The organism is Parahoeflea alexandrii (assembly GCF_024105735.1).
In the GTDB taxonomy this organism is placed as follows: Bacteria; Pseudomonadota; Alphaproteobacteria; order Rhizobiales; family Rhizobiaceae; genus Hoeflea; species Hoeflea alexandrii.
This window is the reverse complement of the sequence record NZ_JAAAML010000001.1, coordinates 799469-857139: the sequence shown is the minus strand read 5'-3', so window position 1 is coordinate 857139 and position 57671 is coordinate 799469. Positions and strand designations below refer to the sequence as shown.

General features: G+C 62.1%; 48 protein-coding genes (2 of these 48 running past the window's edge). 17 read left to right on the top strand and 31 right to left on the bottom strand.

What is annotated here, in order from left to right; genetic code table 11:
- Positions 1 to 154 carry the beginning of an excinuclease ABC subunit UvrB gene (gene uvrB / locus GTW23_RS03890; RefSeq protein WP_290128861.1) on the bottom strand. Its footprint begins 2825 nt before the window's first position, so only the first 154 of its 2979 coding nucleotides appear in the window; the start codon lies at positions 152 to 154; its stop codon lies beyond the left edge, outside the window.
- Between the two features lie 286 nt (positions 155 to 440).
- Here uvrB and GTW23_RS03885 point away from each other — a divergent pair, with 286 nt between their 5' ends.
- Entirely contained in the window at positions 441 to 3497 is a 3057-nt protein-coding gene (locus GTW23_RS03885; RefSeq protein ID WP_252914689.1) for a PAS domain-containing protein, read from the top strand.
- A gap of 177 nt (positions 3498 to 3674) precedes the next feature.
- On the opposite strand, the gene GTW23_RS03880 is transcribed toward GTW23_RS03885, so the two are convergent.
- Positions 3675 to 4310, bottom strand: coding sequence for a class I SAM-dependent methyltransferase (locus GTW23_RS03880; protein ID WP_252914688.1), 636 nt, complete (start codon positions 4308 to 4310; stop codon positions 3675 to 3677).
- A gap of 132 nt (positions 4311 to 4442) precedes the next feature.
- On the opposite strand from GTW23_RS03880, the gene GTW23_RS03875 reads away from it, so the two are divergent.
- Positions 4443 to 5369: a LysR family transcriptional regulator gene (locus tag GTW23_RS03875; protein WP_252914687.1), complete on the top strand. Its 927-nt coding sequence runs from the start codon at positions 4443 to 4445 to the stop codon at positions 5367 to 5369.
- On the opposite strand, the gene GTW23_RS03870 is transcribed toward GTW23_RS03875, so the two are convergent.
- The 3 genes from GTW23_RS03870 to GTW23_RS03860 form a co-directional block, all read right to left on the bottom strand.
- On the bottom strand, positions 5314 to 6492 hold the full coding sequence (locus tag GTW23_RS03870; RefSeq protein WP_252914686.1) for a class I SAM-dependent methyltransferase: 1179 nt from the start codon (positions 6490 to 6492) through the stop codon (positions 5314 to 5316). The two genes, GTW23_RS03875 and GTW23_RS03870, sit on opposite strands and share 56 nt — an antisense overlap.
- 199 nt (positions 6493 to 6691) lie before the next feature.
- Positions 6692 to 7477 (bottom strand): MBL fold metallo-hydrolase, encoded by a 786-nt coding sequence (locus tag GTW23_RS03865; protein ID WP_252914685.1) that lies wholly within the window; start codon positions 7475 to 7477, stop codon positions 6692 to 6694.
- 90 nt (positions 7478 to 7567) lie between these two features.
- Positions 7568 to 8254 carry a zinc metallopeptidase gene (locus GTW23_RS03860; protein ID WP_252914684.1) on the bottom strand — a complete coding sequence of 229 codons (687 nt, stop codon included), beginning with the start codon at positions 8252 to 8254 and terminating at the stop codon, positions 7568 to 7570.
- 218 nt (positions 8255 to 8472) lie between these two features.
- Between GTW23_RS03860 and ggt the strand changes: the two genes are divergently transcribed.
- The 4 genes from ggt to GTW23_RS03840 all read left to right on the top strand — a co-directional run bounded on the left by ggt (position 8473) and on the right by GTW23_RS03840 (position 12610).
- Positions 8473 to 10218 carry a gamma-glutamyltransferase gene (gene ggt / locus GTW23_RS03855; RefSeq protein WP_252914683.1) on the top strand — a complete coding sequence of 582 codons (1746 nt, stop codon included), beginning with the start codon at positions 8473 to 8475 and terminating at the stop codon, positions 10216 to 10218.
- 161 nt (positions 10219 to 10379) lie between these two features.
- The gene (locus GTW23_RS03850; protein ID WP_252914682.1) at positions 10380 to 11336 is read left to right on the top strand and encodes a DNA cytosine methyltransferase; all 957 of its coding nucleotides are present in this window, start codon (positions 10380 to 10382) and stop codon (positions 11334 to 11336) included.
- Positions 11333 to 12190, top strand: coding sequence for a NaeI family type II restriction endonuclease (locus GTW23_RS03845; protein WP_252914681.1), 858 nt, complete (start codon positions 11333 to 11335; stop codon positions 12188 to 12190). The genes GTW23_RS03850 and GTW23_RS03845 overlap by 4 nt, the downstream gene beginning before the upstream one ends.
- Positions 12191 to 12196: 6 nt before the next feature.
- Positions 12197 to 12610 (top strand): very short patch repair endonuclease, encoded by a 414-nt coding sequence (locus GTW23_RS03840; protein WP_267661834.1) that lies wholly within the window; start codon positions 12197 to 12199, stop codon positions 12608 to 12610.
- Positions 12611 to 12626: 16 nt separating this feature from the next.
- Here the strand turns inward: GTW23_RS03840 and GTW23_RS03835 are convergent, their stop codons facing one another.
- Together GTW23_RS03835 and GTW23_RS03830 are read right to left on the bottom strand one after the other, a co-directional pair.
- Positions 12627 to 15314: a cation-translocating P-type ATPase gene (locus GTW23_RS03835; RefSeq protein ID WP_252914680.1), complete on the bottom strand. Its 2688-nt coding sequence runs from the start codon at positions 15312 to 15314 to the stop codon at positions 12627 to 12629.
- Between the two features lie 137 nt (positions 15315 to 15451).
- The gene (locus GTW23_RS03830; protein ID WP_252914679.1) at positions 15452 to 15967 is read right to left on the bottom strand and encodes a CreA family protein; all 516 of its coding nucleotides are present in this window, start codon (positions 15965 to 15967) and stop codon (positions 15452 to 15454) included.
- 270 nt (positions 15968 to 16237) lie between these two features.
- On the opposite strand from GTW23_RS03830, the gene GTW23_RS03825 reads away from it, so the two are divergent.
- The 4 genes from GTW23_RS03825 (at position 16238) to GTW23_RS03810 (ending at position 19909) form a co-directional block, all read left to right on the top strand.
- On the top strand, positions 16238 to 16429 hold the full coding sequence (locus tag GTW23_RS03825; protein WP_252914678.1) for a hypothetical protein: 192 nt from the start codon (positions 16238 to 16240) through the stop codon (positions 16427 to 16429).
- A gap of 88 nt (positions 16430 to 16517) precedes the next feature.
- Positions 16518 to 17117 (top strand): SCO family protein, encoded by a 600-nt coding sequence (locus tag GTW23_RS03820; RefSeq protein ID WP_252914677.1) that lies wholly within the window; start codon positions 16518 to 16520, stop codon positions 17115 to 17117.
- Positions 17118 to 17150: 33 nt separating this feature from the next.
- Complete coding sequence (locus tag GTW23_RS03815) at positions 17151 to 19025, top strand: cation:proton antiporter (protein ID WP_152007926.1); 1875 nt, start codon at positions 17151 to 17153, stop codon at positions 19023 to 19025.
- The gene (locus GTW23_RS03810; RefSeq protein ID WP_252914676.1) at positions 19022 to 19909 is read left to right on the top strand and encodes a 50S ribosomal protein L11 methyltransferase; all 888 of its coding nucleotides are present in this window, start codon (positions 19022 to 19024) and stop codon (positions 19907 to 19909) included. Before GTW23_RS03815 ends, GTW23_RS03810 begins: the two co-directional genes overlap by 4 nt.
- Positions 19910 to 20026: 117 nt before the next feature.
- On the opposite strand, the gene GTW23_RS03805 is transcribed toward GTW23_RS03810, so the two are convergent.
- Entirely contained in the window at positions 20027 to 20200 is a 174-nt protein-coding gene (locus GTW23_RS03805) for a hypothetical protein (RefSeq protein WP_193217202.1), read from the bottom strand.
- Positions 20201 to 20494: 294 nt separating this feature from the next.
- Between GTW23_RS03805 and GTW23_RS03800 the strand changes: the two genes are divergently transcribed.
- Positions 20495 to 22324 carry an aminopeptidase P family protein gene (locus GTW23_RS03800; RefSeq protein WP_252914675.1) on the top strand — a complete coding sequence of 610 codons (1830 nt, stop codon included), beginning with the start codon at positions 20495 to 20497 and terminating at the stop codon, positions 22322 to 22324.
- 22 nt (positions 22325 to 22346) lie between these two features.
- Here the strand turns inward: GTW23_RS03800 and GTW23_RS03795 are convergent, their stop codons facing one another.
- The 4 genes from GTW23_RS03795 to GTW23_RS03780 form a co-directional block, all read right to left on the bottom strand.
- The gene (locus tag GTW23_RS03795; RefSeq protein ID WP_193217407.1) at positions 22347 to 22643 is read right to left on the bottom strand and encodes an AzlD family protein; all 297 of its coding nucleotides are present in this window, start codon (positions 22641 to 22643) and stop codon (positions 22347 to 22349) included.
- Between the two features lie 17 nt (positions 22644 to 22660).
- Entirely contained in the window at positions 22661 to 23371 is a 711-nt protein-coding gene (locus GTW23_RS03790) for an AzlC family ABC transporter permease (protein ID WP_252914674.1), read from the bottom strand.
- A gap of 124 nt (positions 23372 to 23495) precedes the next feature.
- A complete protein-coding gene (locus GTW23_RS03785) occupies positions 23496 to 25613 on the bottom strand; it encodes a putative bifunctional diguanylate cyclase/phosphodiesterase (RefSeq protein WP_252914673.1) in 2118 nt (705 codons plus the stop codon).
- A 140-nt stretch (positions 25614 to 25753) separates the two neighbouring features.
- Positions 25754 to 26716: a LysR substrate-binding domain-containing protein gene (locus GTW23_RS03780; protein ID WP_244615122.1), complete on the bottom strand. Its 963-nt coding sequence runs from the start codon at positions 26714 to 26716 to the stop codon at positions 25754 to 25756.
- A 71-nt stretch (positions 26717 to 26787) separates the two neighbouring features.
- On the opposite strand from GTW23_RS03780, the gene GTW23_RS03775 reads away from it, so the two are divergent.
- Together GTW23_RS03775 and GTW23_RS03770 are read left to right on the top strand one after the other, a co-directional pair.
- Entirely contained in the window at positions 26788 to 26985 is a 198-nt protein-coding gene (locus GTW23_RS03775) for a YdcH family protein (RefSeq protein WP_210385765.1), read from the top strand.
- 23 nt (positions 26986 to 27008) lie between these two features.
- Positions 27009 to 27188 (top strand): hypothetical protein, encoded by a 180-nt coding sequence (locus tag GTW23_RS03770; RefSeq protein WP_152007920.1) that lies wholly within the window; start codon positions 27009 to 27011, stop codon positions 27186 to 27188.
- A 23-nt stretch (positions 27189 to 27211) separates the two neighbouring features.
- Here the strand turns inward: GTW23_RS03770 and GTW23_RS03765 are convergent, their stop codons facing one another.
- Entirely contained in the window at positions 27212 to 27934 is a 723-nt protein-coding gene (locus GTW23_RS03765) for a polyamine aminopropyltransferase (RefSeq protein WP_252914672.1), read from the bottom strand.
- 295 nt (positions 27935 to 28229) lie between these two features.
- On the opposite strand from GTW23_RS03765, the gene GTW23_RS03760 reads away from it, so the two are divergent.
- Positions 28230 to 29726: an inorganic phosphate transporter gene (locus GTW23_RS03760; RefSeq protein ID WP_252914671.1), complete on the top strand. Its 1497-nt coding sequence runs from the start codon at positions 28230 to 28232 to the stop codon at positions 29724 to 29726.
- 96 nt (positions 29727 to 29822) lie between these two features.
- Here the strand turns inward: GTW23_RS03760 and GTW23_RS03755 are convergent, their stop codons facing one another.
- Positions 29823 to 32294, bottom strand: a complete 2472-nt coding sequence (locus GTW23_RS03755) for an EAL domain-containing protein (RefSeq protein WP_252914670.1) — start codon at positions 32292 to 32294, stop codon at positions 29823 to 29825.
- A gap of 203 nt (positions 32295 to 32497) precedes the next feature.
- Positions 32498 to 34603, bottom strand: coding sequence for an NAD-dependent DNA ligase LigA (gene ligA, locus GTW23_RS03750; RefSeq protein ID WP_252914669.1), 2106 nt, complete (start codon positions 34601 to 34603; stop codon positions 32498 to 32500).
- Positions 34604 to 34761: 158 nt separating this feature from the next.
- On the opposite strand from ligA, the gene GTW23_RS03745 reads away from it, so the two are divergent.
- Positions 34762 to 35361, top strand: a complete 600-nt coding sequence (locus tag GTW23_RS03745; RefSeq protein ID WP_252914668.1) for a hypothetical protein — start codon at positions 34762 to 34764, stop codon at positions 35359 to 35361.
- Positions 35362 to 35404: 43 nt separating this feature from the next.
- Here GTW23_RS03745 and recN read toward each other — a convergent pair whose 3' ends face one another.
- The 7 genes from recN to GTW23_RS03710 form a co-directional block, all read right to left on the bottom strand.
- Positions 35405 to 37078, bottom strand: a complete 1674-nt coding sequence (gene recN, locus GTW23_RS03740; protein WP_152007914.1) for a DNA repair protein RecN — start codon at positions 37076 to 37078, stop codon at positions 35405 to 35407.
- An 11-nt stretch (positions 37079 to 37089) separates the two neighbouring features.
- On the bottom strand, positions 37090 to 37956 hold the full coding sequence (locus GTW23_RS03735; RefSeq protein ID WP_152007913.1) for an outer membrane protein assembly factor BamD: 867 nt from the start codon (positions 37954 to 37956) through the stop codon (positions 37090 to 37092).
- A gap of 182 nt (positions 37957 to 38138) precedes the next feature.
- A complete protein-coding gene (lpxC, locus tag GTW23_RS03730) occupies positions 38139 to 39092 on the bottom strand; it encodes a UDP-3-O-acyl-N-acetylglucosamine deacetylase (RefSeq protein WP_152007912.1) in 954 nt (317 codons plus the stop codon).
- Positions 39093 to 39383: 291 nt separating this feature from the next.
- The gene (ftsZ, locus tag GTW23_RS03725; protein ID WP_252914667.1) at positions 39384 to 41105 is read right to left on the bottom strand and encodes a cell division protein FtsZ; all 1722 of its coding nucleotides are present in this window, start codon (positions 41103 to 41105) and stop codon (positions 39384 to 39386) included.
- Positions 41106 to 41163: 58 nt separating this feature from the next.
- Positions 41164 to 42492, bottom strand: a complete 1329-nt coding sequence (ftsA, locus tag GTW23_RS03720) for a cell division protein FtsA (protein ID WP_152007910.1) — start codon at positions 42490 to 42492, stop codon at positions 41164 to 41166.
- Positions 42489 to 43409, bottom strand: a complete 921-nt coding sequence (locus tag GTW23_RS03715) for a cell division protein FtsQ/DivIB (RefSeq protein ID WP_252915560.1) — start codon at positions 43407 to 43409, stop codon at positions 42489 to 42491. The genes ftsA and GTW23_RS03715 overlap by 4 nt, the downstream gene beginning before the upstream one ends.
- A complete protein-coding gene (locus tag GTW23_RS03710) occupies positions 43406 to 44344 on the bottom strand; it encodes a D-alanine--D-alanine ligase (protein WP_252915559.1) in 939 nt (312 codons plus the stop codon). Before GTW23_RS03710 ends, GTW23_RS03715 begins: the two co-directional genes overlap by 4 nt.
- 647 nt (positions 44345 to 44991) lie before the next feature.
- Between GTW23_RS03710 and GTW23_RS03705 the strand changes: the two genes are divergently transcribed.
- A complete protein-coding gene (locus tag GTW23_RS03705) occupies positions 44992 to 46905 on the top strand; it encodes a putative bifunctional diguanylate cyclase/phosphodiesterase (RefSeq protein ID WP_252914666.1) in 1914 nt (637 codons plus the stop codon).
- 194 nt (positions 46906 to 47099) lie between these two features.
- On the opposite strand, the gene GTW23_RS03700 is transcribed toward GTW23_RS03705, so the two are convergent.
- Complete coding sequence (locus GTW23_RS03700) at positions 47100 to 47924, bottom strand: GGDEF domain-containing protein (protein WP_152007907.1); 825 nt, start codon at positions 47922 to 47924, stop codon at positions 47100 to 47102.
- A 223-nt stretch (positions 47925 to 48147) separates the two neighbouring features.
- Here GTW23_RS03700 and GTW23_RS03695 point away from each other — a divergent pair, with 223 nt between their 5' ends.
- The gene (locus GTW23_RS03695; protein WP_252914665.1) at positions 48148 to 49254 is read left to right on the top strand and encodes a DmpA family aminopeptidase; all 1107 of its coding nucleotides are present in this window, start codon (positions 48148 to 48150) and stop codon (positions 49252 to 49254) included.
- Here GTW23_RS03695 and GTW23_RS03690 read toward each other — a convergent pair.
- From GTW23_RS03690 to GTW23_RS03655, 8 genes are all read right to left on the bottom strand, one after another.
- Positions 49249 to 49734: a DUF1579 domain-containing protein gene (locus GTW23_RS03690; protein ID WP_152007905.1), complete on the bottom strand. Its 486-nt coding sequence runs from the start codon at positions 49732 to 49734 to the stop codon at positions 49249 to 49251. The genes GTW23_RS03695 and GTW23_RS03690 overlap by 6 nt on opposite strands.
- 169 nt (positions 49735 to 49903) lie before the next feature.
- Complete coding sequence (gene murB / locus GTW23_RS03685; RefSeq protein ID WP_267661845.1) at positions 49904 to 50881, bottom strand: UDP-N-acetylmuramate dehydrogenase; 978 nt, start codon at positions 50879 to 50881, stop codon at positions 49904 to 49906.
- Complete coding sequence (gene murC / locus GTW23_RS03680) at positions 50878 to 52302, bottom strand: UDP-N-acetylmuramate--L-alanine ligase (RefSeq protein ID WP_252914664.1); 1425 nt, start codon at positions 52300 to 52302, stop codon at positions 50878 to 50880. Before murC ends, murB begins: the two co-directional genes overlap by 4 nt.
- Positions 52299 to 53426 carry an undecaprenyldiphospho-muramoylpentapeptide beta-N-acetylglucosaminyltransferase gene (gene murG, locus GTW23_RS03675; RefSeq protein ID WP_252914663.1) on the bottom strand — a complete coding sequence of 376 codons (1128 nt, stop codon included), beginning with the start codon at positions 53424 to 53426 and terminating at the stop codon, positions 52299 to 52301. Before murG ends, murC begins: the two co-directional genes overlap by 4 nt.
- 4 nt (positions 53427 to 53430) lie before the next feature.
- On the bottom strand, positions 53431 to 54585 hold the full coding sequence (ftsW, locus tag GTW23_RS03670; RefSeq protein ID WP_252914662.1) for a putative lipid II flippase FtsW: 1155 nt from the start codon (positions 54583 to 54585) through the stop codon (positions 53431 to 53433).
- Positions 54578 to 55999 carry a UDP-N-acetylmuramoyl-L-alanine--D-glutamate ligase gene (gene murD, locus GTW23_RS03665; protein ID WP_252914661.1) on the bottom strand — a complete coding sequence of 474 codons (1422 nt, stop codon included), beginning with the start codon at positions 55997 to 55999 and terminating at the stop codon, positions 54578 to 54580. The genes ftsW and murD overlap by 8 nt, the downstream gene beginning before the upstream one ends.
- Before the next feature lie 3 nt (positions 56000 to 56002).
- Positions 56003 to 57106: a phospho-N-acetylmuramoyl-pentapeptide-transferase gene (mraY, locus tag GTW23_RS03660; protein ID WP_152007900.1), complete on the bottom strand. Its 1104-nt coding sequence runs from the start codon at positions 57104 to 57106 to the stop codon at positions 56003 to 56005.
- A gap of 20 nt (positions 57107 to 57126) precedes the next feature.
- Positions 57127 to 57671 carry the end of a UDP-N-acetylmuramoylalanyl-D-glutamyl-2,6-diaminopimelate--D-alanyl-D-alanine ligase gene (locus GTW23_RS03655; protein ID WP_252914660.1) on the bottom strand. 889 nt of this gene lie beyond the right edge of the window, so only the last 545 of its 1434 coding nucleotides appear in the window; the start codon falls outside the window, past its right edge; its stop codon occupies positions 57127 to 57129.

The window sequence follows — 57671 nt, the reverse complement described above, 5'->3', positions numbered from 1 at the left end:
CGAGCTCGGCTTCCTTGGCGAGGTCCGCGGCCCAGTCGGCGATCGATCCGGACGAGGAAACCGGCGCGCCCGAAAGCTTCGGCTGCGGCGCCTCCTCGAAACCATCGAATTCGGAACCATCGGGACGGGTGTTTTGTGCAGGGGTCTTGGCCATGGCGGCAATATGGGCAGAGTCTGCGGCGAAAGAAAGAGGTCTAAGGGGCAAAAGGGGAACGAAAACGGGCCATACTGACAGCAGATGTCAGCATGGCCCTCCCCCCCCCGGCTGGTCCGGACCAGCCGCCGTCAACCCCGCCCCCGTGAGCGGGGAAAAACCATATGCAATTTATGGGTATAGGCTGGTCACCGGGATGTGCTAAACAGTCACGCGCAAAACCGAAGCTCTCCGGAATCATGCCTAGCTCTTGACCATCCGGCCTCATCTCAGTGACGAAGATATTATGGACACAACCCTTTCAGCTCCGCTGATCTTTCTTGATTCCGATGCGGTGATCACCGGCTGGAGCGACGGCGCCCAGAGGGTGCTCGGCTGGAAGGCCGAGGAGATGATCGGTCATCCCTTCAGCGAGATCCATGATGATCGCGGCTTCTTCATGGGCGCAAGCGGCGCGCTCGACCTCGATTCCGTCTCGGTGCCGACGCCCGACAATGGCCGGGTCGTGGCGCTCAGGAGTTCCCAGACCAGGCATCTGCAGGAACGGCTCGACCTGACCATGACCAATGCCGATGTCATCGGCTCGTGGAACTGGGATGTCTCGCAGGATCTGATCTTCACCGACGGCCGCTTTGCCGCAAGCTTCGGGCTGGACCCGAAACAGGCCGAGACGGGGCTGCCGCTCGAGGAATTCATCAATCGCATCCATGAAGGCGACCGCGCGCGCGTTGCCGACGAGATTGTCCGCACCATCGAATCCGGGGACGCCTACAGTTCCGAGTACCGCATCAACCGGCCTGACGGATCGGTCTCCCACGTGCTGGCCCAGGGCAAGCTGGTCAAGGACGCCGAAGGCAAGCCGGCACGTTTTCCCGGCGTCCTGTTTGACGTCACGGCCCGCCGCAAGGCCGAAATGGACGCGCTGGCCCAGCGCGAGCGCTACCGCAACCTGTTCGAGAACCTCGACTCCGGTTTTTGCGTGATCCGCATGATCTGGGACGAGGACGGAACTCCGGTCGACTACGAGTTCCTCGAGGCCAACCATAGCTTCACCCGCCACACCGGCATCGAGGATCCGATCGGCAAGTGGATGCGCCGCGACATTGCCCAGGGACATGAACAGCACTGGTTCGAGCTGTATGGAAACGTTGCCCGCACCGGTGAGCCGGTCAACACCGAGTTCCCGGCCAGCGAACTGAACCAGCGCTGGTTCAAGGTCCAGGCCTTTTCCATCGATGGTGTCGGCAGCGACAATGTCGCCGTGCTGTTTTCCGATGCCACCGCGGAGAAGCGCTCCGAACTCGCCCTCAGGGCCAGCGAGGAGGAGTTCCGCTCGCTGTCGCAATCCCTGCTCAACCACATCTGGACCGCAACACCCGACGGCAAGATCGAATGGCTCAACGATCGTGTGCTGGCCTACAGCGGAGAGACCGCGGATCGACTGAAGGGCGATGGCTGGGCCAGCATCGTTCACCCGGAAGATTTTCCCGCCGCCGCTGCCGCATGGTCGCACTCTGTGGAAACCGGCGAGGTCTACCAGATCGAGTTCCGCATCCGCCGCCACGATGGCAACTACCGCTGGCACGTGGTCCGTGCCACGCCGGTCAAGACCGAGACCGGTGAAGTGCGCCGCTGGGTTGGCAGCAACACCGACATCGAGCACGCCAAGCTCAACGAGGCAGCGCTGGCGGAACTCAACGCAACACTGGAAGAGAGGATCGCCGAACGCACCGAAGAGCTGCTTCAGTCGCAGAAGGCGTTGCAGCAGTCCCAGAAGATGGAAACCATCGGCAAGCTCACCGGCGGCGTCGCGCACGACTTCAACAATCTGCTTCAGGTCGTCTCCGGAAACCTGCAGCTTCTGGCCAAGGATGTCTCCGGCAACGAGCAGGCCGGGACCCGGGTGAACAATGCCCTTGCTGGCGTTCAGCGCGGCGCCAAGCTGGCAAGCCAGCTGCTGGCCTTCAGCCGCCGCCAGCCGCTCGAGCCGAAGGTCATCAATGTCGGCCGCTTCGTCCGCGGAATGGACGATCTGCTGCGCCGCTCCATCGGCGAAACAGTAGATATCGAGGTCGTGGTCGCCGAAGGCCTGTGGAACACCTCCGCAGATCCGACCCAGGTCGAAAATGCGATCCTGAACATGGCCATCAACGCCCGTGATGCCATGGACGGCGCCGGCAAGCTGACGATCGAGGCTGCCAATGCGCGGCTCGACGACACCTATACCGCCGGCCTCGAAGACGTCGAAAGCGGCAACTACGTGCTGCTTGCGGTGACCGATACAGGCGCCGGCATGGATGAAGCCACGCTCGAGCAGGTGTTTGAGCCGTTCTTCTCGACCAAGCCCGAAGGCAAGGGCACCGGGCTCGGCCTGTCCATGGTCTACGGCTTCGTCAAGCAGTCCGGCGGACACATCAAGATTTACAGCGAACCCGGCCAGGGCACGACGGTCAAGATCTACCTGCCGCGAGCGCTTGCCGACGAGGAACAGGACATCCAGGCCCCCGCAGGCCCGGCCACGGGCGGAACCGAGACCATTCTCGTGGTCGAGGACGACGAGGATGTCCGCGCCACCGTGGTCGCGACGCTGAAGGACCTCGGCTACAGCGTCCTGACCGCGCGCGACGCCCAGGGCGGCCTGGCCGTCATCGAGAGCGGCGTTCCGGTCGATGTCCTGTTCACCGATGTGGTGATGCCGGGCACGCTGAAGAGCCCCGAGATGGCGAAGCTCGCCAAGGCCATAAACCCTGATCTGGTGGTACTGTTCACATCCGGCTACACGGAAAACTCCATCGTCCATGGCGGCAAGCTCGACCCCGGTGTCGAACTGCTCTCCAAGCCCTATACCCGCGAGGCGCTGGATGGCAGGATCCGGCATCTGATCGCCAACCAGAAACAGGCCTCGCAGGCGGCAGCCGCCCCGTCCTCGGCCCAGGCCACGGCCACCCCGGTCGGGGACGCCGAGCCGGCTGCGGCCACGTCCGGCCAGCGGAAGTTCAAAGTCCTTCTGGTCGAGGACGAGGCCCTGATCCGCATCAACACCGCCGACATGCTCACCGACATGGGCCATGACGTGATCGAGGCCGGAACCGCCGCCGAGGCGCTCGCGGCAACCTCGGAGCACGAGTTCGACATCCTGGTCACCGATGTCGGCCTGCCCGACATGAAGGGCGGTGAACTGGCCCGCAAGGTGCAGGCACTAAAACCGGGCGTAGGCATTGTCTTCGCCACCGGAGAGAGCCAGCTCCCTGAAGGCGCCGACGCCGAAGCGGTGCTGCTGACCAAACCCTATTCCGATGAGTCGCTGAAAGCGGCGCTGGAAAAGCTGGGTTCGCTTGCCTGACGGCGCTTGCTGAACCGCGGGTTGATCCACTGCTGGACAGGCGTTGAGGCTGGGCATGCTCGACAGGGTTTTTGGGCATAGGCTCTCGCCTTCCGCAGTTTTCAGCCCGACAGGATCCTGCAATTGTCCAGGAAGAACGATTGCGCCGCCGATGCAAGACCGATGCCCCTGCCCGCTTCACCGCTTGCGGGCCACGATGAAGAGTGCATGCCCTCCGGCTGCATGCAGGCCTGTTTCCTCAATGTCGAAACCGGCTTCCTGCATCGCTTGGCGCAACGCGTCCTTGCCAAAATAACTGACCGGCGGCGCCTTGCCGAACAGTTGCATCGCCGGGATGACCAGCCGGAGCATAACTGGCATGTCGCCGAGGCAGGGCGTTTTCGAGATCAGCAACCCACCCGGCTTGAGCAGCTTGCCAATCCGTGTCAGCGCATCCGGCAAGTCTTCAAGCAGGTGCAGCACATTGAAAGCCATCACGACGTCGAAAGCGGTCGGTTCGAGCCGCGCATCGGAGAGTGCGGCGGCCAGGAAGGTGACATTGCCGGGACCACCGTCTGAGCGCCTTTCCTCTGCAATCGCGATCATTTCGGGCGAGATGTCAGTCCCGGTGATACGGCCGGCGTGGGGCGCAAGCCTGATCGCGGTGGAGCCCGTGCCGCAACCGATTTCGAGCACATCGTCAGTCGGTGTGAGCCATGCGCGGGTGCGCTCGAGCGTGGTCTCGTATGCCTTGCTGTCGGCGACCGGTCGGGCAGCATAACGTCGGGCCGAGCGGTCCCAGAAGCGGATCCTGGTGATCTCTGCAGGTGTCATGGCGTCGGTCCTGTTGCATGCCGGTGCGATCATATCACGGAGCGCGCGGCCCCGCGGAGGGATCGCTGCTTATCACCCATGGATTTTTCTATGGGAATTGCGATTATTTGCAGCCTTGATATACATTTATGCATGAGCAAATTCGACTGGAATCATGCGCTGGCGTTCTGGACCACCGTGGAAGAGGGATCGCTCTCTGCCGCTGCCCGCAAGCTCGGATTGACCCAGCCGACCCTGTCGCGGCAGGTCGCGGCGTTGGAGCAGAGCCTCGGTGTCACCCTGTTCGAACGCCTTGGAAAGTCGCTGATGCTGACCGAAGCCGGCCTCGACCTGATCGAGCACGTGCGCGCCATGGGCGCCGCTGCCGAAACAGTTCGACTTGCGGCTTCCGGACAGACCCAGTCGATCGAGGGCCGCGTCACCATCTCCGCGTCCGATGGCTTCGCTGCTTATGTCCTGCCAGATATCGTGCATCGCATCCGGGAGGCCGCGCCACAGATCACGCTGGAGATTGTTGCCTCCAACGCCTTTAGCGACCTGCGGCGCCGCGAGGCCGATATCGCCATCCGCCATGTCCGCCCCGATCAGCCCGACCTGATCGGCCGGCTGATCAAGGAATCCGAGGCGCATCTCTATGCTGCACAAAGCTGGGTAGAACAAAACGGCATGCCGCGCCATCCGGCCGATCTGGCAAGGGCCGGCTTCATTGGCCTGGGCGGCGGCGCGCGGCTTGCGGGGCACTTGCAAAGCCGCGGCCTGCCGGTGACCGAAGCCAGTTTCATCCTTGCCTCGGAGAATTCGGTGGTGGTGTGGGAGATGGTCAAGCGCGGCCTTGGCATCAGCTTTCAGATGCACGAGATCGCCGCACGAACACCCGGTATCGTGCGGCTTCTACCGCAGATCGAGCCGTTTCCGGTGCCGATCTGGCTTGTCACTCACCGCGAACTGCGCACCAGCCGGCGCATTCGCACGGTCTTCGATCTTCTGGCCGAAGCACTGATCCTCACCCCACAAGCAGCCCTTCGAGATGGTGCTGATCAATCCCGAACATCGCCTTGATCTCGGCAATCTGCCGGAGCACCGCTTCGCGGTCGCGGCCAAACCGGCCATCCTTTTCGGCCACGATCAGGTTGTTTTTCGGGGTGTGTGCGTCGGAGACGAACTCGAACACGCGGGTGCGGTAGCCGTTGAGTTCGAGCAGCAATGCGCGGAGTGTGTCGGTGACCATCTCGGCCTGGCGTTCGACGAAGATGCCGTGCCGGAGCAGCGGTTCCAGGGTCTCATCGGGCTTGCCGGCTTCCATCTGCCTACGGATCTGCTTGTGGCAGCACGGCGCTACCGCGATCAGGGCGGCCCCGGCGGCAATGCCCTTGAAGATGGCGTCGTCCGTGGCCGTGTCGCAGGCATGCAGCGCAATCACCGCATCGGCGCCCGAGGCGTCGAACGCCATGATCGCACCTGCCTCAAAACTCAATCCGGCGAAGCCCGACGCCTTCGCCGTGGCGTTGCCGTCCTCGACCAGTTGCTCACGCAGTTCCACGCCGACAATCCGCACCGGCCGCTTCACCACGGTGGCGAGATAGTCGTAAAGCGCGAAATCGAGATAGCCCTTGCCCGCGCCCATATCGACGATCAGCGGCGGTTCGGCCTTCAGCGCGGCAACCAGCGGCGCAAAGATCTCGACCATCTTGTTGATCTGGCGGAACTTGTCCTGCGCGTCGTGGCGGATGGCGCCGTTCTTGCCGGCAAGCCCGAGCGCCTTGAGCCAGGGCTTTCCGGTTTCGCTCAACGGCCGGTTCTTGGCGCGGTTGTGCTCGGTTGAGGGTGCCGCGCGGCCTTTGACCTCGGTCCGCTTGAGCCGTTGCTTTTCGCCGTTGCGCTCGAACAGCATGTCGAATCCGGTGGTCGCAAGCTGCGCGCTGCGGAATTCGACCGCCAGACCATCGCGCAGCAGTTCCATCGCCTCGTCTTCAGCGTAATTCTTGATCGTGTCGCGGGTCTTGTAGCGCCAGGTGAAGGAGTATTTCTCGCCGCCCTTGGTTGCGATCTTCTTGACCAGCACCGCCTTCAGTTCCGGCTCCGGTCCGTGGTAGCCGCCAAGCTTGAGCTGCACCAGCGCCCCGCTCGAAAAGGAGTCCCTGGTAGCGTTCAACAGCTCTTCGATGCGATCGGGGGAATTCACGGGCGGTCCTTCGGGGGCGGTTGGCGTGCCTTCGGAAAATCAGGTCATCAGTGGCCCTTCTACCTGTCCGGCAGGAAGAAGCAAATCAGCCGGTTGGATATTCGGTCAATCGGGCTTTAGCGGCCCTCGACGCAAACCGGGCCCACGCTGGAAGCATGGGCCCGGTAGCACAAGTCAAAACTGGAAGACGCCTGTAGCCTCAGCCCATGGCGCCGTTGTACCAGTCGTGCAGTTTGACCTCGGTCGAACTGCCGGCCTCGCTCAGCATGTTTGCAAACACCTGCGGGTCCTGGGTGCCGCCGTCGCGGCCGCGGTAGTGGTAGGGAACGACCATGCCGGGGGCGAATTCGGCCACCGCGTCAGCCGCCTGTTCGGCGTCCATCGTGAACGGCAGGTTCATGCAGACAAAGGCGAGATCGATGTTCTCGAGCGCCCGCATTTCCGGTGTCCCCTCGGTGTCTCCGGAGACGTAGACGCGGCTTCCGTCGATAGTCAGCACGAAGCCGAGGTCACCGCGGGCCTTGGGGTGGAAGTCCTGCCGGTCGGCGGAAGTGTTGTAGGACGCGATGGCCGCGATGGCGATGCCCATCATGTCAGTGCTGCCGCCCGGGGCGATGACCTCGGTGCGCGCCTGCAGGTCTTCCGGCATCATGCCCTTCACGTCCGCATTGGTCAGGATTGGTGCCTCTGCAAGCGCGGCCAGAAGATCGGCATTGTAGTGATCACCGTGGCGGTGGGTAATCAGGATCAGGTCCGGCTTGGGCAGCGCCTCATACAGTCCGGCCTCGCCGACCGGATCGACATAGATGGTTCCCGCCGGGCTCTCCATGACGAAGGAGGCATGCTCCACCGGATGGATGACGATCTTTCCGTCCATCAGCTCGAAACTCGCCGCATGCGCGGCTGCAAGGCCGAGCGATGGCAACAGCGTGATGGCTCCGACAGCGGCGGCGCCGCCAACAATAAAGGTGCGTCTCGTGGTCATGGCAATCTCCTTCAGCATGGTTCTGGTGGGTGCTCTTGCAGGGTCTTGGTAATGCCAAATGCAGCGCCGCACCGGAAATTCAAGGGCACGTCACCTCAGCACCCTTATCCAGCGCGCCAGGTTGAGCAGGCTCGTGAGCGCTGCCGCGACATAGGTGAAGGCCGCGGCTTTCAGCACGCTGCGGGCGCCGGCAATGTCCTCGTCGGCGAGGTAACCGCCCTCGCGCAGGATCGGCAGCGCCTTGTTGAAGCTCGCGTCGTATTCGACCGGCAGGGTGACCAGATGCACCAGCACCCGCACGCCCAGCAGCCCGATGCCGATCACCGCCATGCCGAGCATCGCCGCCGGCGTGCGCAGCAGCACGGCCAGCACCGGTGCGGCAATGAAGAACACCGACGCGATCCGGTCCGTCGTCATCGCGACACCGACCAGCTTCTGCCTGAGCGCCAGCCCGCGTTCGCCGCGATGATGCTGCAGCGCGTGGCCGACCTCGTGCGCCGCAACGGCCACCGCGGTCAGGCTCGCGCCCTGGTAATTGGCCTGCGACAGCCGCACCACCCGCGCTTCCGGATCGTAATGGTCGCCCTTGTCGGTCATCTCCACGCCGACACCGGACAGCTCAAAACGCTCGACGAGATGCTGCGCCATCTCCCCGCCGGTGCCGGGAAAATCAGGCCGCTCGTCGCTGTGACGGCGCATGGTGTGGCCGACCCAGAACTGCGGCGCGTAAACCAGCGCCAGAATCAGCAGGACACCGAAGAGTCCGAGAAACGCCATGTCAGCCCTGATCCACCAAGATTGTTTCCATGCCCATTAGATAGGTGCCACGCCGGGCCGATAAAGGGCCGCACAGGCGCATTAAGCCGCAGGTCCGTTGGACATGACCGTCACCGGGTTGACGAACCGGCCGATGTGGCCTGTTGTAGCGTTTTGCCAGCCATGGCCTGCCCCGTCCCGGTCCTTGATCCAGGACGATCCGGAAAGGAAGTTATACCATGACACGCCCGATGCTCCGCCCGCTCACAGCGCTTACCGCTGCCGGTATGATCGCACTCGCACCTGTTGCCGCCAGCGCCCAGGAAGCGGCGATCTACAGCTCCATGGATGCGGTGCATCCGGTCTGGGCGAAATCGGCGATGGTTTCGGTGCAGGAGGCGGTCGCCGCCGAAGTGGGGCTGCAGGTTCTCAAGGACGGCGGCAACGCTGTCGATGCGGGCGTCGCCGTGGCGCTGGCGCTGGCCGTCACCCTGCCCCGCGCCGGAAATCTCGGCGGCGGCGGCTTCATGATGGTGCATGACGCGGCGAGCGGCGAAACAAAGGCGATCGACTACCGCGAGATGGCGCCGGCGAGTGCGACGCGCGACATGTATCTTGATGCCGAGGGCAATGCCGACAGCAATCTCTCGCGCTTTACCGGCATGGCCGTCGGCGTTCCCGGCACCGTCGCCGGCATGCAGCTGGCGCTCGAGACCTACGGCACCATGACGCTGGCGGAGGCCGCGGCCCCGGCGATCAAATTGGCTGAAGACGGCATCCTTGTCACCGCCGATCTGGCCGATAGCCTCAAGGCGCTGGAAAAGCGGCTCAAGACCTGGCCGGCTTCGGCGGCGATCTTCTACAAGCCCGATGGCAGTTTCTATGAGCCCGGTGACCTGTTCAAACAGCCGGACCTGGCGGCGACACTGAAGACGATCGCGGCGGAAGGCCCCGACGGATTCTACAAGGGCGAAGTCGCCGAGAAGATCGCCGCCTCCGTGCAGGAGGCCGGCGGCTCGATGACGGTGGAGGATCTGGCGAACTACAGGGCGGTGATCCGCGCGCCGGTGACCGGAACCTATCGCGGCCACGAGATCGTCTCGATGCCGCCGCCAAGCTCGGGCGGCACCCACATCATCCAGATCCTCAACGTGATGGAGGGCTACCCGATCGGCTTTCTCGGGCACAATTCTTCCGACACCATCCACCTGATGGCGGAAGCCATGAAGCGCGCCTATGCCGACCGCTCGGAATATCTCGGCGACCCGGATTTCGTCGATGTGCCGGTCGCAGCACTCACCTCGAAAGACTATGCCGCCAAGATCCGCGACGGCATCAGCCTCAACCGCGCCACGCCATCTGAAACCATAAAGCCGGGCAAGCTGGCGCCCTACGAGAGCGACCAGACCACACATTTCTCCATCGTGGACAAGGACGGCAACGCGGTGTCGAACACCTACACGCTGAACTTCTCCTATGGCTCGGGCATGACCGCGGCCGGCACCGGCGTGCTGCTCAACAACGAGATGGATGATTTTTCCGCCAAGCCCGGCGTGCCCAATGCCTATGGCCTGATCGGCGGCGACGCCAATGCGGTCGAGCCCGGCAAGCGGCCGCTGTCCTCGATGAGCCCGACCATTGTGCTCAAAGACGGCAAGCCGTTCCTGGTCACCGGCAGCCCGGGCGGCTCGCGCATCATCACCACCACGCTGCAGGTGATCTCCAACATGATCGATCACGGCATGAATGTCGCCGAAGCCACCAACGCCGCGCGCATCCACCACCAATGGCTGCCCGACGAAATCCGCGTCGAGGACGGCGGGTTAAGCCGAGACACGGTGGCAGCACTCGAGGCCAAGGGCCACACAATCGCGGTCAGAAGCGTGATGGGCTCGACCCAGTCGATCCATGTCGATGCGGAAAAGGGGCTGTTGCTGGGGGCGTCCGATCCGCGGCGGACAGGATCGGCGACGGTGGGGTATTGAGGGGGAAGCGCTTTGGACCGCCTCCGGCTTGCAGTTTGACCATGCGCTAAGCGGGACGAGCCGTTGGAAGCCTGATAACTTGTGAACCGCATGATGTTCATGTATTGTTCTTGTGTATTTTCAGATCCGCACCTGCGATCCTCGCACAAGGAGAATCTTCTATGTTGAAGTCAGTCGAACTATGTGCGGGTGCGGGCGGTCAGGCCTTGGGACTAGAGCTGGCTGAATTCGAACATATAGCTTTGTTCGAAAACGATCCGCACGCTTGTCAGACGCTTCGGTTGAACCGCCCAAACTGGAATGTCGTCGAGCATGATTTGTTTCAGGATTATGATTTTTCCCAGTTTCGAGGCGTCGATCTGCTTGCAGGGGGGTTGCCCTGTCCACCATTCTCGAAGGCTGGCAAGCAGCTAGGTGAAGGAGATGAGAGGAACCTCTTCACAAGAGGAGTAGAAATCGCCGAACTAATCCAGCCCAAAGCAGTAATGTTTGAAAACGTTAGGGGGATGCTCGATCGCGCCTTTGATGATTATCGTGATTATATCGAACTCCGGTTGCGCAAAATTGGCTATAAAGTCAGCTGGCACCTCCTGAATGCCAGTGATTTTGGCGTGCCTCAACTACGTCCACGCGTGGTTATGGTGGCTCTCAAGAGCACCTTCGCTGACAGCTTCAATCTCGATTTTGATGTGGTTAAGGCCCCAACTGTCGGAGAAAAACTAAAAGATCTGATGGCAGCGAATGGATGGCCGGGAGCAGAGCACTGGGCGCAGAATGCAAACCGCATAGCCCCAACACTTGTTGGCGGATCAAAAAAGCATGGCGGGCCTGACCTAGGTCCAACCCGAGCCCGTCAGGCGTGGGCCGAGCTTGGAGTGGAAGGTAGAACCATCGCTGATGAAAACCCAGCATCCGATCATACCGGCATGCCGCGTTTGACGGTGCGTATGGCTGCTCGCATCCAGGGTTTTCCCGACAGTTGGGATTTTTATGGCCGCAAAACTGCAGCCTACCGCCAAGTCGGAAATGCATTTCCGCCTCCGGTGGCAGCGGCCGTGGCACAAAAAATTTGTCATGCTCTGAACAAACAAGATAGTGTTTTGGCACTTGCCGGATGACACCGGACCATCCTGACTATGTTATAGTTTCTCAAATAGTTCAGGAGATTGAACGACTGATTGGCGGTCACTCTGAGCTTCTTGCCAGTTTTCCAGAATTGGTTCAGGACGCCGTTGACTTTGTTATCGACCCAATCAGAACAGCCAGAACACGAATATCGGATCTCGACAATGTGGAGAAAACGTTCATAGGTCTGAAAATAGAGCATTTCCTCCGGGATTTCCTCGGCGTTCCGAAAGGACTGAGAGACCTTCGTATCGGCGGTATGGATGTGGACGTGAAAAATACAGTTCGCAGCACCTGGATGATTCCACCCGAAACATTTTCCAATCGAGAACCCTGTGTTTTGGTTATGGTTGCAACAGAGAAGCACGAATGCTCGCTCGGTGTTTTTGTCGCCCGTGCCGAATATCTAAATGCGCCAAACCGCGACGGTAAACGCAGCGTTAGCAAACACGCCTTCAACCATATTTGGTGGTTGCTTCAGCATGAAAAGCTACCCCAAAGTCGCTTTGCCGGTATTGATATGGCACGTTTCCGGGAACTACGCGCAATGAAGGGCGGTTCTAAGCGTACTGCACAGTTTTTCCGCGAAAACCTCAATAGGATCGTTCATAGAAGCGTGCTTCTCGGACTGCTTCACGATCAGCTTGATCCCATGAAGAGAATAAGAGGGAACGGGGGAGCGCGGGACATTTTGGCTCCTGAAGGTATCTTGTTACTCTCAGGTGCCTATGATCGCAGTTTGATAAACAGCTTAGGTTTACCATATTGTTCGCGGAACGAGTTTATCGCGACATTTTCGGGGATACCTGAAACGCTGAATATAAACCTTAGTTCAAGAGGTTCCTGACAAAGGTTGGCGGACAAACTTTCAGAAAATGCGCGTTCAGCCAATATGGCTGCTATACGATCAAAGGACACAAAACCTGAAATGATCGTGCGGCGGCTTGTACATAGCCACGGCTACCGCTACCGGCTTCATCGGAAAGAGTTGCCAGGCAAGCCCGATCTCGTGTTTGGCCCAAGAAAAAAAGTCATATTTGTACATGGCTGTTTTTGGCATCAACATAATGATCCAGATTGTCTTGATGGGCGGCTGCCTAAAAGCCGTCTGGACTATTGGCTCCCAAAACTGGAACGCAATCAGCAGCGGGACAGTTCAAACCAGAGATCGCTAGAATCGTCTGGCTGGAAAGTTCTGATTATTTGGGATTGCGAAACCAAGGAGATCGCTGCACTCGAAATGAAAATCAAAGCTTTCTTGGATTAAGCATCAATCCCTGCTCTCACCGCCCGATATACCCCGTCAGCGCCAGCCACGCCTGGCCGAGCACCAGTGGCACCAGGCTTGCGACGGCCGCCAGCGCCAGGCCTTGCGGGCCCGGCCAGGGCAGGCCGAGGAGGTTCGCGAGCGTTGGCAGCCCCACCGCAAAGCCGATCAGTCCGAGGCACAGCACGATTGCACCCCAGACGTAAGCGTTGCGGGTCACGTCGTTGCTGATGAGCCCGGCATCGGGATCGCGCATGTTGAACACATTCCACAATTGCGCCAGCGCCAGCGTCAGGAATGCCACGGTCACGGCCGCGACGGGCGCCAATGCCAGCCAAGTGAGCGCCAGCAGGAAGGCGCCGAGCGTGGCGACGGTGATCAGCGCCCCCAGCACGGCGATGAGCCGCCAGTGCAGGCGATCCAGGATCTGCTCCTTCGGATCGCGCGGCGGCTTGCGCATGACCTCCCCGTCGCCCCGCCCCAGCCCCAGCGCAAACGCCGGAAAGACATCGGTGACCAGGTTCAGAAACAGGATCTGCAGCGGCAAGAGTGGCATCGGCAGGCCTATGCCGACGGCAAGGCCGACAACCAGCACCTCGCTGACATTGCACGACATCAGGTAGACCACGAATTTGCGGATGTTGTCGAAGATCACCCGGCCCTGCCGCATTGCCGAGATGATGGTGGCAAAGCGATCGTCGCGCAGCACCATGTGGGCTGCTTCCTGGGCAACCTGGGTGCCGCGCTTGCCCATGGCGATACCGATGTCCGCCTGCTTGAGCGCCGGCGCGTCATTGACGCCATCGCCGGTCATGGCCACCACGTGACCGGCTTTCTGAAAGATCGACACCAGCACCAGCTTGGTTTCCGGCGCAACGCGCGCGAACACATCAGCCGACAACACCCGTTGCCGGGTCTCTTCACTGATCGCATCAGGATCGATGCCGCTGATCTCGTGGCCTTCGATCACGCTGAGATCACCGTCGCCGAGGCCCGCCTGCCGGGCGATCGCCGCAGCCGTATCGGCGTGGTCGCCGGTCAGCATAATGACCCGGACACCGGCAGCGCGGCTCGCACGGATTGCCGGCGGCACATCCCCGCGCACCGGATCGTTGAGACAAACCAGCCCAACCAGGGTGAGGCCGGCGTAAGGGTCCGCCTCGCCGCTTTCAGTGTGCTGCATCGCCAGTCCCAATAGCCGGTTCCCGGCTTGCGCGGCTTTCGAACTCCGGTCTTTCCAGGCTTTGCGGGTGGCGGCATCCAGCGGGCGCGGACCATCAGGGCCGAGACCATACTTGGCGCTGTCGATGACAGCCTCGGGCGCGCCCTTCACCGCAATCAGGAAACGATCCCCGTCTTCATGGACGGTCGCCATCATCCGTATGGCGGGATCGAAGGCATGCTCGCGGATTTCCGGAAAATCCTTGAGGAGTTCGGACTGGGACAGCCCGGCTTGAACTGCCGCCTGCAACAATGCCAACTCCATCGGATCGCCGGCATGCCCGTCTTCCCCGCCATCACCGAGTTCCGCATTGGTGCACAGGGCGCCGATCCGGATCGCCCAGCCAAGCGCCTTGTCTCCATCGGGATCGAGCCGTGCATCGCCAGCTTTGAGGATGTGTCCTTCACCATGAGCTTCAGGGCCAACATCCCGCCCTTCGACCAGGTAACCCACCACCGTCATCCGGTTTTCGGTCAGCGTCCCGGTCTTGTCGGTCAGGATCACCGTGGTCGCACCCAGCGTTTCAACCGAGGATAACCGCGTGATCACCGCGTTGCGCCGGGCCATCCGCCACATGCCGCGCGCCAGACTAAGCGTGGCGACCACCGGCAGCCCCTCGGGCACTGCCGCCACCGCCAGCGCCACGCCGGTCTGGATCATCGCAACCACGTCATGCCCGCGCAGAATGCCGGCGCTGATGGTCAGCACCGCAAGCACGAAGGTCAGCCAAACCAGCCGGTGGCCGAGCCTGTCGAGCCGCCTCTCCAGCGGCGCCGCTTCGCTTTGCGCGCTTTGCACGAGATCGCTGATCCGGCCGATCTCTGTGGCCATTCCGGTTGCCACCACCAGCCCCTCGCCGGTCCCTTGCGTAATTGCCGTTCCCTTGAACGCCATTGATGTCCGGTCGCCCAGAACCGCTTCGCGGTCCGTCGCTGTCTCGGCCTTGAGAACCGGGACAGATTCGCCCGTCAGCACCGATTCGTCCGCCTGGAGATTGGAGGCCTGGCTGATCCGCAGGTCCGCCGTCACCACGTCACCCGCCTCGAGAATGACGACATCACCCGGCACGAGCCCGTGCGCATCGATCATCCGCTGCTGCCCGTCCCGCCGCACCCTGGTCTTGATCTCGGCGATGCGCATCAGCGCTTCCATCGACCGCGCGGCCCGGAGCTCGGTGAAAAAACCGATGGCGCCGTTAAGCAACAGCACCACGATGATGGCGCCGCCTTCGGCAATGTCACCTAGCAGAAAGGACATCAGCGCCGCCGCTGCCAGCAGCCAGACGATGACACTGCTGAACTGGTGCGCGAGGATCGCAAGGCTGCTCTTGGTCTTTTGGCGGCGCAATTGGTTGGGACCGTGCGCGCTTAGCCGCTGACCCGCGTCCCGATGGCTCAGCCCTGCTTCGGGATCGGTCTCCAGCCGGACGGCGACATCTGCCACGGAAAGCGCATGCGGGTTTTCAGGCCTGCCTTTTGTCACGTGAACGTCTGCCTTTGAAACGGATGCGGTTTGCTCGCCCGCCGCGCAAGAAACGCGATGGACAGACAAACAGAACCACAAATCCCGTCACATCAGCATGACCGAGATCAAGTGCCCGCAAACCGGAGGCAGACGGCTTACGGTTTGCCGTTTCTCCAGGTCACGTCCTGGCCGTAGAGCGGCACCGTCGAGATATTCATCTTGGCCGAGCCGTCCTGCACCTGCTGCGAGTTGACCAGGTAAATCAGCGTGTCGTTGGCCTTGTCGTAGATCCGGCGCACCACGAGCGACTTCCAGATCAGCGAGCGCGATTCCTTGAAGACCACGTCGCCATCCTCGTCGAGGTCAATGTCGCCGATGGTGATCGCCCCGGTCTGGCGGCAGGCAATCGACGCGTTGGAGGGGTCCTCGAACCAGTTGCCCTTCTGCAACCGGTCGATGACGCCGCGGTCGAAATAGGCGACGTGGCAGGTCACCCCCGCAACTTCGGGGTCGCTCACCGCATCGATCAGGATGTCGTTGCCGAGCCAGTCAACTCCGACCTCTCCGACCTGCTCGGCCGACGCCGGGCTTGCTAGAATCGGCGCGACGAGACAGCTCGCAGCAACCAGACCGGCGGACAGGGTTGAACGGATGCGCGTGCTGTGGATCATGTGTTTTCTCCTTAGCCTGTGAAACGCGCCAGCAGGCGGGATGTTCCACGAAGCGTGTTCTGTAAAATGACCATCCCGATATGGGTTCTTGCCGTGACAAATGAAAGACGCAGGCCGCGTCATCACATTTTGCCCGGACACATGCGAGCGGAAATGGTGCGCAGTCCAGCCACAGACTGCAGATCCGGTGCTCGCGCCGGCGTCGATGCCGCGGTCTCGGTACCCATCAAACCTCTTCCCTTCGGATACGATCGGCTCTAAATAGTGGACATGACCGCACGCACCGCGCTCAGGCGCCAAACATATCAGACCCGAACCGGGTCAAACGGGGTATTTGTCTACCGCGCACTCGGCCTTGTCGCTGCGGCGATGGCAACAGGTCTGGTTTTTGCCGCCTGGCAGTCAAACGGACCGGCCCTGCTCGAGGCGTTTGCCGCCAATGGTCTGGCCTGGTGCCTCTGATATAGATTGCGCACGCTCAAGCCCACTTGCCAATTCAACTGCATAAGGCATCTGCCGCCAGCCTGCGGCAACCTTACTGGAGACATTGATGAAAACCATACGCCTTGTCCTTTGGGTTCTTGTCGCGGCCATGGCTGTGGCGCTCGGCTGGTTGACCTATGAATGGCAGCGGACCGAAAACGAACTGTCAGGCAAACCCTACGGCGTGCCGTTCGAGCTTGTCGATCAGAACGGTGAGCCCATTACCGAGGCCGCTCTCCGCGGCCGCCCGACGGCGATTTTTTTTGGCTTCACCCATTGCCCCGAAATCTGCCCTACCACCCTGTTCGAACTCGACGGGTGGCTCAGGCAGGTCGATCCGGATGGCGGCAAGATCGGTGCCTATTTCATAACCGTCGATCCCGAGCGCGACACGCCTGAACTGCTTGGATCCTACGTCTCAGGGGTCAGCGACCGGATCATCGGCATTTCGGGGGAACCCGATGACGTTTCCGGCGTTATCAAGGGATTCAACGTCTATGCCAAGAAGGTGCCGATCGATGCGGCCGACCCCGATGGCGAATACACAATGGATCACACCGCATCGGTATTCCTGCTGGATCCACAAGGCCGCTTCAAGGGAACCATCGCCTGGGGCGAAAATCCCGACATCGCCATAACCAAGCTTGAGAACCTGATCAAACCGTAACCAGCGCCAGGGGCGGCGCCAGAGGGGACAGACATGGACGACATCGTTCTCAAACTTGCCGTCATCGGAGCCGCCGGCATCGCCGCGCAATGGTTTGCCTGGCGGCTGCAGCTTCCGGCCATCGTCTTGCTGCTGGCAGCCGGTTTCATTGCCGGCCCGGCGACCGGTTTTCTCGATCCGGCCGCCGATTTCGGCTCGATCTACCGGCCGATGGTCTCGATCGCCGTCGCGATCATCCTGTTTGAAGGCGGGTTGACGCTCAATTTCAAGGAAATCCGCGAAACCTCCACCGCCGTCCGCCGCATCATCATGTATGCCGGACCACTGACCTGGGGCATGTCGGCGCTTGCCGCTCACTACATCGGCGGCCTGAGCTGGCCCACGGCAATCGTGCTCGGCGCCATTCTCGTGGTTACCGGCCCGACAGTGATCATGCCGCTGTTGCGCCAGGCCCAGCTTGATGCCCGCCCGGCCTCGCTGCTGCGCTGGGAAGCGATCGTCAACGACCCGATCGGCGCCCTGTTCGCCGTGGTCGCCTTCGAGATCATCCTCGTCTATATCGGCCTGCACGAGGCTGACAACCTGATCCTGCTCTTGGGCGGCGGCTTCATTGCGGCCATCGGCCTGGGTTTCGCCGCAGCCAAGCTCATCGTCTGGTCCTTCGTGCGCGGCCATGTTCCCGAATTTCTCAAGGCGCCTGTGCTGCTCGCCTCCGTGGTGGCCGTCTATGCCGCGACCAATTCGGTGCTTGAGGAATCCGGCCTTCTGACAGTGACCGTGATGGGCGTCGTGCTGGCCAACAGCCGCATCGCCTCGCTCACCGACATGCGCCGTTTCAAGGAAACCATCACCACCCTGCTGGTCTCCGGCGTGTTCATCATTCTCACCGCCTCGCTCAGTCTCGACGAGATCCGCTCGCTCGATTGGCGGGCCGCGCTGTTTGTCGCGGCCCTGCTTGTCGTCATCCGTCCGGTCGCCATCATGCTGGCCACCATCGGCTCCGGAGCCACTTTCCAGGAGCGCCTTCTCAGCGCCTGGATCGCGCCGCGCGGCGTTGTCGCTGTTGCCGTCTCGGGTCTCTTCGGCACGCTGCTGGCCGATGTCGGCGTCGAGGACGCGGGCCGCATGGTCGCCTTCACCTTCGCCGTGGTGGTCACAACCATCGTGCTGCATGGCTTCACACTAGCGCCGCTGGCAAGTTTTCTCGGCCTCAAGAAGGCCTCCAAGCCCGGTATTCTGATTGTCGGTGGTTCGCGCTGGTCGACAGCGCTCGCCGTCAAGCTCAAGGAAGCCGATGTGCCGGTGATGCTTGCCGACCAGAACTGGAACCACCTCGCCGAGGCGCGACTGGCCAACATCCCGGTCTATTTCGGCGAGGTCCTGTCCGAAGCGGCCCATCACAGCATCGATCCGAAGCGGTTTTCAAACCTCATCGCCACTGGCGACAACGACGCCTACAATGCGCTTGTCTGCACGGATTTCGGTCCGGAACTGGGCCGCAGCCACGTGTTCCAGATTGGCCGTGTCGACGAAAAGGCCCGCCAGGCGCTAAGTTTCACGCTGGGCGGCCGCTCGCTGACCAGGGAGCCGGTCAGTTTTCTCGATCTTCGGGAAAAACTGCTGCAGGGCTGGACCTTTCAGCTCACCCGTCTGACCGACGAGTTCAGCTGGGAAGACTACAAGGCAAGCCGACCCGACGGTGCCATGATCCTGTTGTGGGTCAAGCCTTCGGGTGCGATCTCGTTTGCCACCGCCGCATCAAACTCGCCCGGTCAGAATGACAGGATCCTGAGCTTCGCCCAGCCAAAGGATGAAGCCCGCGCCGCGGCAGCCAGCAAGACAACCCGCAAGGCAGAGGAGACGGCCGCCGCCCAGGCCGCAACCGATGAAGGAAAGAAGCGGACGTGAGCGACCACAGATACTATTTCCGCACCGACGAAGCCGGAGCACAGCGCGGCCTGGATCTGCTCGACGCGGCCTTCGAGGATGAAGGCCTACCACTGACCACCATGGAAATCGACGAGGACGCCGGGATCTGGGAGGTTTCCGTCTACGCCCCCGGCGAGCCGGACGAAACCCTGCGAAACCGGATTGCCGCCTGCATTGCCGACGAGTTTCCCGATGCCACGATCGACCTCGAGGCCTTTGGCGAAACCGACTGGATCGCCAAATCGCTCGAAGGGCTCAAACCTGTGCGTGCCGGGCGCTTTCTCGTGCACGGCTCGCATGACCGAGACGCAGTGCGCCCCAATGATCTTGCCATCGAGCTTGAGGCCGGACAGGCCTTTGGCACCGGTCATCACGGCACCACCGCCGGCTGCCTCGAGATGATCGAGATGGTCATGCGTGCCCGTCCCGAAGGTCCGCGCGGGACGGGTGCAGTGCTCGATCTGGGAACCGGTTCCGGAGTTCTTGCCCTCGCCGCAGCCCAGCTCGGCCCGGTCCGGGTTCTGGCCACCGACATCGACCCGGTCGCCACCCGCGTCGCCCGCGAAAATGTCCGCCACAACCACCGGACCGCCCAGATCCGCTGCGTCACCGCAACCGGATTTCATTCGACCGCCTTTTCCGATGCCGGTCCGTTCGGGCTGATCATCGCAAATATCCTCGCCCGGCCGCTGATGCGCATGGCGCCCGATATCAAGCGCAACCTCGCCCCCGGCGGCTCGGTGATCCTGTCAGGCATCCTGGCAAGCCAGCGCTGGCAGGTTCTCGCAGCCTTCAGGGGCCAGGGCATACGCCATGTGAAAACCCTCTGGCGCAATGGCTGGGTAACGATCCACCTTAATTGACGCGCAATCGATCACCGGTTTCCACAAGAACAAACCCGCAAAAACAAGAACGGCCCCCGAAGGAGCCGTTTGCATTGGTCTCGGTTCAAGGCGCCGTCATGGCGCAGCCGGCAAGGCCTAGAAGAAGTACGCCTGGGCGCCTTCGCGCTGAAGTTCTTCGCGGGTGCGGCCGATCGACTTGAGCTGTGCGTCGTCCATTGCCAGCAGCGCACCGTTTACATAACGGCGAACCTGGCGTTCGCGGGCGCTGACGAGACGGTCGAAGGCGTTCTGAAAGATGTTCACGGACATTTGGTAATCCCCTTTGGGTAAGTGATTGTTCTGTCCTCCTGCAAACCAAGATAGTGATTTCGCCCGGAATGTGCAGAGCTTATGTTGCAGTGCAGCTATGTACAAGACGCATACCAAATCCAATAGCAATGCAAATTGCTGCCTAATTAGGCGGCAAACTGCATCGCACAGAGATTGTGCGCACGATTACGGGCAGCCCGTCTGTCCTGTCGGATCAAATCCGTTTCCCAGCCTCCCAATCCGGACCGGGATTGTTATAAGGAGAACCAAGGTACGGCTTGCAGGAATCCCATGATGTTTCAGAATTTTGAAGTGCTCTCTTCCCCGGACCAGGCGGCCGGGCGCGTTGCCCGCCTGCGGGCCCGTTTTGCCGACTGGGGCGTCAACGCCGTCGCGGTGCCGCGCTCCGACGAGTATCTGGGTGAATATGTACCCGCCTGCGCCGAGCGGCTGGCCTGGCTGACCGGCTACACCGGCTCCGCCGGATCGGTGCTGGTGCTGCAGGACAAGGCCCATATCTTTGTCGACGGACGCTACACCAACCAGGTTCGCGCACAGACCGACCCCTCGGTCTTCGATTACCAGGATGGCGTCGCAACGCCACTTGCCGCGTTTGTCGAGGCAGCAGACCACCCCGGCCTCAGGCTCGGCATTGACGCCTGGACCTGGCCCACAAGCGAGGTGCTGCGCCTCGAAAACGCCTTGAAACCACTCGACGGACAGTTGGTGTTCCTGCCGCGCAATCCGGTCGACGCCATCTGGGACGACCGGCCGCAACCGCCGCTGGGAGCAGTGTCGCTGCAGCCGCTGGACCTGGCCGGCGTGCCGGCCGGAGAGAAGCTGGCGATGATGGCTCAAGCCGCAGCCAAAGCAGGAGCCGACGCTCTGGTTCTTGCCGACCCGTCCAGCGTTGCGTGGAGCTTCAACATCCGCGGCGAGGATCTGCCATCGACACCGCACCCGCTGTCGCGCGCCATCATCCCGGCTTCGGGCCGGCCTCAGCTGTTCATCGACAAGCGCAAGACCGGCATCGAACCGGAAGCCTATCTCACCCAGCTTGCCGATCTCGAGCCGCCATCTGGCTTTGACGATGCGCTGATGGCGCTCGGCAAATCCGGCGCGCGAATCATGATCGATCCCGCCGTCGCACCGCATGCGGTCTCGTTACTGATCGAACAGTCCGGCGGATCGGTGCTCAGTGCCCCCGATCCCGCCCGCCTGCCCCGCGCCTGCAAGAACGCGGCGGAGATTGCCGGCAGCGCGTCCGTACACCGGCAGGATGGCGCCGCGATGGTGCGGTTTCTGGCCTGGCTTGATGACCAGGAGCCCGGCTCGATCGACGAAATCACGGCCGCCACACGGCTTGAGGAGGCCCGCAGGTCGACCGGCGAAGCCATGCAGATGCCACTCCGTGCGCTGTCCTTCGACACGATCTCCGGCGGCGGTCCCAATGCCGCGATCATCCACTACCGGGTCAACACCCGCACCAACCGCCTGATCGAGTCCGGCGAGATGCTGCTCATCGATTCGGGCGGTCAGTACACCGCCGGCACCACCGACATCACCCGCACCATTGCAGTGGGCGAGGTCCCCCATGAGCAGAAGCGGTTTTTCACGCTGGTCCTCAAGGGCATGATCGCGATCAGCATGCTTCGCTTTCCTCCAGGCACCCGCGGCCTCGACCTAGATCCCTTTGCCCGCATCGCGCTTTGGAAGGCCGGCGTCGATTTCGCCCATGGCACCGGTCACGGCGTCGGCAGCTATCTCTCCGTGCATGAAGGCCCGCAATCGATCTCGCGGCGCGGAACCCAGGAACTGCTGCCCGGCATGATCCTGTCCAACGAACCCGGCTACTACCGTGACGGCGCCTTCGGCATCCGCATCGAGAACCTGGTGGTGGTGCATGAGCCGCAGGCCATCGACGGCGGCGACAGGCCGATGCTCGGCTTCGAGACCCTGACCCTGTGTCCCATCGACACGCGACTGGTCGTGCCAGAACTGCTGGATTCGGTTGAGCTGGAGTGGCTCAACGCCTATCACGCCCGCGTTTTCAACGAACTCTCACCGCTGCTGACAGATGATCCGGCGCTGGTCTGGCTCAAGAACGCCACCATGCCGATGTGAAAACTTCGCTGTCAGCCGCGGATCACAGCCCTGCCGCCCTCAGCGCCACGATCAGCGCCCAGCCGATGCAGAACATCGCCATCATCGGCAGCCTGAAACCAATCGCCAGGCAGATGGCCAGCGTCACGGCTTCGGCCGGGCCGCTGGTCACGGCGGCGGGTGCGACCAGCGTTGCAAGAACCGCAGCCGGCACCGCATTGAGCGCCGCGTCGATGCGTGGCGGGATACGCCGGAACCGCGACAGCACCAGATGGCCGCCGGCCCGCGCCGCATAGGTGACGATCGCCGCGCCGATGATGGTCCAGACCGTCATCGGCAGGCCGAGGAACTCACCCGTCATGGCGCGATTTCCCCGTCTTCCGGGCTTTGCGGCGGCAGCAGCATGGCGACGGCCACCCCTGCCAGCGCCCCGAGACTGACATGCCAGGGGGAGCCGACCGTGTAGAAGGCAAGGATCGACCCCAGCCCGGAGGCAATCACCACCGGCAGCCAGTTGGGCCGCGCCCGGAAACCCAGAACCAGCCCGAGGAAGTATATCGGCAGCAGGAAATCGATGCCGAGAGCCGCCGGATCGGTGATCAGGCTTCCGAACACGCCGCCGATATAGGCCTCGACAATCCAGAGCACATAGACCGGCAAGGCCATGCCCATGTACCAGCTCATGGTCAGGGCGAGTTTCCGGTCAGCCCGCGCCTCGGACGCTGCATACTGGGGATCGGTGAGAAAGAAGAATGCGATCGGCTTCTGCCACGGCTTGAACAACCCGATCCGCCGGCCGAGCGCAGCCGAGTAGAGCACATGGCGGAAATTGACCGCAAACACCGACAGCACGACGATCCAGGGAGCGATACTGGCGCCGAACAGTTCGAGACCGACCATCTGGCTGGCCCCGGCGAACACGGTCGCACTCATCAGCACCGCCTCGCCCACCGTCAGACCGTTGTCGACGGCCAGTGCACCGAACAGCATGCCGAACGGCGCGGCTGCGGCAACAATAGGCAGGCTGGCGCGAACGCCCTGAAAAAACTCCGACCGGGTTGGGGACATGGAAAGACTCTCCTGTATCCCCTCGATAGGTCAGGGATACTGACCGGTCAATTCAATAGGTTTGATGTGAAGCTTGAACAGGGCTGATGCGCCAGACCGCCGGGACCAGCAAACCTCCGCTCGATCAGGCCGAAAGGGTCACAGGCGTTTCACCATCGCCGGGCTCTGATCGGATGGAGGTTTTGACCCGCGGTCCCTGTCCAGAGGCGGCTTCAGCGTTCAGGCTGATACGGCCGCTTTCAACCAGCATGCCGATCGGAATCGGCCTTCCCAGCAGAAACCCCTGTGCCTCATCGCATCCCTCTTCACCGAGCAACGACAATTGACCCTCCGTCTCGATGCCTTCGGCGAGGATAGGGATCTCAAGGCTCTTTCCAAGCGTCAGCACAGCCCGGATGATCGATTTGGCCTGAAGACTGTCCTCGGCCTCGTTGATGAAAGAGCGGTCGAGCTTGATCTTGTCGAAAGGGAAGGACCGCAGCATCTCGAGTGACGAATAGCCGGTACCGAAATCGTCAAGCGCGATGTTGACGCCCAGCGCCTTGATCTGCCGCAGCACGCTGAACGACCGTTCCTTGTCCTGGAAGATGGTCGATTCGGTTAGTTCCAGTTCGAGCCGGTTGGCTGCCAGGCCCGTCGACATCAGAACTTCAATGATCAGCTTGTGAAGGTCGGCATGGGCAAACTGGGCCGGAGACAGATTGACCGCCACCTTGTAAGGCGGCGTCCAGGAGGCAGCATCCGCGCAGGCCTGCCTGAGCACCCATTCCCCCAGTTGCACGATCAACCCGTTTTCCTCGGCGAGCGGAATGAACTGGGAAGGCGGAATGAAACCGTGCTCCGGATGGTTCCAGCGCAACAGCGCCTCAAAACCGCGGATCTGGGTTGTCGAGACCGAGGTCTGCACCTGGTAATGAACGGCAAGCTGATTGTTGTCGATTGCCGCGCGCAGGTCATTGACCAGGCAGCGGCGGGCCCGGACCACGTCATCCATGGACTGGTCATAGTAGCAGACATGGTGAGCGAGATCGGCCTTGGCCCGATACATGGCAAGATCGGCATTGTTGATCAGGCTTTCCTGGGTGGCTGCATTGTCCGGATAGAGCGCCACACCGAGACTGGCCCCTGGCGTGATTTCAAGATCAAGCACCTTGACCGGCTCGAAGAGGGCTGCCTTCAGCCGCGCCAGAAAATCCTCAAGCTGGGCCTGGTCGACATAGCGTTGGATCGCGGTGAACTCGTCGCCGCCGGTCCGCGCAACGAACTCGCCTTCGCGCGAGAGCTCCATCAGCCGTTTTCCCAGACTGCGCAAAAGCATGTCACCGACACCATGGCCACGCAGGTCATTGACCTCCTTGAAGCGGTCGAGATCGATGCCGATCAGCGCCACCTTGCTGTTGGTCTCCTTTGCAATGTCGATCTCGTGATCGAGCCGGTCGGCGAAGCTTGCACGATTGGGCAGGCCGGTCAGGCTGTCATTGAGCGCCATGTGGCGCAACTGGTCGAGCGATTCCGTGCGGGCACTGTCATCAATCATGTAGCTGGCCAGTCCCGCACCGACAATGACCAGCGCCACGATCGCCACCGCCAGAGCCAGTGCCTGCATGGCTGCCGGGTTGGAGAAGGAATTGTCGACAAGCAGCGGCGTTACCCTGAACGCCGTCATTCCGGTGAAATGAAGGCTGACGATCGCAAGGAAGAGAACCGCGGCGGACACAGACCTGCTCAACCGCATGGATCTTCGCAAGGCGACATGAACTGCCGCCGCCGACAGGCCGACCGAAAGAACAATCGACGCAAGCAGATAGGCCTTGTCCCAGGTTATGATGCCCTGTACCCGGTACGCCATCATCCCGGTGTAATGCATCACCGCGATCGCCATGCCGACCATTGCACCGCCAAGTGCCGGCGCATGACGCCTTGTGCCGCTGGCCGCCAAGAGAAAGCCCGACCCAGCCCCGACTATGGCGACAAGCAGCGAGATGATTGTCATCAGCGGATCGAAAGACACCGGCGCGCCAGGCTGATAGGCCAGCATGGCAATGAAGTGGGTACACCAGATCGCTGCGCCGGCCGCCACGGCGGTCAGAAAATGCCATCCCGCCCGCTGCATCCCGGTTGTGCGTGACGCCCGCTCGAACAGGCAGATGATTGCCCAGGAGCCCGCTGCGCAAACGATGGCCGCCACAACAACCAGCCAGATATTGTGCTTGTCGACCACGCAGTCGAGAATTGTCATCATGGAGATCTGTCTTCGCCGCTTGGGGCCGTTTGGCCACTGTCCGTTTTCCGGCGATACCAGCACGAGCCGGCTTAAGTCCCACTTAAGCGCTTACTGAAACACTTCGCAGTCGGATGTTAACCTTTGCTGCCAGACCATGGTCAGGCGGTTGTCATCCCTTTGACTGACATCATGGAAACAGCTTTCCGCGCTTCTTCGCACAAGAGCCGGAAATGATCCGACCGGACAGAATTTCTGCGCCAGGCCAGGCCGATCTGCCGGTCAAGCGGCAGATCGGACAATTCGAAGAGTGTGATCCCTGTTTCACGCTCGAATTCGGAACTGACATAGGCGCTGGGGAACAGCGAAAGCCCCATTCCGATAGACACCATCTGGCGCAGGGCATCGAGGCTTGTTCCCTCATAGTCGCTTCGCATCTGCGCCCCGCTGACATCACACAGCCTCAACACTTGCTCGAACAGCCGGTGGCCCCGGCCGAGGGTCAGCAGCTTCTCGCCAGCAAGGTCCGTGGTACCGATGCTCCGGCGATCGGCGATCGGGTGTTCGTTCGGAACACCGAGGAAGATCTTCTCGACGCAGAACGGCATCGCATCAAACCCCTCGGTGGCAAGCGGCATCGGCGTCATGATGCAGTCGAGCTTGCCGTCTCTCAGGTCACTCTCGAGAGTGTTCGGGCGATCCTCGCGGATATAGATCTCCAGTGCCGGATACAGCCTGTGCAGTTGCGGCAGGTAATGCGGCAGGAAATAAGGTCCGAATGTCGGCGCGACGCCGAGCCGGACCAGCCCTCCGAGATTGTCCGCATCCACGCTGGCCATTTCGACGAACTCGTCGAGACCGGACAGGATCGTCCGGGCAAGCGGCAGAAGCCGGGCGCCCGCTGCGGTCGGAACCGCTGTTGCGCCGCCCCGCTCGATCAGAACCACGCCGAGCTGGTCTTCGAGAAGCTTGAGCTGCGTTGAAAGCGTCGGTTGCGAGGCATTGCAGGCCCGGGCGGCCTCGAGGAAGTGCCCCTTCTGTGCGACGGCGACAAAATACTGCAGCTGGCGATGGCTGGGGCGATAGGACAAGGCAACCTCATAGAGAAAATCTATGAGAGACATATAAACAATCGATTTGAACTATCAAGCGATCCTTCCCATCTTGGTGGTGTAACCAAGCACAGGAGAAGTTCATGATCGCACGACTGAATGCACTGCGCACCAGGCACGGAATTCTTGAGGCCAAGATTGACGCTGAACATTCACGCCCCAGGCCCGACACCATCCGCGTCAAGATCCTCAAGAAGATGCGCCTGAAGCTTCGCGATCAGATCAGCCGTTACGAACGCATCCTGGTGGGCTCCCGCCGCCAGATGTCATCCCAGTCGTAATTCAATTCAACCGGAGGAAACCAATGTTTCTCATGTGGGACGATTCTCACTCGAAATCTGACGAAAAAACCGAAAGGCTGAGGGATCTCGAAGCGCGCATGGACGCCTATCTTGTCCAGAAACGCGGCAAGGCTTCCAGCGAACTGGTCCGCGCCGTCGCCGAAGCCCGCGAGAAGGTGCGCGAGGCGATGAGCCCAAACTAGCTTGGGCAGGCATGCCAGGTTTTTCAGCCTGATGATTTGCGCGCCAGATAGACCGTCTGAGTGAATGGCTTGTCTTGCAACGGATTGTGAAATGTCACCGGTTCGGCCCAGGCGTGTGCAAACACGGCTGAGAGCCGGCCGGTGAATGCATCGTCGGTCCGCTCGTCCGACCACAGGCCGAACATCCCGCCGGGTTTGAGATGCGCGGCAAGCTTGTGAAGGCCCTCGGGCTGGTAGAAGCTCTCGCTGCGCGCATCAAGCAGCGCATCCGGGGAATGGTCGATGTCGAGCAGGATCGCGTCAAACAGGCGGCCCGGAGCCTCCGGGTCGAACCCGGCTTCGCTGCGGGCCATCGCGAAGAAATCCCCCTCCACCAGCCGGCAGCGCGGATCGGCGACAAGCTCGGGTCCGAGTGGCAGCAGACCGGTCTGGTGCCAGTCGATCACCGCCTCGAGATATTCGACGACGATCAGGGATCCCGTCCGCGGCTCGTCGAGCGCCGCCCTGGCGGTGTAACCAAGCCCCAACCCGCCGACCACCACGTCGAGCCCGTCGCCTTCGCAGGCCGCCAGCCCCAGCTGAGCCAGCGCAATCTCGGACGCGGTAAACAGGTCCGACATCAGATGCTCGTCGCCGAGCTTGATCTCCAGAACGTCGACCCCGAGCCGCGCCTCGTGCCTGCGCCTGAGCACCAGTGCCCCGATCGGCGTCGGACGGTAGTCGAGTTCTTCGAACAGTCTGGACATGGTGTCTCCTCGCTCAAGGCAGATGATCATGGCAACCGATGCGAAAGCAATTGCCCGGGACTTATCGGCGCTTTGGTTGCGGATAACAAGAAGTGCCGTCTGCACGCAGATCGGCGTCCGCCGCTAGAAACAGCACCAAGCCGGCCTTCAAATCGGCAAAAAGCATGAATATCCGTTGAAACGCCCGGGCTGCGGCTTGACGGAACCCGCCGGGACCTTCATCGACGGCAGTCACAGAACTGTCACATTCGGCCGACGCCGGATCCGCACCGGAAAACGGGAAGCATCACCTCGCATGGCTGACACCTACCGCAAGCCCACCCTCGACAAGGATCTCGACAAGTTCGCGACGATGGAGGAGGCCACCGGCCTTCTCAATCGCGGCTTCGTCACGCCGGGTCTTGCGATCGTCTTCATCTTCCTGTGCGCCATCATTGCCGCGGTCTTCGTCACCGGCCATCCCGGCGCGGTGACCATCATCGCCGCCGCCATGATCGGCGCCTACATGGCGCTCAACATCGGCGCCAATGACGTGGCCAACAATGTCGGTCCGGCGGTCGGATCACAGGCAATGACACTCGGCGTGGCTCTGGCCATTGCGGCAGTCTTCGAAAGCGCCGGCGCGCTGATTGCCGGCGGCGACGTGGTCTCTACCATTTCCAAGGGCATCATCGACCCGGTCGCGGTTTCCGACCCCAACGTCTTCATCTCGGCGATGATGGCGGCCCTGGTTTCGGCCGCCATGTGGATCCACCTTGCCACCTGGCTCGGCGCGCCGGTTTCCACCACCCACTCGATTGTCGGCGGTGTAATGGGCGCGGGCATTGCCGCCGCCGGCGTCGACGCCGTCAACTGGCCGACCATGGCCTCGATTGCCGCAAGCTGGGTGATCTCGCCTTTCATGGGCGGCCTGATCGCCGCCGCCTTCCTCGCCTTCATCAAGACCGCCATCATCTACCAGGATGACAAGATCGCCGCCGCCCGGCGCTGGGTGCCGGTGCTGATTGCTGTCATGTCCGGCGTCTTTGCCACCTATCTGGCGCTCAAGGGCGTCAAGAAACTGGTTGCCATCCCGTTCGAAATGGCGCTGCTGATCGGGCTTGGCGTTGCGGTGCTGAGCTGGCTCGGCGCGAGACCGCTGATTGCGCGCCAGGCCCAGGGTCTGGAAAACCGCAACCAGTCCCTGCGCAAACTCTTCGGCCTGCCGCTGATCTTCTCGGCTGCCCTGCTCTCCTTCGCCCACGGCGCCAATGACGTGGCCAATGCGGTTGGTCCGCTGGCCGCGATCGTGCACACCGCCGAACTTGGCGAAGTCGCGCCCAAGGTGGTGATCCCGCTCTGGGTGATGGCGGTCGGCGCCGTCGGCATCTCGCTCGGGCTGTTGCTGTTTGGCCCGAAGCTGATCCGCATGGTCGGCAACCAGATCACCAAGCTCAACCCGATGCGCGCCTATTGCGTGGCGCTGTCGGCGGCAATCACCGTGATCATCGCCTCCTGGCTGGGCCTTCCGGTCAGTTCCACCCATATCGCCGTGGGCGCGGTCTTCGGCGTCGGCTTCTTCCGCGAGTGGTACACCGAGAAATCGACCCGCAGGGCCGATTACGTCGCCCGTCACAAGCTCAACAAGTCCGGCGATGAAGCCCGCAACACCCGCCTCGCCGATCAGCGCCGCCGCAAGCTCGTCCGCCGCTCCCACTTCCTGCAGATCATCGCCGCCTGGGTGATCACCGTGCCGGCTGCCGCGGTGCTGTCGGGCGTGATCTTCGTGGTGTTGCGGGCTGTGCTGGTCTGAGACACCCCCGCGGCCGGCAAACAGGCTCGGACAGCACAGAACGGCCGGTGCGCGCGTGTCGGCGCCCGTCTTGAACCGAAAGCCTGTGCGAAGGCTTCAGGCGATCCTTCTTTCTTGTTGCGGTCGCTCCGTCGAGCCCAAACGACGCGTCACATAGTCGTCCAGCGGTTCCGGGCGATGCAGATGGAAGCCCTGGCCATGTGTCACACCCAGCTTGCGCAACTGCGTGATGATGTCCTCATTCTCGATTTTCTCGGCCACGACATTAAAACCAAGGTTTCTGGCCAGCTCCACGACGGCGGCAATGATCGCCCTGTCGACGGTGCTGTCGACAATTTTTTCAACGAATGCGCCATCGATCTTGATGCAATTGATGGGAAACCGGCGCAGATAGTCGAACGAGCAAAGTCCCGAGCCAAAATCGTCAAGCGAGACCATGCATCCGTGGTCTCGCGCCCTGCGAACAAAACGGCTTGCGGTCTCGAAACTGGTGACAGCAGCCGTTTCGGTAATTTCAAACGCAATCTGTGACAACTCGGTCCCATATTCACGAGCGGCATCGTGAATGAAGGACCAGAGGCTTGGGTCGCTCAGGGTCTGAGCCGACAGATTGAATCCGATTTTCAGATCCAGCTTCTTGAGCAGAGGACCGTGGTCCGCAAGCGCTTTCCGGAAGATCCATCTGTCGAGGACCGGAGCCATCCCGAAGCGTTCAGCGGCAGGAATGAACCCATCCGGGCCGACAATACGGCCATCGCGCGCCCTCAACCTTGCCAGGATCTCCAATCGCCCGCACTGTTGCCCGGAATGCTCGATTGACTGAATCTCCTGGCCAAACAGGATCAACCTGTTTTCCTCAAGCGCTTCCGTCAGGTCAGCGACCTCACGTGCGGCGGAAAGTCCCGAAGTCGCCCTGGATTTGCCTTCACTGAAAAACGAGACCCGGTTTCGTCCCGAAGACTTGGCGGCGTAACAGGCGTCATCCGACTGCGCCAGCGCGTCTGAAGCAGAAATGAAGGGATCGCTGACGATGGTGATGCCTATGCTGCATCCCAGGCGAGGACCACCGACACGGTAGCCAAGATCAATCGCCTGCACGGCAGCGATCGTGTCGCCGGCTATTCTCTTGAGCTCCTCCCGCTCGGTCCCAAAGACCAGTATGGCGAACTCATCACCGCCCAGACGCGCAAAGATCGCCTTTTCGGGGAGGATGTCGGCGACGCTGGCGGCGATCGCCTTCAATGCTTCATCTCCGGCAGCATGACCGGCAAAGTCGTTGAGCGCCTTGAAGTGGTCGAGATCCAGATAGAGGATGGCAAAAGCCGTCGTCGCTACATTCGCAATGGCCTTTTCCAGCGCGCCGTCAAAGGCAATCCTGTTGTACAGCCCGGACAGCGCATCATGATGGGCCGCATAGGCCAGTTGCTGCTGCCGGCGCGTTTCCTCCGAGATGTTCTGGAACGTGTAGACATTGCCACAGCTTTCACCCGAAGCGGAGAGGATGGGACGGCTCTTGCACCGGTACAACTCGGAATAGATCTCCAGTGTCACGCCGTTCTTGAAGTCATCCCCGCAATCCAGATCGACACTCTGTATCGCTGCATCGTTCCGGAACAGTCGGAAGATGTTCGAGCCTATCAGAGCGTCATGGTCCACCGACAGCATCCCCAGCGCGGACGGATTGGCGAAATTTATCACCCCGGAGACATCCGTGCTGATCACGGAATCGCTGATCGCCCCCAAGGTGATCTGGTACCGCTCCTTTTCGGCGTAGAGCGCGCGCGCGGCCCTGATCTCCTCGGTGACATCCCTGATCGTACCGACCAGATATCCGGCGCTTCCCTGGCTCTGCAGGGACTTTGCCAGTGTCTCCACATGGCGGACTTCGCCATCCTTCCTGACGATCCGGTAGGGGATCTTCACCACCTCGTTCTTGTAGATAGCCGCCATATGCTGGCGCTCCGCGTCAAGCTTGTCCTCGGGGTGGAGGAAACTTTCCCAGGTGTGGCTGTCGATCTCTCGGGAACGGGACTCCAGCCCGAATATCTCGCAGGTCTTGGCATCCCAGAAACTTCCCTCGCGCCCCACGTCGAAATGCCAGATGCCGGTCTCTGAGGCCGCAAGGGCAAGCTTGAAACGCTCATTCGTCAGGCTCGCGTCTCGCTCGGCCTCTTTCTGTTGAGTGATATCGGTCTGAACACCCATCACTCTCGTTGGACGACCATCCTGGTCCCGTTCGACAATGGCGCCCCTGTCAAGCACCCAGACCCAGCGGCCATTCTTGTGTTGAAGCCGCAGCTCGGTTTCGATGCTGTCGCACTTGCCGGCCAGATGCCGGTCACCACTTTCGATTGCGCGTGCGCGATCTTCCGGATGAACCAGCAGAAGAAACAGATCCTCCTTGGCTGGAAGCTCCTTGCGTCGATATCCGAGCATTTGACACCAGGACTCGGAATACTGGGTAACGTTTGTCCTGAGATCCCAATCCCAGACGCCCAGGCCCGCAACTTCCAGAGCCCGCCTCCAGGTGTCGGGGTCTTTCACGGTCGCATTTTTCGGATAGTCCATCAAACAGCTCCGCCCGGGGTCTTGTCCCAACCCTCAGCCTTGATCATGGGTCGAGGGGTGTCAAAAAGCCGTTAAGCAGAACTGCAAGTTCTAAAGAACCAATCTCCGGCGACAGCTGTCACGTCCGGGTTGGCATCCCGCCACGAACAGGAAGCGCCGGCACGCCGCGGCCAGCGCCGAGAGTTCGATTGGAGAGTGCCGCCCTACCCGACCAGTTCGAACCAGCCGTCCTCGTCCATGGTGCGCACGCCAAGTTCTTGGGCTTTCGCAAGCTTGGATCCTGCGCCGGGGCCGGCCACCAGGATATCGGTCTTTTTTGATACCGAGCCTGCCACTTTGGCGCCGAGGCGTTCGGCCATGGCCTTGGCTTCGTCACGGGTCATCTTTTCAAGGCTGCCGGTGAAGACGACGGTGAGGCCGGCGACGGGGGAATCCTGCGCCGGTTTTTCGGCTTCAAGGATCGTGAGTTGCTCGGTGAGCCTGTCCACCATCCCGATATTGTGTGGCTCGCCGAAGAAGCGGCCGATGGCCTCCACCACCGCCGGACCAATGTCATCGAGTGCGTCCATCTCCTCGATGGCTGCCTTGTCGCCGCCAGCAATCGCAAGCGCGGCCTCATGCACCGAGGCCCAGTCGCCATAGGCCCGCGCCAGCGTCTTGGCGGTCTGTTCGCCGACGTGGCGGATGCCGAGCGAGAAGATCAGCCGGTCGAGCGCAACCGTGCGCGCCGCATCAATCGCGTCGAACAGCTTCTGCGCGCTGGTTTCGCCATAGCCTTCGCGGTTCTTAAGGCGCTGCAGCCCGTTGGCCTCGTCGCGCGCCTTCAGTGTGAAGATGTCGGCAGGCTGACGGATCGGCAGCAGGCTGTCGTCGTAGAAGAACTCGATCTGCTTGTCGCCCAGGCCGTCGATGTCGAAGGCCTTGCGCGAAACGAAGTGCTTCAGGTGCTCCTTACGCTGGAACGGACAGGCAAATTCCCCCGAGCAGCGGCGGATCACGCCTTCCACACCGCCCGCGGTCTCCTCGCGGATCACCGGCGTTTTCAGATCGCACGGACAGGTGGTGGGGAATTCAAAGGCGACGGCGTCCTCTGGCGAGGAGACCACGCCGAGCACCTGCGGGATGACATCACCGGCACGCTGGATCTGGACGATGTCGCCGATCCTGACACCCAGTCGCTCAATCTCCTCGCCATTGTGCAATGTCGCATTGGTCACCACCACGCCGCCCACCGTGATCGGTTCAAGCCGCGCCACCGGCGTCAGCGCGCCGGTGCGCCCGACCTGAATGTCGATGGCTGTCAGCCGCGTCGAGGCCTTCTCGGCCGGGAACTTGTGCGCGATCGCCCAGCGCGGGCTGCGTGAACGGAAGCCCAGACGCGCCTGCAGATCGAGCCGGTCGACCTTGTAGACAACGCCATCGATGTCGTAGGGCAGATCGGCGCGGGCCAGCCCGATCTCGTTGTAGTGATCGATCAGCGCCTCGATGCTTTCGAGCCGCCTTGTCAGCGGATTGACCGGAAAGCCCCAGTCTTTGAAGACCTCGATCATGGAATGCTGGGTGTCGGCCGGCATCTCAGACATCTCGCCCCAGGAATAGGCGAAGAACCTTAGCTTGCGCCTGGCGGTCACCTTGGCATCGAGTTGGCGGAGCGAACCCGCGGCGGTGTTGCGCGGATTGACATAGGTCTGCTTGCCTTCCGCAGCCATCCGTTCGTTCAGCGCCAGGAAATCCTCCTTCGCCATGTAGACCTCGCCGCGCACCTCCACGACCGAGGGCGCGACGGCAGGCAGCGTGTTGGGAATCTCGGAGATGGTTTTCACGTTGGCGGTAACATTCTCGCCCGTGGTGCCGTCGCCCCGGGTGGCGGCCGAGACCAGCTTGCCGTCCTCGTAACGGATCGACATCGACAGCCCGTCAATCTTTGGTTCTGCGGTCAACGCAATCGAATTGTCCGGCAACTGTCCCAGAAACCGGTAGATCGAATGGACGAAGTCGCGCACGTCTTCATCTGAAAACGCATTGTCGAGCGACAGCATCGGCACCCGGTGGGTGATCTTGCCGAAGCCTTCCGCAACCGCGGCGCCGACTTTTTCTGAAGGGGATTCAGCCAGCTTGAGATGTGGAAACCGCTCCTCGATGGCAAGGTTGCGCTGCTTCAACGCATCATAGTCGGCGTCGGCGATGATCGGCGCATCCTGGGTATGATAGGCCTCGTCGTGGCGGCCGATTTCGCTCAAGAGCCGCTCAAGTTCGGCTTTTGCCTCCGCCTCGCTCAGCGCATCGACAGGCTTGGTCTCGTTCTTCATCTGCGGCACTCCGGAATCGTCTGTGTTGTAGCGCAACTGACGCGAATGAAAAGCCGCTTGCCTTCCCCTTTGCCGCGGTCAATCGGCGGTTAAGGATTGGCTGATAGACTTCACACTGTAAGCACCGACTTGATCAGACCATCAGGAAGACCAGACGAATGCTCGTCGGAGCCATCCACACCTTCACGAAAGCCCCCTTGAGCGAACGCACCGCCCCCGCATACGAGCAGCCCGACGAGAACACGTCAGGCGCGCTGGACCGGCTGGGAAACCTCACCGAAGCCGCGGCCCACAGCCGCAAGGCCTTCGCCGAGGAACGCCTCAAGCAGCTCCGCGAACAGATGAACAAGCTGATGCTGTTCGACATGGCGCCAGCTGTCCAGGCGGGCCGGTCCGCACAGTTCGCCCGGGAACTCAAAGCTGCAGCAGAAGATTTTGCCGGCGCATTCGAAGCGCTCGCCGCCCTGCCGCGCCCTGAAGCCCAGGGACTGTCGCTGGCTCAACAGGCCTACCTCGATCTCGACGACGGCCCGCAACCCGCTCAACCGTCCCGCAGCCCGGCCGATATCGAGACGATGGACAGCTTCATGAGCGCCGCAAAGCAGCTCACAGCCATGGCCGAAAGCGCCAATTCACGCATAGATCGCAGGGACAGCGCATCCGCCCTGGCGGGCGAAGCCTACGGCACCGCGTCGGAGGTGATCGAGATGATGGGTCGCGTCAAGAGCGCCTCGGCGCCCAGGTCGTTCTACTGGTAGAAGGCCTCAAGGCCGCAGGACATTGCACCTGCACAGCAACCCGTCAGACATTGCCCTCAAGCAAGCGGCCAGCGGCGGCGCGCGCCTCGTCCGTCACGTGTTCGCCGGCCAGCATCCGCGCGATTTCCTCGCGCCGCGCATCCGCGCCCATGGTGGAAACCCGTGTCGACACCGTTTTCGAGCCCGCTTCGGTCGGCCCCTTGGCGATCAGCAGATGCGTGGCGGCGCGTGCTGCGACCTGCGGCGCATGGGTGACAGAAAGCACCTGGACGCCCGCCGACAGCCGCTTCAGCCGCTTGCCGATCGCATCGGCCACCGCACCGCCCACTCCGGTGTCGATCTCGTCGAACACAAGCGTCGGCGCCGAACCGCGATCGGCCAGCGCCACCTTCAGCGCCAGCAGGAAGCGTGACAGCTCGCCGCCGGAAGCCACCTTCATGATCGGTCCCGGCCGCGAGCCGGGATTGGTGCGCACGTGAAAGGCGACGCTGTCGATGCCCGACGGCCCGGCATGGGCTATGTCACTGGCGATCTCGACGAGAAACTCAGCCCGTTCGAGCTTCAGCGCCGGCAATTCCGCCATTACGGCGGCCGCCAGCGCCTCACCGGTCTTGTGCCGGCGTTCGGAGAGCTGCTCCGCCGCGTGCAGGAAGGCGGCCTTTGCTTCGCGAACCCGGGTTTCCATCGCGGCAAGCCGTTCCTCTCCGGCATCGAGATCCGAGAGGTCGGCAACCATCCGCGCGGCCAGTTCCGGCAGTGCCTCGACCGGCACATTGTACTTCCGCGCCGCCCCCCGAAGCGCAAACAGCCGTTCCTCGGTCTCTTCGAGCTCGCGCGGATTGAAATCAGCCGCACGAAGGGCCGCTTCAACCGCCGTCTGCGCATCGGCCAGCGCGTTGAGCGCCGCATCGAGCGCTGAGACCGTATCATTAAGCAGTTCCGGCGCTTCCTGCGCCTTGCGCTCCAGCCGACGCACCAGTCCGCTGATCACCGGCATCGGCGAGCCCTGGCCGTTGAGTACCTCGTTGGCCTCGTTGATGTCGCTCGCCATCTTTTCGGATTTCATCATCAGCGACCGGCGGATCGCAAGCTCCTCCTCCTCGCCTTCGACAGGGTGAAGCTTTTCCAGTTCATCGACAGATGACCGCAGCCAGTCGGCCTCCCGCCGGGCTTCCTCGACCTTGGCCCGGTGCGCCTTCAACGCCCGCTCGGCTTCGCGCCAGCCTTCGTGCAGACGCCCGACGTCCGCGGTTCGCTCGCTCAAGACGCCAAAGACATCCAGCAGGGCCCGGTGTGCATCGGTGTCGATCAGTGCGCGGTCATCATGCTGCCCGTGGATTTCCACCAGCAAAGATCCTGCCTCGCGCATCAACGCCACGCTGGCAGGCTGGTCGTTGATGAACACCCGGGTACGGCCATCGCCCGATTGCACCCGGCGGAACACCAGGTCGCCGTCATCATCAATGTCATTGGAGCGCAAGAGCTTGCGCGCGGGATGATCCGCGCCGACGTCGAAGACCGCCGTCACCTGCCCCTTGTCGGCGCCGTGGCGCACGAGGCTGCCGTCGCCGCGACCGCCAAGCGCCAGCGAAAGTGAATCAAGCAAAATGGATTTACCGGCACCGGTCTCGCCGGTGAGCACCGAAAGACCTGCGTCAAACTCGAGATCAAGCCTCTCGATCAGAACGATATCGCGGATCGACAGCTGGACAAGCATCGCCGTCCGTTTCAGGAGCCGACGAGGGCGGCCCCGGCGCGTGAAATCCATGACCCCTTGTTTTCCCGTGGCTCGAGGCCTCGGGTCGACAGGAGCCTGTAGGAATCCGCATACCACTGGCTGTCGGGATAATTGTGCCCGAGAACGGCCGCCGCCGTCTGTGCTTCGCTTTCCAGTCCCATCGCGTAATAAGTCTCGACCAGACGCGCCAGCGCCTCTTCGACCTGACGGGTGTTGGGAAACTGCTCGACCACCAGGCGATACCGATTGGCAGCAGCGACATATTCCCTGCGCTCCTGGTAGTAGCGACCGACCTGCATTTCCTTGCCGGCCAGCTGGTCACGCGCGTAGCGCAGCTTCGCCTGGCTGTCCTCGACATATTCCGAATCGGGATAGCGCTCGACCACTTCCGTAAACGCCGCGATCGCCCGCGCCGAGGTGCGCTGATCGCGGGTGACTTCGGGGATCTGCCGGTAGTAGGCAAGCCCGACGATGTACTGCGCATAGGCGGCATCTTCATCGTTCGGGTAAAGGCTGAGGTAGCGGTTAGCCGTGTTGATTGCCTCGGTATACTGCGCCTGGCGGTAATTGGTGAAGGCACTCATTACCATCGCCTTGCGGGCGAATTCCGAATAGGGATGCTGTTTGTCGACGGCGTCGAACTTGCGGCCGGCCTCGGTCAGCTGACCCGCCTCGAGATTGGCAAGTCCCTGATTGTAAAGTACGTCGGCAGGCTCGATCGACTGCGCATAGGTGCTGATATCGATGTCCGGGTCAGATTGGCAGCCGCTGACGAAAGATGAAATGCCAGCCAGTCCGGCGACAAGGAGCGCTACCCGAAACACGCGTCTGCGCTCGCCCATGACCGAAGTATTCATCCTGCAAACCTCTCAACAGCCGCGGAAACCAGATGCCCCGCGGAACCAGACCAGCGTTTCTATCCGGAAATGACCGAACTTCGCAACGTCATGAAGACGCTTTGCCGCAATTTTGTGGCAGCGATCCTCTTCAATATCACGAGTTTAGAACCTGATGGTGACAGGAAAACCTGATCGAGCCGTTAAAGCGCCCAGGGAGCGAAGACCGCAGCATTGACAGCCACCAGTTCACCATGACGAACCGTGTCGCGGCGCGCCGGTGCCTCGACCACTTCATAGGCCGACTGATCAGCCAGAAGCGCCCGCAGCGCAAGCGCGTTGAGCTTGTGGCCACCGCGGTAGCTGCGATAGCAACCGATGAACTGTGCGCCGGCAAGTGCGAGATCGCCAACCGCATCGAGCGTCTTGTGACGAACAAACTCGTCACGGTAACGCAGACCCTCGACATTGATGACCTTGTCGTCATCGCCGATCACCACGGAATTGTCGAGCGACGAGCCCAGCGCATGGCCGGAAGCCCAGAGCCGTTCAACATCGCGCATGAAACCAAAGGTGCGGGCACGGGCCAGTTCGCGGCGGAACGTGTCTGCGGTGACTTCACCTTTCCAGGACTGGCGTCCGATCAGCGGAGTCTCGAAATCGATGTCGATCTCGAAGCGGGTGCCATTGTGCTGGCTGAATTCTGCCCAGGAGCCGCCCATTTCAATCCGCACCGGCTTGATCACCCGGATATAGCGGCGCTTCACCGAATGATTGACAAGACCGGCGGTATCGAGCGCCTCGATGAACACGGCGGCGCTGCCGTCCATGATCGGCACTTCGCCACCGTCAAGATCGATGTTGATATTGTCGACGCCGAGCGCGTAAAGCGCGGCCATCAGGTGCTCGACGGTCGCGATCGAGCGATCCGGCGCCTTGCCAAGCAGTGTGCAAAGATCCGTGGAACCGACCTGCGACGAGACAGCACGAACACTGACCACATCACCGGAGGGAAGCTGACGGTTGAAGACGATGCCGTTGTCGGGATCTGCGGGATGAAAGGAGATAGAGACATTTTCACCGGAATGGACTCCGATGCCAGACAGAGAAATCGACCGCGAAATTGTGGTCTGCAGTCCTACTACATCACTACTCATAAGGTTCGCCGTTTCCCGCAATATCTGGCATGGCCGGTAAAGACCATGATGTCCCCAATCGTCAGGAGCAGCCCCACTCTTCCCCAGTGCGGTCGGCTACCCCAGCCCCTTGTTGTTGCGGGGCAAGATACGGCGATGGACCCAAGTTTCCAAATCACGCTTTTTTTCCATCTGTTACGAAACCGTAACGCCAAGACGATTTAAAAACCTCACGCTAAACAAGCAGTTAGAAATGGGCATGGCGACCCGGTGGCCGCCATGCTCAAAGCTATGTAACAGATCGTCGCCGGTTCACTTGGCCTGACGGCGCAGGAACGCGGGAATTTCGAGCTGTTCGTCTTCATGCGCCGAGCGGGCCTGCGGTGTCATCCGGCCCTGGTCATCGAGCTGTCCGCGGCGCGGAGCATAGACGCTGGCTTCTGGCGACAGCGGCCGCCGCGCTTGCGGTGCCTGGGCAGCGGCAGGCATCTGGGAGGATTCCTCGTCCTCACGGCGCCCCAGCGTGCTCGAGATCCGCTTCAGCAAACCCATCGGCCCACGCTCGTCGGCGTTGCCCTGCGGAGCGGCGCGGTGTTCCATCTCGGCCTTGACGACCGGCGGGAAGTCTTCAACCCGCGGCATCCGGGTCGGCTGCGGCTCCATGCGCATTTCAGGGACCGGCTGCGGCTGCGGTGCCGCCGGGGCGGCTGTCGCGGCAGGGCGTTGCGGCGCGGTCATCGCCGGCTGCGGCTGAGCCATCTGCTGCGCAGTATCGGCTGCACCTGCAAAAAGCCGGCTCTGCGGCTGGAAGCCGGGCTGGGCAACCGGCGCTGCCGGCTTGGCCGCCTGGGCCTGCGCGGCAAGTTCGATCTCGCCGGCGATGTCCAGTTCCCGCTCCAGATCGGCTTCCGCCGACAGGATGGTTTCTGCGACGGCGTCTGCCTGGCTTGCCGCAGCAGGCTGCGATGCGGGCGCTGCCGGACGGGCAGGCTGCTGCTGGGCGGTGACCGCCGGACGGGCAGCCGGACGCGACGCCTGCATGGTCGGACGCTGTTCGACAGCACCTTCCACCCGGTCGATGCCGGTTGCAACGACCGAGACCCGGATCAGGCCTTCGAGAGCTTCGTCGAAGGTTGCACCAAGGATAATGTTGGCGTCTGCATCGACCTCCTCGCGGATGCGGGTTGCGGCTTCGTCGACCTCGAACAGGGTCATGTCGCGGCCGCCAGTGATCGAGATCAAGAGGCCCTGCGCGCCCTTCATCGTGGTCTCATCCAGCAGCGGGTTGGCGATCGCGGCTTCGGCGGCGGCCATTGCGCGGCCCTCGCCCGAAGCTTCGCCGGTGCCCATCATGGCGCGGCCCATCTCGCGCATCACCGAACGGACGTCGGCGAAGTCGAGGTTGATCAGGCCTTCCTTGACCATCAGGTCGGTGATGCAGGCAACGCCCGAATAGAGCACCTGGTCGGCCATCGCGAAGGCGTCGGCGAAGGTGGTCTTGTCATTGGCGATGCGGAACAGGTTCTGGTTCGGAATGACGATCAGCGTATCGACGCATTTCTGCAGCTCCTCGATACCCGATTCGGCCAATCGCATGCGGCGCTGACCTTCGAAATGGAATGGCTTGGTGACCACCCCAACGGTCAGGATGCCCTTGTTGCGTGCAGCCTGGGCAACGACCGGGGCAGCGCCGGTGCCGGTGCCGCCGCCCATGCCTGCGGTGACGAAGCACATATGGGTGCCGTTCAGGTGATCGATGATCTCGTCGATGCACTCTTCAGCGGCCGCGCGGCCGACTTCCGGCTGCGAGCCGGCGCCAAGACCTTCGGTGACCGCCACGCCCAGCTGCACCAGCCGGTCGGCTTTCGACATCGTAAGCGCCTGGGCGTCGGTGTTGGCGACGACGAAGTCGACGCCCTGCAACCCGGCATTGATCATGTTGTTGACGGCATTGCCACCACCGCCGCCAACCCCGAACACAGTGATGCGGGGCTTCAGCTCGGTGATGTCCGGCTTCTGCAAATTGATGGTCATGGCACCCGTTCCTTCCTTTGGCATGGCCCGCACCGCCGCGTCGGCCAATTCTGTGAATTCAAAAACTCTCTTTGAGCCACTGCCCCATCCGGGACAGGCGGCCGCCGGCGCCGGCCATGGCGGCAAAGCCGCCCTCGCCCGCGCCGTGTGATTCAAGATGGGCGACCTGGGGATAGATCATCAGCCCCACCGCCGTTGAGAATGTCGGCCCCTTGGCCGCGGCCGGCAGCCCCGAAACCCCCAGCGGCCGTCCGATCCGGACATTGCGGGCCAGGATGCGCCGGGCAGACTCGGCCAGGCCTGTCATCTGGCTGGCGCCGCCGGTCAGCACCACACGCTTGCCGACAAGCGACCCGTAGCCCGACTGTTGAATCCGGTCGCGCAGCATTTCGAGTGTCTCTTCAACCCGGGCGCGCACGATGCGCGAGACCAGTCCGCGCGGCACATGCGTCGGCAGGTCCCGTTCATCCTCGCCGAAAGGCGGAATCGAGATGACGTCCCGGTCCTCGCCCGCCTGCGGCAGCGCCGAACCATGCACCACCTTGATACGCTCGGCATCGTCAAGCCGCGTCGACAGTCCGCGCGCCAGATCCATGGTCACGTGATGACCGCCAAGCGCGATTGCATCGGCGTAAACCAGCTTGCCTTCGGAAAACACAGAGATCGTGGTCGTGCCGCCGCCCATGTCGATTGCCGCGCAGCCCATTTCGGCCTCGTCGGAGACAAGTGCTGCAAGCCCGGAAGCATAAGGTGTCGCCACCATCGCCTCGACGGTCAGGTGTGCCCGGTTGATCGACAGCTCGAGATTTTTGAGCGGCGCCCGGTCGGCCGTCAGCACATGCATGTCGACCCCCAGCAGGTCGCCATACATGCCGGCCGGATCACGGATGCCGCGCTCGCCATCAAGCGTATAGCTCGAGGGCAGCGAATGCAGGATCGCGCGCTCGTGGAGCTGGCTCTGCCGGGTTGCGGCATTGACCACCTTGGCCAGATCGCCGGACGCGATCTCATGACCGCCGAGATTGACCGAGGCGGAATGGGTCTCGCTCTTCAGCCGACCTGCCGTGACATTGACGATCAGGCTTTCCACGGTCACGCCGGCCATCCGTTCGGCGGCGTCGACAGCCAGCCGCACCGAGCTTTCGACGGCATCCATGTCGGAGATGACGCCGGCCTTCAGTCCGCGTGACTTCTGGTGACCGATCCCAAGGATCTCGATGCTGTGAGTGCGGCCCGAAAGAACCTCCGCACCCTCGACAGGTGTCAGCCGGCCGATCATGCAGACCACTTTCGACGAGCCGATATCGAGCACCGTGACGATGCTGACGCGCTTTGATGAAAGCGGCTTGAGCCGTGGGAGCATGGAAGAGGGGCGGAACAGGCTCACGATTTTTGACCCGCCTTGATCATCTTGGCGCGGGCTTCGAGCGCCTGCTTGCGGCGCTCATAGGAAGCTTCGCTCAGCCGCAACGTCACCCGGTCTTCAAGCCGAAGATCGACAGCGGTGATATCGCGCGACAACACATCACGGCCGGCATCGAATTCGGCAAAGCGCTTCAGCGCCGCGCCAACATTGTCAGCGGGCAGGCTTAGCGTCACGCCATTGTCGAGCCGCAGGTCCCAGCGACGGTCGGCGATACGGATCGCGGCCTTCACCCGGGCGCGCAGTTCCGGATAGAACAGCAGCCGCGCCTCAAGCTCGTCGGCATGGCGGTCGGCGCCCAGGCCGACATACAGAGGCAGTCCGGCATGACGGGCGCCGTTGAGCGGGGCGATCACGTCGCCGCGCGCATCGATCAGCGACAGCATGTCGCCGTGCTGCCAGATACCCACCGGCTTGCGTTCGACGAGCTGGACCGAGAGCCCGCGCGGATAGACCTTCTGGACCTGCGCATCGGTAACCCACGGCAGTTCCATCAGCTTTTCGCGCGCGGCATGAGCATTGATCGCCACCACCGAGGTCGACCCGTCGAGACCGAGCTGCTGCAGGATATCGATGTCGGAGGTCTCGACATTGCCGCTGACCTGAACGTCCTCGAGCGCAAATCCTGCGCCGGTTGTCACGGCCTGCGTCACGGCCTGGGTGTGGCCACCCAGCGCCATTCCGTACAGGCCGGTCGCGGTAAAAAAGGCAAAAGCGGCAACCGAGCCTGCATGCGGACGGATACCGACACGACCGGTGGCCAGCGCGATGCCGAAACGCACCGGGCGTCTGAGGAAACGGGGCAGCACAAACGCGCCGGAGAACGCATCACGTCCCGACCCGCTGGCCGCATGAGCGGCACTGCCCTTGTTTCCCTTCATCGACGACACGAAGCGTCCTCCACCATCCAGCTGACAAATTCTTCAAACGAATGGCCCGCCTGAAGGGCCATTTCCGGCGCCAAGGATGTCGGTGTCATGCCGGGCTGGGTGTTGACTTCGAGCCAGATGACCTCCCCTTCTTCGGAGAAACGGTCATCGTAACGGAAATCCGACCTGCTCACGCCGCGACAGCCGATCGCTTGATGCGCCTTCAAAGCCAACCTACGTATTTTTTGGTAAACAATTGGTGAAATTTCCGCCGGACAAACGTGTTTGGAGCCCCCGGCGACGTATTTAGAGTCATAATCGTAAAAGCTGTGTCCTTGCGGCACTATCTCGGTCACCGCAAGCGCCACATCGCCCATGATCGTGCAGGTCAGCTCCCGCCCCGCGACGTAACGCTCGACCATGACCGTGTCGCCATATTTCCACTCTTTCGAGGTGATCACCTGCGGTGGATGCGACTGCCCCTCGCTGACAATGACGACGCCGAAGCTCGAACCCTCATTGACCGGCTTGACCACATAGGGCGGCTGCATCGGGTGGGCTGAGGTGAACTCATGCCGGTTCATCACCTTGGATTCCGCTACAGGGATGCCCACCGCCTTGGCGACGATCTTCGACAGCCGCTTGTCCATGGCCAGCGCGGAAGCCGTGACGCCCGAATGGGTGTAGGGAATTCCGAGATACTCGAGCACGCCCTGGATCGTGCCGTCTTCTCCGTAGGGCCCATGCAGCGCGTTGAAGCAGACATCCGGATTGAGCTCGGCCAGGATCGAAGCTACATCGGGGCCGACGTCAATCCGCGTCACCTGATACCCGGCGCTCTCCAGCGCATCGGCGCAAGCGGCACCCGAGGAGAGGCTGACCGGCCGCTCGGAGGAAAACCCGCCCATGAGCACGGCCACGTGCTTTTTCGCTGTATCAGCAGTCATCCCATTCCCTCTTATTCTGACGCGCGCGACGCCGGCAAGGCTCCTCACGCCGGCCCGCTTGGGCCAATTCATCAAGGCGGCATCCGGCGCATTGCCGGGTGCGCACCACTAAGCACTATCCTTCAACCTACAAAACGAAGATTGCGCCAAACCGGTCGAGCCAGGAAAAATGAGGCATACAGCGCCAGGCACAAACGGTTCAGAGCCGACCATGATTGAACGTGCAAGAGCTTGAGGATCAACAATCGTCAGGGAAACTCATGGTCGGCGAGCCATGACGGACAACACGTCCGCAGGCGTTCAAGTAAAAACCGCCACCAACCTTCCGGCATCCCATGGAACGGACAAATCAACCCAGTGTAGATAATTTTTTAAGCAGAACTAATCAACGATTTCCTCAAGAACAGTACGTTAACCGTTCGCCCGTAGAGTAGCCGATGTAACAAGAGACGGGATGCTGTTCATGACAGAACACGCGCTCAAGATCCTCTCTTGGAGATGTCAACGCACCCGTCCGTTCAGCCGAACCGGGCACCTGGCACAATTCCCGAACCATAAGCCGACCGCCACCGCCTCCCTGGAGAGGAGCTGCACGGACCGTATTCGGATGTTGTTGTTCAAAACGCTGATTTGAGAAAAGTGTAGATATGAAACTGGTCAGTCTGTTCGGCAATATTGCCCCCTCGATCGACCCCTTGCGGCAACAGGCCATGGCAAGGGCCTATACGCCGATCATTCGCACCATTCTTGTGCCCGGATGCGCCTACTATCTCTTTATTACCTTCAGCCACTGGCGGGATGAAACCGGATTGCCGCTTGCCATTCTTGGCTCACTAAGCGCCTTTACCGCCTTTTGCTTCTACCTGCTCAGACAGCACGTGCTGACTGAACAATCGACTTCGCTGCTGCGGCTCGAATTGTCGGGGCTACTCATCAACCTGCTGCTCTACACTAATGTCCTTGTCTATCTGCTGATCAATTTCGAGCAATCGAAACTCGTCTATTTTGCCATGCTGGCAGTGGTCTTCTCCACCACCGCGGTGACACTGAGGATTACCCTGGCCAGCGTCTTCCTGTCGCTGACCACACTCTACTGGTTTGCCTCCAGCCTTTCGACGGAACTGTTCGACCAGTATGTCTCGATCGGAGTTGCCACCGCCTTCGGTTCGCTTGCCATGGCAACCCTTCTGCGCAAGGCCATCCTGCAGCAGATCGATGCGCGGCTGCTTGCAGACAGACTGGCTGCCAAGGCGCGCCGCCTGGCCGACACCGACATGCTCACCGGCGTACCGAACCGGCGGGCCATCTTCGAGAAGATCGATTATCTCGTCCAGCAGCGCCGGCCTTTCTGGATGGGCATTTTCGACCTCGACGGGTTCAAGGCGATCAATGACGTTTACGGTCACATTGTCGGGGACGACCTCCTGTGCGCCGTTGTCAACCGCGCATCCGCGCTCAACATTGAAGGCGCAACCTTCGGTCGGATTGGCGGCGACGAGTTCGTTGCGATCTTCACCGGACAGGTTGACGCCAAGACTGCCGAACACCTCGGCGCGACTGTCATCGATGCCATCAGCACCCCCTACCCGGTAGATCTCCTTCACCTCTCGATCGGAGCTTCGGCCGGCTTTTCCCATTTTCCCAGCATGGGCGCTTCCGGAGCCCAGCTCTACGAGAAGGCCGATTACGCACTTTTCAAGGCCAAGACCCAGACCCGGGGCCAGTGCGTGCTGTTCGACACGGCTGAGGACGAGGAAATGAAGCGGGCCATCGAAATCGAGCGTGCACTGCGCGAGGGCGATCTGGAGCAGGAATTGTTCCTGCTATACCAGCCGCAGTATTCGCCGGAACAAGAACGCGTCGTTGGCTTCGAAGCCCTGGCGCGCTGGCAGAGCCCGAAACTGGGCCTGGTGCGCCCCGACCTCTTCATTCGCGCGGCAGAACGCGCCGGCCACATCCGCCGGGTGACAAACATCCTGTTCAGCAAGGGCCTGGCCGAAATGGCGCACTGGCCGACCGACATCAGCCTGTCCTTCAACCTCTCGGCCCAGGACATCTCCGATCGCGCCTTCATTCTATCGTTGCTGGGCCAGATCATGAAATCGGGAATCGCGCCGCAACGCATCGAATTCGAAATCACCGAAACCGCGGTGATGACCGACCTCGACACTTCGAGCAAGCTGCTCGAGGAACTGCAGGCCAGCGGCTGCCGGATCGCGCTTGATGATTTCGGCTCGGGCTATTCCAGCTTCGAGTACATCGACCAGTTGCCGCTCGACAAGGTCAAGATCGACCGCAGCTTCGTGCGCAAGGTCGCTCACAGCAACACATCCCGCGAAATCGTCGCAGGCGTCATCGGTCTCTGCCGCAAGCTGGACCTGCGCTGCGTTCTCGAAGGTGTCGAGACCGAAGCCGAAATGGATATTCTCGGCAAGCTTCAGCCGGACCTGATCCAGGGTTATCTTTTCGGCAGGCCCATGAGCGCGGAGGATGCCAGGCGCAAGATCCTCGAACAGGACGGCGCAAAGCCCAAGTTGAAACCGGTGCCCCGGTCGGCCTGAAACCGGTCGGAAGACAAGACAAACGGCGGGGAAACCGGAGCACTACGTTTTTGAATCGAGACGAATCCAGAGAGCGGTAGGCTTTTCTGCCCGTCGTCGCCGAGCAAACGATCACCCCGCTGTAACGCTGACGGTCAATACCCGTGGTCGGCTTTCATAACCCGGGGTCTTTCCAGGCGCTGGCCGGAGACGGCTCAGGCGACCTTGCGCCCTCGCTCCGGCTGGCCTGTTTTGTCACCGGTCTCGTAACAAATCACGATCCTGTCCCGGCCGCCAGACTTGGCCTCATAGAGCGCCTTGTCCGCCCGGGAAAAGACTTCGCCAAAATGTTCATGCGGCAATGCCCGCGCCAGGCCCCCCGATACAGTGACCGAAAACTCCCCGTCCTTCGTCGCAAACCGCATGCCGGCGATTTTCCTGCGCGCTAGTTCTCCAAGCACCATGAACTCGCCAAAGGGCATGTCCCGGCAGAACACGGCGAACTCCTCGCCGCCGATCCGGGCGCACAGGCACCGGTCGTTGAACACCGTTGCAAGCATCTTGCCGACCTTGACGATCACCTCGTCGCCGGTCATGTGGCCATAGGTATCATTGACCGATTTGAACCGGTCCAGATCGATCACCAGCATCGCCTTGTCGCCCTCGCAGCCGTCGAACTGCTCAAGAAAGGCCCGCCGGTTGGCAAGCCCCGAAAGCATGTCGGTCCGGCTCAGCTTCTCGAACTCCGCCCGCGAAACACCCAGGTCGTGGATGGCAAAACCAACCGCGATATAAGCAGCAACCGAGACAACAAAGGTGATCGGCGGGGTCAGCGCCGTGGCGATGATCAGCGCCGAGCCCAGGCTGTAGGGCATAAGGCCGAATGCATGGAGCAGGAAATGGGCGCAAAGGTTGAGGCCATAGGCAACCAGCGAGACCTTGAGCGCCACCCACACCGACTTGCGGCAGACATCGCGATAGCTGGCGAATTCGCCAAACATCAGCTGATCGACAATCCATTTGCGGATGACGCTGACCATGGAACCACTCCTGTTTATTGGGGACAATTTTAGGTATGCCGCGTTAAGAATATGTTTCCAATAGATATTTCCCAAAGGTCGGCCGCGCGATTAGGGGCGCCCGGGCTGTGGACGGGATGTGGTCCATGCTTCTCGCGACAGCTTGCTCCGTCTTGTGCGCCGGCCCGGTTCCATGTCACCTGTCTCTCGCCATTCACCTGCCCAGCCAAAGGAGAGCCGCCCGATGAAGCCGGAATGGAACACCACACCATCAGGCAAGCTGCGCGGCAGGGGTCTCGGCCTGCCGTTCGAAGGCATCAGCGGACCGTTCAACGCCATCACCGACGTGCCGGGCGTGAGCGTCGGCTATTCGACGATTATTGAAGGCAACGGCGTGCTCAAGCAGGGCGCCGGTCCCATCCGCACCGGCGTCACCGCAATCGTGCCGCGGCCGCTTGAACAGATCCATCAACCATTGTTCGCCGGCTTTTTCAGTCTCAACGGCAACGGTGAATTGAGCGGTACCCACTACATCGAGGAAACCGGCAAGATGGCGCTGCCGGTCACCATCACCAACACCCATTCCTGCGGCATCGCCCGCGACGCGACGATCAGATGGGCCGTCGAGTATCTCGCCGAGCGCTACCATGATGATTTCGCGTTGCCGGTGGCGGCCGAGACCTATGACGGCTTCCTGAACGACATCAACGGTTTTCACGTCGAGGCCCGGCACGTGATCGAGTCCATCGACACGGCGCGCGGCGGCGCCATCGAGGAAGGCAGCGTCGGCGGCGGCACCGGCATGAAGTGCTTTGGCTTCAAGGCCGGTTCCGGCACGTCATCGCGGCTGGTCGGTTACGGCGGCGAGAAATTTGCCGTGGGCGTCTTCGTGCAGGCCAATTTCGGCACCCGCCGGCACTTAACCATCCTCGGCAAAAACATCGGAGCGGACCCGGACCTGCCGCAGATGCTGACCAACACCAAAGACACCGAGCTCTCGTCGATCATCGCGATCATCGCCACCGACGCACCGTTCCTGCCACACCAGTTGAAGCGGCTTGCCCGCCGCGCCAGCTTCGGCATCGGCAGGACCGGCGGCATCGCCACCCACGGATCCGGCGATCTGTTCCTGGCCTTCTCGACAGCCGCATCGGACCTGGGCGGCGGCGCGATGCGTACGGTGCGCTTCGTGCCGGACGAAGACATCGACCCGTTCTTCGAGGCCGTGGTGCAGGCGACCGAGGAAGCCATCCTCAATTCGATGGTCGCCAACGAGGACATGACCGGGCGAGACGGAAATTTCGTGCCGGCGTTGCCGCATGAGGCGGTGAAATCGGCGCTGGGACTATGAGAACTCGCCGGCCCGGCTGAACTGCATCGTCCAGTTGGTTTCCCAAGTGCTGCCGCCATCGGCGGAAAATGCCTGTTCCCAAAGGCAGGTGTCCTTATCGAGGCTGATCCAGGTGAAGCGGACCTTGATCGGTCGCCCTTCGAAACAATCATCGGCCAAAAAAGTCCCGACCCCGTTCTCGAAGCGGCCGACCACCGGGACGTCAAGATGGTGCGGATTGCGCTGGTCAAGCCACCAGATCGCCCAAAGCCCGGTGGCCTTGTCATAGGACCGCAGAGCCACGGCGCGATAGGCGCCGCCCGGGAATTCGATGAAGTTGTCCTCGAGATTGCCATTGCCGCCCAGCACCGGGCGCGTCGAACTGGTGCCGTCGAACTCGTCCCACACATCGCTGCCCGCAAGGCGCACGGTCAGACGGCGGTGGCGAACGAGCCAGTCGCCAAACACGAAATCGAAATCGCGGCAAACATCGTCAGACATGGCTTGCTCCCGATGGCAGGCGAAACCTGATGACTTCAGGTTTCATTCCCACCACCTAAGCACAAGAACAAACCAAAAACATTTGAATTGTTGTGCGCGATTCGCATCTGGAATTGATGGGAAGCCCGGACCATATCCGGACCTTCCACCTCACTTCAGGAAGTCGGTCTCATACCAACTGCCCCAAAAATTCCTGCACCACCTGCCCCGGCTCGAACAGGCCGAGCCGCTTGATTTCCCATTCGAGACGGATGCCGGAGTTTTCCAGTACTCTTGCGCGCACGGTCTCGCCGAGATTTTCGAGCTCGTAGCCCGAGGCGGTGCCGGTGTTGATCATGAAATTGCAGTGCATCGGCGACATCTGCGCCCCGCCCACGGTCAGGCCGCGACAGCCGGCCTCGTCGATCACTTTCCAGGCCGAATGGCCTTCCGGGTTCTTGAAGGTCGAACCGCCGGTCTTTTCGCGGATCGGCTGCACCGTCTCGCGGTGATGCTGGACGGCGTCCATCGCGGCCCGGATCTCGTCCCTGTCGGCGGGCATGCCTTCGAAGATGGCGCGGGTGAAGATCAGGTCCTTCGGCGCCGACGAGTGCCGGTAGGCATAGCCCATGTCGGCATTCGACAGCACATGCCGCACGCCCTTGCGGTCAATGGCGTGAACCTCGACAACCCGCTCACGGGTTTCAACCCCGTTGGCCCCGGCATTCATCCGAAGCGCGCCGCCGATGGCGCCGGGAATGCCGTGATAGAAGTGAAATCCGCCAAGCCCGCTCTCGAGCGCCAGCGCCGCCAGATGCTTGTCCGGGCAGACCGCGCCCGCTGCGAGCCGCGTGTCCGACACCTGTTCGGCGCGGCCGAACCCCTTGGCCGACAGCCGGATTACCACACCGGGGATGCCGCCGTCACGGACCAGAAGGTTCGATCCGATGCCGACCGGCAGGACCGGGACGTCTTCCGGCAGCGCTGCCAGAAAGGCCGACAGGTCGTCCTCGTCGAGCGGCTGGAACATGAGCTCCGCCGGACCGCCCGTGCGAAACCAGGTTACCTTCGACATGTCGGCATTCGGGGTCAACCGGCCCCGGACATCACCCAGCCTGCCGTCGAGCGAGGCCAGCAGCTTTTCCCCATCGACCTGCAACGGCTTCATGCGTCGCCCCCGGACTGGGGCTTGAGCGCATTGAGTTCCTTGGGCAACTGGTTGGCCCATTGCGTGATGGTGCCGGCCCCGAGGCAGACGACATAATCACCTGGCCGGGCGATCTCGGCAACCAGCGGCGCCAGCGCCGCGGGTCCGTCGATCAGCCTTGCATCGCGGTGTCCGCCCGCCTTCATGCTCATCACCAGATGGGCAGAATCAATCCCCTCGATCGGATCCTCGCCAGCCGCATAGACCGGTGCCATGATCACTGTGTTGGCGTCATTGAAGCAGGCGGAAAAGTCGTCAAACAGGCTTTCAAGCCGGGTGTAGCGGTGCGGTTGGGCCACCGCGATCACCCGGCCCTGGCAGGCATCGCGGGCAGCCGACAGCACCGCCTTGATCTCGACCGGATGGTGACCGTAGTCGTCGAACACCTCGACGCCGTTCCATGTACCGGTATGGGTAAAGCGGCGCTTGACCCCGCCGAACTGCCCGAGCCCCTTGGCGATCTGTTCCGGCGTCAGTCCCAGCTCGCTGGCGACCGCAATCGCGGCAACTGCATTGGAGACATTGTGCTTGCCCGGCATTGGCAGCCTGAGGTCCCTGAGCTCGACAGTCTTGCCGGTCTTGCGGCTGTGGATCACCACGTCGAAGACCGAAACCGGACCGTCCATCCGGTGGTTGGAATAGCGCACGTCCGATTGCGGGTTCTCGCCATAGGTGATGACCCGGCGGTCCTCGATGCGGCTGACCAGCGCCTGCACTTCCGGGTGATCGAGGCACATCACCCCGAAACCGTAGAACGGCACGTTCTCGACGAATTGCCGGAAGGCAGCGCGCACCGCGTCAAATGTCCCGTAATGATCGAGGTGCTCGGGGTCGATATTGGTGATGACCGCAATGTCGGCGGGCAGCTTGAGGAAGGTGCCGTCGCTCTCGTCGGCCTCCACCACCATCCACTCGCCCTCGCCCATGCGGGCATTGGTGCCGTAGGCATTGATGATGCCGCCATTGATCACGGTCGGATCTAGCCCGCCGGCTTCCAGAAGCGTTGCAACCATAGAGGTGGTCGTGGTCTTGCCGTGGGTGCCGCCGATCGCGATCGCGTTGCGGAAGCGCATCAGTTCAGCCAGCATCTCGGCACGACGCACCACCGGCAGGAACCGCTCGCGGGCCGCCATCAGCTCGGGGTTGTTCTTCTTGATGGCGGTCGAAACCACCACCACTTCGGCATCACCCAGGTTGGCGGCCGAATGGCCGATATGCACCTCGATGCCCTTGTCCCTGAGCCGCTGCACATTGGCGCTTTCGGACTGATCCGAGCCCTGAACCTTGTAGCCAAGATTGTTCAGCACCTCGGCGATGCCGCTCATGCCGATGCCGCCGATGCCGATGAAATGCACCAGGCCGATTGTTTGTGGCATCTTCATGCGGGCGGACTCCTGAATTGATCTACACTGACGCCCTCCGCAATAGCTTCTGCCAGATTGGCAAGCAAGCGCGCGGCATCGGGTTTTCCTGTGGCCTGGGCGGCGGCGGCGGTGGCCGCCAGACCGGCGGGATCTTCCATCCTGTCAGCCAGCATGCCCGCGAGAACCTGTGGTGTCAGGTCCGATTGCCTGACGACACTGGCCCCGCCCTTGTCCATCAGCGCCTGCGCATTGGCCGCCTGGTCATGATCGAGCGCATAGGGATAAGGCACGAGAATGGCCGAACGGCCGATGACGGCGATCTCGGAAACGGTGGAAGCACCGGAACGGGAAATCACCAGATGTGCTGAGCCAATACGGGCGGCCATGTCGTTAAAGAACGGCGAGACCTCGGCCTCGACGCCCATTTCCTCGAGCCGCGCCCTGACATGCGCCTCGTCCTCGGGCCGGGCCTGCTGGGTGAGTTGCAGCCGTGCCCTGAGCGGCTCGGGCAAGAGCCCGATGGCCGACGGGATGGCATCGGAAAAGAACTGCGCGCCCTGGCTGCCGCCAAACACCACCAGCCGGAACGGCTCGCCATCGACCGAAGGCACATAGGGGATCGCCGCCGCGGCGATCACTTCGGGACGCACAGGATTGCCGGTGATCACCGTCTTGTCCGCATAGCGGCCCTTGCCTTCGGGCAGGAAGCCGCCGGCAATCGCCTTGACCCGCGAGGCCAGCGCCCGGTTGGCGCGCCCCATCACCGCGTTCTGCTCATGCAGCATCGTCGGCAGCCCGGCATTCGATGCCGCAAGCAGCGGCGGGATGGTCGGATAACCCCCAAAACCGATCACCGCGTCGGGCCGGATCTTCCGGATCAGCGCGCCTGCCTCGCGCACACCCTTGAACAGGGTCCACAGCGATTTGATCACCTTGAGCGGGTTCTTCGAGCCGATGGTGGCCGAACGCACGACGTGAATGTCGGAGGCGGGAAACTTGCCGGAGAACCGTTCCGCGCGGCTGTCGGTGACCAGGTGTACCCTGTGCCCGCGCGCCGTCAGTTCGTGCGCCAGCGCCTCGGCCGGAAACAGATGCCCGCCGGTGCCGCCCGCCGACAGCAGAAAAAGCTTGGTCTTTGTCATGATGCTATTCCGCCGCCACGCTCGCCACCGGCCGGTAGATGCCGCGCGGCTGCGCCCGGCTTTCGGGCCTGCGCCGTGTCAGCGCCAGCACGAAGCCGGCGGTCACCGCCACCGCGATCATCGAGGAGCCGCCATAGGAGATCAGGGGCAGCGTCATGCCCTTTGCCGGAAGCAGTTCCAAATTGACGCCGATGTTGATGAACGACTGGAACCCGATCAGCAGCGACAGCCCGGCCACCGCCAGGCGCGTAAAGTCATCCTGTTCCTGTCCGGCGCGAATGAGGCCACGAACGACCACGAAGGCAAACAGGGCCACCAGCACCATGCAGAAGATAATGCCGAATTCCTCGGCCGCGACGGAAAACACGAAGTCGGTGTGGCTGTCGGGCAGGATACGTTTGATCGTGCCTTCGCCGGGCCCCTGGCCCAGCCAGTCTCCACGGATGATGGCTTCACGCGCCGTGTCGACCTGGAAACTGTCGCCTTCGCCGAAGAGAAAGCCGTTGATGCGTTCCGCCACGTGTGGGAACATGAAATAGGCGGAGATGAAGCCGGCAATGGCAAGCCCGCCCAGCAGCATGATCCACAGCCAGGACATGCCGGCCATGAAGAACATGCCGCCCCACACGGCGGTGGTCAGCATGGTCTGGCCAAGATCGGGCTGGGCGACGAGCAATGCGGAAACGATGCCGAACAGGATGATGGCGAACAGGTTGCCCGGGATTTCGGGATGCCGGGACCGCTCCGAGAACAGCCAGGCGCAGATCACCACAAAGGCCGGCTTCATGAATTCCGAAGGCTGCACCGAGACTCCCAGGATCGACACCCAGCGCCGCGACCCCTTGATCTCGACACCGAAGAACAGTGCCAGGATCATCATCAGGATCGAGCCGACCAGCAGCAGCAAGGCCACCCGGCGCACCTGCCGTGGGCTCATGAACGACACGCCGATCATCACCGCCAGCGCCGGCAGCAGGAAGAAGCCGTGACGTTCGACGAAATGGAAACTGTCAAGCCCGAGCCGCTCGGCCACCGCCGGGCTGGCGGCAAACGACAGCATCAGGCCGATGCCCATCAGCCCGACAAAGGCCGCCAGGAACAGGCGGTCGATGGTCCAGAACCAGTCCGCGACCGGTCCACGTTCGACGCGGCTAACCATGGCGTTCTCCATTGTTTTCAACATCGATGAGCATTTTCGTATCACTCAACGCTGACACCAGGCTGACGAAGGCATCGCCCCGCACCTCGAAGTTGCGGTACTGGTCGAAGCTGGCACAGGCCGGCGACAGCAGTACTGCGGGCATCTCGGCCGTGTCGGAAGCCGCGTCCCGCGCAGCCGCCGCCACGGCATTCTCCAGCGTATCCGAAATCTCAAAGGGCGCATGCGCACCGATCGTGGCCGCAAACCCGGCCGCCGCCTCGCCGATCAGATAGGCTTTGGCAATGCGCGGGAAAAACGGCTCCAGCGCGGCAATGCCACCCTCTTTCGGCAATCCGCCGGCAATCCAGTAGATCGGATCGAAGCTTTGCAGAGCCGGAGCGGCAGCTTCCGCATTGGTCGCCTTGGAATCATTGACGAAGACGACCTTGCCGCGCTGCGCCACCGGCTGCATCCGATGCTTGAGCCCGGGAAAGACGGCAAGCCCGGCGCGGATCTCGTTCTCGCTCAGTCCAACTGCAAGACAGGCGGCAATCGCTGCCGCGGCGTTTTGGGCATTGTGTGCACCGCGCAGCGTGGCGATGCCGCTCAGGTCGGCAAGTTCATGAACCTTGCCGGCCCTGGCCAGCCGGATCAGTGCGCCTTGCGCAAACAACCCCTCGTCCAGGGGATGATCCTTGGAAACGCGCTCGACCCGGCGCTGCTGACCTTCAAGCCTGTCTGCGATCCCCCGGCACCAGTCGTCGTCAACACCGATGATTGCCACATCGCTCTGCGCCACCAGCCGCGCCTTGACGTCGGCATAGTGCTGCATCGTGCCATGCCGGTCGAGGTGATCCGGCGTCAGGTTGAGCAACAGCCCGGCACTCGGGTCAAGCGATGGCGCCAGATCGATCTGGTAGGAGGAGCATTCGATGACATGGATGCGCTCCGGCGAAGGCGGGGCCAGCGTCATTACCGCCGTGCCGATATTGCCGCCCAACTGCGCATCGCGGCCGCTATGGGCGATCAGGTGCGCGATCAGCGCCGTGGTGGTGGATTTTCCGTTTGTTCCGGTAATCGCGATGAATGGACTTCCCGGCGCATGCGCCCGCCGTTCGCGCACGAAGATCTCGACATCGCCAATGATCTCGACGCCATGGCTGCCCGCCAGTTCCGCCGTCCAGTGGGGCTTCGGATGGGTGAGCGGCACGCCGGGCGCCAGCACCAGCGTGTCAACCGACGCCCACTCAAGCTCGCGCAGATCGACGACCGGAATTCCGGCGGCCCTCGCCGCGTCAACCTGGGCCGGATTGTCGTCCCATGCCGAAACATCTGCTCCTCCGGCGGCCAGAGACCTGGCAGTGGCGAGCCCGGAGCCCCCCAGCCCGAAGAGCGCCACGCGTTTGCCGTCAAATGTCGACGCCGGGATCATCGATCACCTCAACTTCAGCGTCGCGAGACCGATCATCGCCAGCCCGACCGAGATGATCCAGAACCGCACCACCACCTGGCTTTCGGTCCATCCAAGCTTTTCGAAATGGTGGTGGATCGGCGCCATCAGGAACACCCGCTTGCCGGTGAGCTTGAACCAGCCCACCTGAATGATCACCGACAGCGCTTCGATGACGAACAATCCACCGATAATCGCCATGACGATTTCGTGCTTGGTGGCGACCGCGACAGTCCCGATCAGGCCGCCGAGCGCCAGCGAGCCGGTGTCGCCCATGAAGATCGCCGCCGGCGGCGCATTGAACCAGAGAAACCCGAGGCCCGCGCCGATCACTGCACCAAGAATGACGGCAAGCTCGCCGGTGCCGGGGACGAAATGGATCTGCAGGTAGTTGGCAAACACCGCATTGCCCGCCAGGTAGGCGATGGCGCCGAAGGAGGCGGCGGCGATCATCACCGGCACGATTGCCAGCCCGTCCAGACCGTCAGTCAGGTTCACCGCATTGCCGGCCGCAACGATCACGAACGCGCCAAAGACGATGAAAAACAGGCCCAGGTCCAGCAGCAGATCCTTGAAGAACGGGAACGCGATCGAGGATCCGAAGGTCGAGCCGTTGACAGTCGGTGCCGCCATCGAGGCCTGCATGATGAAGAACACCGCCGCTCCTGCGATGATGAACTCGATCCCCAGCCGCGCCTTTCCGGAAAACCCCTTGTCGCTCTGCTTGGTGACCTTGAGATAGTCGTCGTAAAAACCGATCGCGCCAAAGCCGAGTGTCACCAGCAGCGTGGTGACCACATAGACGCTCGAAAGATCCGCCCACAGAAGCGAGGAGCCGACGATGCCCGCCAGGATCATCAACCCGCCCATGGTCGGCGTCCCGGCTTTCAGGAAATGGGTTTGCGGACCATCCGCCCGGATCGGCTGCCCCCTGCCCTGACGCACTTTCAACGAAGCTATGATTCGAGGTCCGAACAGGAACACGATCAGCGCGGAGGTGAACATCGCCCCGCCGGTCCGGAAGGTGATATACCTGAAAAGATTGAAAAACTGGACCTCGTCCGCCAGATCCACCAACCAGATGAGCATGAGTTCGGTCCCCGCGCCGTTTAATCTTGAGTGCTGCTGTCAGACAGCACCGGATAGTTGTCAAGCAATGCCTTAACAATACGGCCGAAGCCGATGCCGAGCGAAGACTTCACCATAACCACATCGCCATCCCGCAAGACCGACTTGAGATAGTCGGCCAGTTCCGTGGCTTCTTCCCTGTAGACGGTCTCGATATTGGTGCCCAGTTCGTCGCGCAGGGCACGCATTTCCGGACCGGCCAGGCAGACCAGGTCGGCGCCGGCTTCGGCCAGCGGCGCGGCCAGGTCACGGTGGACCTGCTCGGAGAACCGCCCCATCTCAAGCATGTCGCCGAGCACCGCGATGCGGCGGCCCCTGAGCCGCACCGGAGAATCGCGCATCAGTTCCAGCGCCGCCCGCATCGAAGCCGGGTTGGCATTGTAGCTTTCATCGATCAGCACGAAGCTGCCGCCGTCAATCTTCAGGGTGTGGCGCGCGCCCCGGCCCTTTTCGGCCGAAAGCCCGGCAAGCGCATGGATCGCCTTGGCCAGGTTTGCGCCCGCAAGCTGCACCGCTCCAAGCACCG

What these genes read in the sequence shown, in the direction of transcription:
- GTW23_RS03815 (WP_152007926.1), top strand. Translation starts at nt 17,151, where the DNA reads ATGGACGACATCGTTCTCAAACTTGCCGTCATCGGAGCCGCCGGCATC.
- GTW23_RS03765 (WP_252914672.1), bottom strand. Translation starts at nt 27,934, where the DNA reads ATGTCCAGACTGTTCGAAGAACTCGACTACCGTCCGACGCCGATCGGG.
- GTW23_RS03880 (WP_252914688.1), bottom strand. Translation starts at nt 4,310, where the DNA reads ATGACACCTGCAGAGATCACCAGGATCCGCTTCTGGGACCGCTCGGCC.
- GTW23_RS03690 (WP_152007905.1), bottom strand. Translation starts at nt 49,734, where the DNA reads ATGTCTGACGATGTTTGCCGCGATTTCGATTTCGTGTTTGGCGACTGG.
- GTW23_RS03775 (WP_210385765.1), top strand. Translation starts at nt 26,788, where the DNA reads ATGATCGCACGACTGAATGCACTGCGCACCAGGCACGGAATTCTTGAG.
- GTW23_RS03820 (WP_252914677.1), top strand. Translation starts at nt 16,518, where the DNA reads ATGAAAACCATACGCCTTGTCCTTTGGGTTCTTGTCGCGGCCATGGCT.
- GTW23_RS03850 (WP_252914682.1), top strand. Translation starts at nt 10,380, where the DNA reads ATGTTGAAGTCAGTCGAACTATGTGCGGGTGCGGGCGGTCAGGCCTTG.
- murG (WP_252914663.1), bottom strand. Translation starts at nt 53,426, where the DNA reads ATGACAAAGACCAAGCTTTTTCTGCTGTCGGCGGGCGGCACCGGCGGG.
- GTW23_RS03705 (WP_252914666.1), top strand. Translation starts at nt 44,992, where the DNA reads ATGAAACTGGTCAGTCTGTTCGGCAATATTGCCCCCTCGATCGACCCC.
- GTW23_RS03755 (WP_252914670.1), bottom strand. Translation starts at nt 32,294, where the DNA reads ATGGACTATCCGAAAAATGCGACCGTGAAAGACCCCGACACCTGGAGG.
- recN (WP_152007914.1), bottom strand. Translation starts at nt 37,078, where the DNA reads ATGCTTGTCCAGCTGTCGATCCGCGATATCGTTCTGATCGAGAGGCTT.
- murB (WP_267661845.1), bottom strand. Translation starts at nt 50,881, where the DNA reads ATGAAGCCGTTGCAGGTCGATGGGGAAAAGCTGCTGGCCTCGCTCGAC.
- ggt (WP_252914683.1), top strand. Translation starts at nt 8,473, where the DNA reads ATGACACGCCCGATGCTCCGCCCGCTCACAGCGCTTACCGCTGCCGGT.
- GTW23_RS03845 (WP_252914681.1), top strand. Translation starts at nt 11,333, where the DNA reads ATGACACCGGACCATCCTGACTATGTTATAGTTTCTCAAATAGTTCAG.
- GTW23_RS03735 (WP_152007913.1), bottom strand. Translation starts at nt 37,956, where the DNA reads ATGAATACTTCGGTCATGGGCGAGCGCAGACGCGTGTTTCGGGTAGCG.
- GTW23_RS03830 (WP_252914679.1), bottom strand. Translation starts at nt 15,967, where the DNA reads ATGATCCACAGCACGCGCATCCGTTCAACCCTGTCCGCCGGTCTGGTT.
- GTW23_RS03805 (WP_193217202.1), bottom strand. Translation starts at nt 20,200, where the DNA reads ATGTCCGTGAACATCTTTCAGAACGCCTTCGACCGTCTCGTCAGCGCC.
- GTW23_RS03710 (WP_252915559.1), bottom strand. Translation starts at nt 44,344, where the DNA reads ATGACTGCTGATACAGCGAAAAAGCACGTGGCCGTGCTCATGGGCGGG.
- GTW23_RS03825 (WP_252914678.1), top strand. Translation starts at nt 16,238, where the DNA reads ATGACCGCACGCACCGCGCTCAGGCGCCAAACATATCAGACCCGAACC.
- GTW23_RS03760 (WP_252914671.1), top strand. Translation starts at nt 28,230, where the DNA reads ATGGCTGACACCTACCGCAAGCCCACCCTCGACAAGGATCTCGACAAG.
- GTW23_RS03715 (WP_252915560.1), bottom strand. Translation starts at nt 43,409, where the DNA reads ATGAAGGGAAACAAGGGCAGTGCCGCTCATGCGGCCAGCGGGTCGGGA.
- GTW23_RS03860 (WP_252914684.1), bottom strand. Translation starts at nt 8,254, where the DNA reads ATGGCGTTTCTCGGACTCTTCGGTGTCCTGCTGATTCTGGCGCTGGTT.
- ftsZ (WP_252914667.1), bottom strand. Translation starts at nt 41,105, where the DNA reads ATGACCATCAATTTGCAGAAGCCGGACATCACCGAGCTGAAGCCCCGC.
- lpxC (WP_152007912.1), bottom strand. Translation starts at nt 39,092, where the DNA reads ATGAGTAGTGATGTAGTAGGACTGCAGACCACAATTTCGCGGTCGATT.
- murC (WP_252914664.1), bottom strand. Translation starts at nt 52,302, where the DNA reads ATGAAGATGCCACAAACAATCGGCCTGGTGCATTTCATCGGCATCGGC.
- murD (WP_252914661.1), bottom strand. Translation starts at nt 55,999, where the DNA reads ATGATCCCGGCGTCGACATTTGACGGCAAACGCGTGGCGCTCTTCGGG.
- GTW23_RS03700 (WP_152007907.1), bottom strand. Translation starts at nt 47,924, where the DNA reads ATGGTCAGCGTCATCCGCAAATGGATTGTCGATCAGCTGATGTTTGGC.
- ligA (WP_252914669.1), bottom strand. Translation starts at nt 34,603, where the DNA reads ATGAAGAACGAGACCAAGCCTGTCGATGCGCTGAGCGAGGCGGAGGCA.
- GTW23_RS03865 (WP_252914685.1), bottom strand. Translation starts at nt 7,477, where the DNA reads ATGACCACGAGACGCACCTTTATTGTTGGCGGCGCCGCCGCTGTCGGA.
- GTW23_RS03770 (WP_152007920.1), top strand. Translation starts at nt 27,009, where the DNA reads ATGTTTCTCATGTGGGACGATTCTCACTCGAAATCTGACGAAAAAACC.
- ftsW (WP_252914662.1), bottom strand. Translation starts at nt 54,585, where the DNA reads ATGGTTAGCCGCGTCGAACGTGGACCGGTCGCGGACTGGTTCTGGACC.
- GTW23_RS03785 (WP_252914673.1), bottom strand. Translation starts at nt 25,613, where the DNA reads ATGATGACAATTCTCGACTGCGTGGTCGACAAGCACAATATCTGGCTG.
- GTW23_RS03745 (WP_252914668.1), top strand. Translation starts at nt 34,762, where the DNA reads ATGCTCGTCGGAGCCATCCACACCTTCACGAAAGCCCCCTTGAGCGAA.
- GTW23_RS03800 (WP_252914675.1), top strand. Translation starts at nt 20,495, where the DNA reads ATGTTTCAGAATTTTGAAGTGCTCTCTTCCCCGGACCAGGCGGCCGGG.
- GTW23_RS03790 (WP_252914674.1), bottom strand. Translation starts at nt 23,371, where the DNA reads ATGTCCCCAACCCGGTCGGAGTTTTTTCAGGGCGTTCGCGCCAGCCTG.
- GTW23_RS03875 (WP_252914687.1), top strand. Translation starts at nt 4,443, where the DNA reads ATGAGCAAATTCGACTGGAATCATGCGCTGGCGTTCTGGACCACCGTG.
- GTW23_RS03695 (WP_252914665.1), top strand. Translation starts at nt 48,148, where the DNA reads ATGAAGCCGGAATGGAACACCACACCATCAGGCAAGCTGCGCGGCAGG.
- mraY (WP_152007900.1), bottom strand. Translation starts at nt 57,106, where the DNA reads ATGCTCATCTGGTTGGTGGATCTGGCGGACGAGGTCCAGTTTTTCAAT.
- GTW23_RS03885 (WP_252914689.1), top strand. Translation starts at nt 441, where the DNA reads ATGGACACAACCCTTTCAGCTCCGCTGATCTTTCTTGATTCCGATGCG.
- GTW23_RS03780 (WP_244615122.1), bottom strand. Translation starts at nt 26,716, where the DNA reads ATGTCTCTCATAGATTTTCTCTATGAGGTTGCCTTGTCCTATCGCCCC.